Raw genomic sequence first — 57,671 nt, 5'->3', positions numbered from 1 at the left:
CCAGATCTCTCCAGCCCCTTATTGTTGACCATAGCAATATGAGAATCGCTTATTGTTTATTGACCGAGAACTTCAGTTACCCAACGATCAATAAGGCGGCTTTTTTCCTGAGCCGCTTTCTCTATGTCATAATTGATGAGTTTGATCTCAGAAAGGGGTGGCAGGCCCTCTCCCGCTGAAACATCACTTCGCACAGGGAAGAAATATGTTTTGTTTTCGCTTAAAGACTCCTGTCCCTTTTTCGAGAGTATCCAGTCAACAAGTTTGTGGGCTTCTTCTTTATTCTTTACACCCTTAATGATGGACAGGGCTGCCGCCTCATAACCCACGCCTTCTTTTGGGAAGATGACCGTTGCCGGGAATCCTTCGTCTACAAGTTTCAGGAAAGCGGGGGTAAACTGAATGGCCACCTTGGCTTCCTTAATAGCAAGGTTCTTGCTGGGTCCAGTTCCGCTCTGCGTATAGGTCTGGATATTAGGATTAAGAGCTTTCATATAGGCATAGGCTTCATCTTCTCCATAAATGCTTATAAGGGTCATCATAATAGCAAAGGCTGTGCCGGAGGATTGGGGTGAAGGCATTTGAATCATGCCTTTCAAACCTTCATGCTTCAAATCTTCCCATGACTGGGGAACTGGAATCTTTTCGGCAGCCAGTTCGTCTGGGAGAACTCCAATGCCAATGGGGTTCATATAAAAAGCATGCCAGTACCCTTCCGGATCTTTAAAATTTGCGGCAAGGCGGCTCTCTTCTGAAGAAACGTAAGGCTCTGTCAGTCCTCTTTCCCTTGCTACTATGTGATTTTCACTGGGGGCGCCAAACCAGACATCGGCCTGGGGGTTGGCTTTTTCAGCTTCGATCCGGCTAAGAGCCGGCCCGGAAGATAGAAAAACCATCTGGACCTTTATTCCAGTCTCTTTTGTAAATGCCTCAAGAATATGACGGGCATTTTCTTCGTCCACACTTGAGTAAACAATGAGATCTCCGGCAAAAACACGGAATGGCACCATACAAAGCATTGCTAATACAACAGCAAAAACTGTGAAAATCTGAATCCTGTTCTTCATTAGCAAATCCCTCCTCATACCCTTAGTTTTTACCCCTACTCATTCTGGTAAAATCAATATAACATAGAAAAAGCACCTTGCATCTCTTGCGAATTTTCATAACTTAAAGAATATATAATCTAAACATCATTCTGTTGACTTTATATACTCATATCTTATAGACTTGTAATAAATTGAATAAGAGCGATTCGAGTTTCGTTTCATGTTCTAAGAGACTCGATGAGGCGCCGAGGAGACACTGTATGAATCATCTAAACAACGGCCAGGTTATGGAGATGGTTTTTTAGTTTTGTCTCTCTAGGGGATCGGAGCCTGCAACGGAGGTATTGTTCTGTTGTGGGCTTTTTACATCAAAGGGGGCTAACCGCCATGCTAAAAGTTAAGACTTTTCTTGCTGAATCTCCTTTTGTTGATCCACGGATCAACCTGGCTATTGAAGAACATCTTCTCTCACATCTTTCTAGCCATTCTGTAATTCTTTACCTTTGGCAAAATGAACATACCGTTGTCATCGGAAGAAACCAGAATGCCTGGAAAGAGTGCCGCACAAGCCTTCTATCAGAAGAGAAGGGAACTTTAGTCCGTAGGCTCTCGGGCGGTGGTGCCGTCTATCACGATTTGGGTAATTTGAATTTCACCTTTCTTGCTTCACATCTTAGTTACGACTTCATTCGTCATATAAAAGTTCTTGTTGCTGCCTTTCGCTCCATAGGCATTCCAGCTTCCTTTAGCGGCAGAAATGATATTTTTGTAGAAAATCGCAAGGTTTCAGGCAATGCTTTTTACCAAGGCAAAGCTGGGCGATATCATCATGGTACAATATTAATAGATGTAGACATTGACCGGATGGTCCGTTACCTTCAACCCCCCGCAGCCAAGTTAAAGGCGAAAGGGATCGATTCTGTCAAATCCCGTGTTGCAAATCTCAAAGAATTTAACACTTCTCTATCTATCGATGTGGTCAAAAAAGCGATAAAGGCTTCTTTTCTGGAAGAATATGGCGGAGAAGGTGAAAATATTTCCCTTTCAGATATCATGAAAAAAGAAGAAGTTAAGACCCTCTATAAAAAATATAGTAATCCTTCATGGATATATGGGCTATCTCCAGATTTTGACGTAGAAATTGAAAACCGTTTTGACTGGGGACATGTAGCGTTGGGATTTCATGTGAGAGAAGGGAGCGTGTCTCAGTGCCATATATATTCTGATGCCATGGACGGGGATCTTATAGCAAGCCTTGCTCCCTTTTTAAAGGGAGTTCCTTTACAAGGAGATGTTCTTGCCAAGGCATTAAGAAGGAACTTCCCAGAATCAATGCCCCAGGAGGTACAGGAAATGGCATGTTGGCTCGAAAAAGATTGGGCCCATATGTTTTAGCATCATACGGAGGTGAGGTTGTGAGACGAACAATATTCTACGAGAAACATCTCGCTCACGGCGGGAAAATGGTCGATTTTGGCGGTTGGGAACTTCCTGTTCAATACACGGCAGGTATAGTCGAAGAACACAAGAGAGTTAGATCTGCTGCTGGTCTTTTCGACGTTTCCCACATGGGAGAAGTTAGAGTCGCGGGACCCAAAGCTGAAGCCTGGCTTCAGAACATGATGACTAACGATATCACAGCTATGGAAAACGGACAGGTCATTTACACCTTTATGTGCTACCCCAATGGCGGGGTTGTAGACGATCTTCTTGTCTATAAGGTTTCCACAGAGAACTACTTTTTGGTTATCAATGCTTCAAACACAGACAAGGACGTCCTCTGGTTCCACGACCATGTTACAGAAGGCGTAACTGTTGAGAATTTATCTCCTCAGTACAGTGAACTCGCCCTCCAGGGCCCCAAAGCAGAAGAGATTTTGAAAAAGATAGCTAATTTCGATCCTGCCAGCTTGGGGTTCTTCCGGTTTGTTGAGAATGTCAAAGTGGCAGGTGTAGACGCTCTTGTGTCTCGTACCGGATATACAGGAGAAGATGGCTTCGAAATTTACATGCCATGGGACGAAGGCGCCCCTGTATGGGATGCTGTAATGAAAGCGGGAGAAGAGTTCGGTATTCTTCCTGCAGGCCTGGGATGCCGCGATAGCCTTCGCTTTGAAGCTGGCCTCCCCCTCTACGGTCATGAACTGGCAGCCTACATTACCCCTCTAGAGGCGGGGTTGGGGTTCTTTGTGAAGCTCAACACAGAATTTATTGGGCGACATGCTCTTGCCGCACTCAAGGAAAACGGCGTTCCCCGCAAGATCGTCGGCCTTGAAATGATAGACAAGGGAATTCCCAGAGAGCAGTATGAAGTCAGAGCTCAGGGACGAACCGTAGGCAGGGTAACTACAGGTGGTTATTCCCCAAGCCTTGATAAGAGCATTGCTTCTGCCCTCGTTGAAGCTTCTGCGGCTGACGAAGAAGAAATGTTCATTGTTATTCACGGGAAAGAAAAGAAAGCTAAAAAGATCAAAAGACCTTTTTATCAAAAACACTACAAACGGTAAAAGAGAAAAGGAGGTTACGGATAATGGCAAAAGTATTGAAAGACCTTAAGTACACAGAAAGTCACGAATGGGTGAAAGTTGAAGGCGGCAAGGCTCGTATAGGAATTACAGACTACGCGCAGCATGCAATGGGTGACATTGTTTATGTGGAACTCCCGGAAGAAGGTGCTGAATTTTCAACAGGCAGCGACCTTTGCGTAGTGGAGTCAGTAAAAGGAGCTAACGACGTGTACGCTCCTGTAAGCGGCACCGTTGTAGAAGTCAACTCAGGGCTTGAGGATTCACCTGAACTTCTCAATGAAGACGCTTACGCCAACTGGATCGTTGTATTGGAAATGTCCGATACCTCAGAACTTGACAATCTTCTTGACGGGGAGGCCTACGAGAAGCTGTGTGACAGCCTCGAAACGAAAGAGGGGGCGTAGTTTATGGCACGTTATATTCCAAACACGGAGGAACAGCAAAAAGACATGCTCCATAGAGTGGGTGTTTCCTCTATTCAGGAACTGTTTGCTGACATCCCTGAATCAATTCAACTAAAAGAAGATTTAAACATTCCTTCCGCTCTTTCAGAACTTGAGCTGGGCAGGCATATTCGTTCTATGGCTGCCTCTAATGCCAGCGCGGACAAATATGCTTATTTCCTTGGCGCTGGAATATACGATCACTTTATCCCTACAGTGGTCAACCATCTGGTCAGCAGGCAGGAGTTCCTTACAAGTTATACGCCGTACCAGCCAGAAGTGAGCCAGGGTACTCTTCAGACTATTTTTGAGTATCAGACCATGATTTGCGAACTCACAGGAATGGACGTGTCCAACGCTTCCATGTATGACGGCGCTTCAGCAATGGCTGAGGCTGCATTTATGGCAGGAGCCTCTACAAAAAGGAGCGAAGTACTCGTTGCTCGATCCGTCCACCCTGAAAGCAGGAAGGTTCTTAAGAGCTATGCCCCTTATCAGCACCTTACCGTCAAAGAGGTGGGTTTTAAGAACGGCAGCATTGACATGGAGGATCTCAACAAACAAATTTCATCCAACACAGCAGCCGTAATCGTGCAAAGCCCGAACTTTTTTGGCGTTCTGGAAAACCTTGCTGCCATAGGGGAAGCGGCCAAGAATGCCGGTGCTGTTTTTATAGTGGCAACTGACCTCATGGCCCTTGCTCTCCTTGAGCCACCCGCAGTTTACGGAGCAGATGTGGTCATTGGTGACGGACAGCCCATAGGCAATGCCATGAATTTCGGTGGTCCTGGTTTTGGCTTTTTTGCAGTGACAAAAAAATATATGCGGAAAATGCCAGGACGAATCGTAGGACAAACACTGGACAGGAAAGGAAACACTGCCTACGTTCTGACCCTTCAGGCTCGTGAGCAACATATTCGCAGAGAAAAAGCCACATCAAATATCTGCTCTAACCATAACCTTAACATCGTTATGGCAGCCATATATATGAGCCTTATGGGCAAAGAAGGACTTTGTGAGGTCGCTAATGCATGTCTGCAAAAAGCAGCCTATACGAAGAAACTTCTTACAGAAAACGGAACCTTTAAATCAGCCTTTGACGCCCCCTTCTTCAGAGAGTTCGTAGTAACGCCTGAAGAGGCTCCAGTGTCAATCAACAAACGACTCTATAAGGAAGGAATCATTGGTGGATATGACCTCTCCAAGGACTACCCTGAACTCAAAAACAGCTGGCTTGTAGCCGTTACTGAGAAACGGACCAAAGAAGAAATCCACCGCTTTGCCAAGATAGCAAGGGGGGATAAGGCATGATTCGACTTGTGCCGCCTATTTTTGAAACAAGCGTTCCTGGAAGAAAAGGTTACTCTCTTCCAGAAATGGACGTCCCACAAGAGAAGCTTGAAAAACTCATTCCCGAAGCAATGTTGAGGAAAGAGAAAGCCGGCTTACCTGAAGTAAGCGAAGTGGATGTAGTCCGTCACTTCACTCGCCTTTCTCAATTGAACTTTGCCGTGGACGAAGGGCTATATCCTCTTGGTTCATGCACTATGAAATACAACCCTAAGATCAATGAAGACATGGCTAATCTGCCTGGCTTCACTGGGATACATCCCCTGCAATGCCCTCATACCGTTCAGGGAGCCCTCGCCCTTATGTACGAGCTTTCTGCCATGCTGGCAGAAATCACAGGAATGAAGGCCGTATCTCTTCAGCCTGCGGCAGGAGCCCACGGAGAGCTAACAGGGGTCATGATCATAAAAGCCTACCACGAACATCGTGGAGACTCAAAACGTACTAAAATGATCGTCCCAGATACAGCTCACGGAACAAATCCAGCGTCCTCTGCCGTTGCAGGTTTTGATGTGGTTGAGGTTAAATCCAATGAACGTGGCAATGTTGACGTAGAGGCACTCAAAGCCCTTATGTCAGATGAGATTGCCGGAATCATGTTAACGAACCCCAACACTCTCGGTCTCTTCGAAGAAGACATCCTTGAAATCGCCCAAATCGTTCACGACGCAGGGGGCCTTTTATACTACGATGGAGCCAACGCCAACGCCATTCTTGGGAAAACGCGACCTGGGGATATGGGATTTGACGTGATCCATCTCAACCTTCACAAATCCTTCAGCACTCCCCATGGCGGAGGCGGTCCGGGATCTGGCCCGGTGGGTGTTTGTGAAAAACTCGTTCCCTTTTTACCAGTTCCCTCTATAGTCAAAAAAGATAATGGTTACGAATTTGACTATGACAGCCCCCTTTCCATTGGGAAAGTTCGTTCCTTTTACGGGAACTTCAGCGTCTTAGTGCGGGCCTATACCTATATCCGCACCATGGGACCAGACGGACTGAGGGCTGTGGCTGAAAATGCGGTGCTTAACGCAAACTATGCACAGGTTCAGCTGCAAGAATACTTCGATCTCGATTTTAAGCGAATTTGCAAACATGAGTTTGTGCTTTCAGGGAGAAAACAGCACCATGAAAGCGGCGTTTCTACCTTGGATATAGCCAAACGGCTCATAGACTATGGCTTCCACCCGCCAACAGTGTATTTCCCGTTGCTCGTGGAAGAAGCAATCATGGTGGAACCGCCTGAAAGCGAAAGCAAAGAAGAAGTGGATTCTTTCATAGAGGCCATGATTTCTGTGGCAAAGGAAGCCAAGGAGAATCCTGAACGCTTCAAAGAAGCACCTTATGGAACAATTGTTTCACGGCTTGACGAAACCCTGGCCGCAAGAAAACCAGTTCTTCGCTGGAATCCAGCAGAGTAAAACCGGTACGTCGTGGGGACCCGGCAGAATACCATTTCGCCGGGTCCATTTTATTTCAAAGTTAAGAACAGGAGGTGTGCATATGTACGACGTTATTGTTTTGGGCGGCGGCCCTGGCGGCAATAAGGCAGCTGAGCTCGCAGCCAGAAACGGTTTAAAAACAGTGATGATAGAAAAAGCCCGTCTCGGCGGAACATGCCTGAACCGCGGCTGCATTCCTACAAAAGCATATTTTGCGCGAATCATAGGCGGCCATGGAACCATTGAAGAAATGTGGAACCATAAAGAGCAAATCGTTGAGAAACTCAACAGTGGAATCTCCACTCTCATGAAAATGTCAGGCGTGGAAGTCGTACTGGGTACGGGAAAAATCATCAGCACTGGAGAAACCCAAATAGTAGAAGTTCAGACCAGCGAAGGGATACGGCAAATTGAAGGGAGAAACCTTATTATTGCCACCGGTGCCCGTTCCCTGGCCATGGAATTTGAAGGGGCAGACCTCCCTGGCATCATTACAGGGGATTACGCTGTAACCTATCCAGAACTCTGGAAATATCCCGACTGTGAAGAAGTAAAATCTGTAGCTGTCATAGGAGCGGGTGTTATCGCCGTGGAACTCGCTGTTCTCTTAAGACGCATGGGCAAGGAAGTCACCATCCTTAAACACTCAGACCAGGTTCTGCGCCGTGCCGACAAAGATGTGAAAAAGAAACTCATTCAATCCCTCAAGAAGATGAAGATCACCATGGTAGATTACTTTGCCCCTGAAAAGGCTCTTCTCGAAGGAGAACAGGTCAAGGTTTGCGGAACCACGCCAAAGGGAGCTGTTGACATCAACTGCGATCGCCTTATTCTTGCCTCGAGCATGATCCCCATTCTTGATGGGTACGGACTTGAGGATTCGGCTATAGAATACTCGAAAAAAGGCATAAAAGTAGATAAACATATGGAAACAAATGTTCCCGGGGTATATGCCATCGGAGACGTTACTGGCGGAATGATGCTCGCCCATCTGGCAGAGTATCACGGATTGAGCGCAATCGAGCATATCCTTGGAAGAGAATATGTCATCAATCCTGACCATGTGCCATGGTGCGTCTTCTGCGACCCTGAAATCGCTGTAGCCGGTATAACGGAAGACGAAGCTGAGGCCCGCAATATTTCTGTAAAGGTTGCCAGGGCGTACTTTCTGGGGAACGGAATGGCACAGGCCCTCAATAATACAGACGGATTTGTCAAAGTTATTGCTTCTCAGGAAGATGACCGTCTGCTTGGCGTCCATATCATAGGTCCGGAAGCTTCTTCTCTTATCGGCGAAGCAGCTCTCGCTGTAGCCCAGGGAATGAAGGCAAAAGACGTGGCCCGAACCATCCACCCCCACCCAACCCTTACTGAATGTTTTAAAGATGCCCTTTTCCGCCTTGAAGAAGATTCGTAGGCAATGAATAAGCCGGAGGGAAATTACATCCTCCGGCTTATTCATTGCGCTATTTTTTTGCTGGCAGGTGAATAACCCGCCCCAAGGCTGCCAGAGCCCCTTCTGCCAAAGCTTCTCCTATGGTGGGATGGGCATGGATTGTAGAAATAATCTCCTCCGCCGTGGCCTCCAGACGAAGGGCCAAAGCTCCCTCCACAATAAGATCTGTGGCCCTTGGCCCTATGATATGTACACCCAAAATTTCATTGTACTTCTCATGGATCACGTACTTCACCAATCCATCAATGTCATTCATAATAATGCACTTTCCGTTATTAGCCAGGGGGAACCGCCCGACCTTCACCTTAAACCCCTTTTCCCGAGCCTGCCTCTCAGTGAGCCCGACCGACGCTATCTCTGGTGAGGTGTAGATTGCGCTGGGAACAGTTTTATAATCCATGGTAACAGACCTTCCCATAATGTTCTCCGCAGCTACAATTCCCTCACGAGAGGCCACATGAGCCAGCATTATGGGAGAAGCGCAATCACCTATTCCATAAATGTGACTCACGTTGGTGCGGAGATAAGAATCAACACGGATACGCCCCTTCTCTGTTATGACTCCGGCTTTTTCAAGCCCAAGGCCATTGATAACAGGGCGGCGTCCTACAGATACAAGCACCTTTTCGGCCTCTACGGTCACTGTTCCATCAGGACTTTCAACGCTGACTGCCAGCACGCCCGCCCTCTCCTTTACTTCTGTCACTTTAGAAGATGTGTGAAAAACAACCTTTGAACGGGCGAGAACTCCTTTAATGATCTGAACCAATTCCTCATCCATATTAAGAAGAATGTCTGGCAGCATTTCTACCACAGTAACTTTCGTTCCCAAAGAAGCATAGATCGATGCAAACTCCATCCCAATAACTCCTCCGCCAACTACAACCATTGACGAAGGCACTTTTTCCAGGCTTAAGGCCTCATTGCTGGTAATAACACCTGGAATATCAAACCCCCGTATGGCAGGAATTACAGGCTCGGATCCTGTAGCGATAATAAAAGAATCGGCCTCAATTCTGGTTTCCCCGCCATCCTTCAGTTTTACACCCACAGAGCGAGGGGATAAAAACTTCGCGAAGCCATCAATTACTTCTACATCATTGGATTTCAGTAAAATGCCAACACCGCCTGTCAGGTGATCCACAACCTTCTCTTTTCGCTTCATGAGGGCATTCCAATCCACTGAAACCTTCTCTGCAACAATTCCAAGATGGGATGCCTTCTTGATGGCTGTAAAAAGTTCTACTGAATGTAGAAGAACCTTTGTAGGGATGCAGCCCACGTTAAGGCATACTCCTCCAAGACGTTTTTTCTCCACAAGGGTCACACGGGCGCCCAGCTGAGAAGCGCGAATGGCTGCTACATACCCTCCCGGACCTCCCCCAATGATAACCACATGTTTCTTTTGCTCTCCAACAGAAGGAAGGGGTTCTGCTATGGGAGCTGGACCTTCTGTCATTGTCAAGCCGGGTTTCGGCATTGTTATAGAATGTGCCATAAGCCGCTGCCAACCTCCTCCTTATCCCTACAAAAGCAACAGGTAGGGATTTTCTGCAAGTTCCTTAATCCTGGCGAGAAATTTAGCGGCATCTGCCCCATCCAGAAGGCGATGGTCTGCGCTAAGGGAGAGCATGGCCATAGGGCGAACCTTAAGTTCTCCGTCTATGACTACTGGACGATCCACAATAGTATTAATAGCCAAAATACATGCTTCTGGTGGATTCACTATGGGAGTAAAACTGTGTAAGCCAAACATTCCCATATTTGTAATAGTAAAGGTTCCGCCCTGAATCTCTTCCAGTTCAAGCTGGTTAGCACGCGCCCTGGCCACAAGATCTTCTGTTTCTACAGCAAGCTGGGAGAGGGATTTAGTTTGAACCCCCTTCACATTAGGAACTACAAGGCCGCCTTCCAGAGCAACAGCCAATCCGATATTTGCATTTCCGTGAAGAATTACTTCCTGCCCTTCAAGGGAGGCATTGGCCATGGGATGCTCCATAAGAGCCTGAGCACATATTTTCATGAAAATATGATTGTAAGAGATTTTCACGCCCTGTTTCGAAACAGCCACTTTCACACTCTTTCTGAAAGCTATAAGAAATGTAAAGTCAACTTCCATATTGTATGAGACTGCCGGAATGGACGTTGTGGAAAGAAGCATTCTCTCGCCAATGACCCTCCTCATGTTTGACAGAGGAATACAATGGTCCTCTGCTAAAATGCGAGATGGAAGAGAGGAAACAGTGGTCATGACATCTTCTTTCATAATACGCCCCTGCTTCTCAATGGCAGCAAGATCCACACCAAGCTCTGCAGCCATACGTTCTGCCATTGGCGACGCCTTGACCTTCTCATAGGCAGATGGGCTTTCAGCGAAGGCTACTACATCTTTTTTTACAATACGCCCCTCTGGCCCGCTCCCATGAACCTGAGATATATCAACTCCAAGGTCTCTGGCCGTTTTTTTCGCCAGGGGGGATGCTTTGATGAAACCTTTTGAAGTCAGCTCTGGAGAAACACCTATAAGGGGCGAGTAATCTTCACCTTTTTCTCCTATGACAGCGAGAGGAGAACCCACAGAGACCTCTTCGTTGATATTCACAATAATGGCCAGTAAGAATCCTTCTTCCGGCGATTCTACATCAAAGGTCAATTTATCCGTAGCGGCGATAAATAGGATCTCTCCCTTATTGACAGCATCCCCTTCCTTTTTTTTCCACTCAGAGACAGAACCGCTGTTCATGGTGAGTCCTAATTTTGGCATGGTTACCAGCGTAGCCATAATAAACCTCCTTCCATATTGCTTAATAAAGATTAAAAGCTTTAGGCAAGAACGTAGAGATCGTGGGGAACAGCGTAATTACAATTAGGGCCAATATGGATGCTAACACCAGAGGCATTGCAGGTTTACTGATATCTTCCATAGAGAGTTTACTGATATTGGCTCCCACATACAAGTTGACAGCTACAGGAGGTGTCACCTGCCCTATAGCGAGGTTAACCGTCATTACGACGCCAAACCAGATAGGATCCCATCCAAAGTGAGCCATAATAGGTATGAGAATGGGAAGAAAAACGTAGTAGATAGAAATGGCATCGAGAACCATTCCCGCCAAAAGCAAAATAACATTGATAAGCAACAAAATAACCATAGGGTTACCAGAAAGGTTTAGAAGGAGATCCGCAGCCTTATCAATAAGCCCTACTGTGGCACCTACCCATGAGAAGAGACCGGCACAGGTAACGACGATCATGACAACGGCAGTGGAGATAACACTTGAAACAAGAATTTCGTACATAACTCTCACAGTTATGGTTCTATAGACAAAAACACCCACAAAGAGACCATAAAAAACAGCGACAGCCGCGGCTTCCGTGGGAGTAAAAATACCTCCGTAGATTCCTCCAAGGATAATAACCGGAGTCAACAAACCCCAAAATGATTCTTTAAATGCTTTTAAGAGCTTTTCTCTCCCCCCACGGGGCTCTCCGTGATATCCGTGTTTTTTACTTATAAAATAAACAAAAAGCATTAAAAACAGAGCCACCACTATACCCGGGAAAACACCAGCCGCAAAAAGAGCGCTTACTGAAGTCTCTGTAACAACACCGTACACAATAAATGCTATGCTTGGCGGAATAACTATTGCCAAACCAGAAGAAACAGACACTACAGCGGCAGAAAAAGCCTTATCATATCCGGCAGCCGCCATTCCGGGAATAAGGATCAACCCGAGGGCAGCAACAGTTGCTGGGCCAGAGCCGCTGACCGCTCCCCAGAAGGTGGCCACCCCTACAGTCGCTATGGCGAGTCCTCCCGTGACGGAGCCTACCAGTTCCTTTATAAGATTGATGATCCGCACCGCAATGCCAGCTTTTTCCATAATGACCCCAGCTAAAATAAAGAAAGGAATGGCCAGAAGGGGGAATTTAGCTATGCCGGCATAAAAGTTATAGGAAATCATTTGGTGCCCCAGGCTCCAATGCCACGATACAAAAAGGGCCGATCCCCCAAGGGCCACTGCTATTGGAAACTTGAGCAAAAGGGGTATTACAAAAATAATAAGCGCCCACAAAGCGGGGTCTATGTTCGTACAGAGTTTGATACAATTGAAAAGGATAATAAAAGTATCTAAGATTCTTGACAACAAGAAAACTCTTGAAACCAAGGGCTTTAACTGAGTCCTCGTTTCAAGAGCAATAAAAAAACAATTTATAATATTCTTTTATAAGATTCTATTTTTATACCATATTTCTTTATTTTTTAATGCACACACCTTTAATATCACTTAAACAAAATTAAAATATATCGATAAAATTAAAAAGTTGAATTATCCATTTGATGTTTATTAAATTAACCCTTTTTATTATATTTCAATGGACAATTGTATATCTTGTTTTTCCGATTCAAAAATTTTTGATTCTAATTCATCTGATAAATGAATTAATTGAAAGTCTGTAAGTTTTTTTGTAGCCACATTAATTGCAATTTGAGATTCATCTACACCAATAAATTTTCTTTTAAGATTTTGTGCTGCAAATAATGTACTACCACTTCCACAAAAACAATCTAACACAATAGAATCTTCATGAGATGATTGTTTAATTATCATCTCTAACATCTCATTATTCTTTTGTGTAGGATATTCAGGATATTGCGGATCTTTATAATCTAACCAAATATCTTGAATCTTTTTTCCTTTGTGTTCATCTGCGAATTTTTTCAATCTAGGAACACCATTTTTAGACCACTCAATTAATCCTTCATCATTTAATTTTTCTAATTTTTTTGGTGATGTTCTCCAATGCCGTCCTTCTGGTGGTAGTATGCCCATGAATTCACCGCCAGTTTCGCCAGAAGATTCACCTGGTGCGTGTAAAGGAATTGTGTTGTATCTTCTACCTTCATCATCTACTTTATTAAATCTCTGAATAATTTCTGATTCATCAAGTGGTTCTGTTATGTGATTAAATATATGTTCACCTTTATTTTTAGCATAATATAGAATTAAATCTTTTTGATTACCATAAGCTTTCCTTTGGAAGTTTTTGGGATTACCTTTAATTCGTGTAATATCATTTATAAAATTTTTTTCACCAAAAACTTCGTCCATGATAATTTTTACATAGTGTCCAATTTTATAGTCAATATGCAAATATATTGATCCTGAACCTGACAATAATTCTCTTAATAAAATTAGCCTTTCTCTTATAAATTCAAGGTATTCTGGACCTTCTAATTTATCTGAATAAGCTACTATTCCATTTTTAGGAATACTTATTGTACTTGTTCTTTCTTCACTAATAATAAAATCATTAGTAGTGGCAAAAGGTGGATCAATATAAATTAAATCTATTTTTGATCTGTAACCATTTTTTAATAAGATCGATAATGCTTTAAAATTCTCCCCTTGTAAAATTATATTCTCTTTTTCTGGTTCTAATTTAAATCCATTATATGAATCTATCTTATCTAAAATAGTTTTTTCTGATTGTTTTAAATTATAATCTAATTTCATTTTTCCTCCTCTTTTCTAGTCTAGGCTTATTTGTTTTGCCTAATTTTACATAAGAATTTATAGCAGGTTCTGTCAAGGGACTCTCTTCCCCTTGACGGGTTCTGGTAGAAATTCTATAATCACAAAGGCAAAATAAATTAAATAATTTTAATTTATTTATTGACTTTTAATAGTTGGTCTTTATAAAGAATATAGAAAATCTCTTAACAACAACGCAGATATTATTACTTCATCATCATCCGCTTCTAATAATTCTTTGTGCATTTTACCTTTGTTTGGGATATATAATACACCATCTAAAACCGCAATTTTAATTACTTCTTTCTCGGTATCGACAAAAGTACTTCTAATTACATTTAGAGCGTCTGCAAGCTGAGCATTTTGATGACCACCAAAATCAGTTAGAAATTTAGCTTCACCAATAATATATTTGTTATTAAATTTAGCTATAAAGTCCAAACCTTTGTTGTGGCGATAACCTAAGTGAGTTGTAGCAAATTCTTGCATAGCATTATCACTTGCTTCAAAAATAATATTATCTTCATAATTCAAAAATTCCTCTGGATCTTGTGTTGTTTTAACACCTAAAGAACCTTTTCTTAACCAATTAGAAAATAACGGTCCTATTTGTCGGTTTGTTTCTTTTGGTAGTGTCATATTAAAAACTGTTTCTTCCATACCCATTTCATAGACCATACCAGCTAATCTATCTATTGTTCTAGGATTTCTTTTGATGGCTGATTTATCTCTTCTTAAATATGCGACATACGAATCCTTTACTGGAAATAATTCTTGTTCCAATAATAATGTAATTAATTTTACATTGTTTTTTTCTTCAAAGATTTTATTTAGTTCATCTGCAGTTTCATCAGACAGTTCTCTTTTTAAATTATTTGCCATAGGATAGACCTTAAATAATTGATCTAAATAATCTCTTTGATTTGCTAATTCAATACTTTTATTAGTCCATATATTCATTTATCTTACCTTCCTATCTAAATATTTTTTTACTTATTTCTTTTTTGCTATACTCCGGAAATTCTGGAAAGCACTATATTATCTTTTTCTAGTCTCTGTATCTATTATATTTGACAATATTAATGATATGTTATCACCTTATTATCTATAAATTAATAAAAATTCCCATTGATTAATTTTGTTAATACTTTATGCTTAATTAATTGCCCATTCATACCATTTTTACAATTTAAAGCCATACACCCAGATTTTACCCCAAATTTATACACCTTCTCTTACAGTTTTAAATATCTCAATTTGATCGACTTCTCTACCACTGCACACCCCTTATTGCCTTTGCACCCCCCTAAGCACAGCAACTTTTAGGATAATTAAATTGTATCAAACTCTGCAAGATTATATCTTTAAGAATTTCAGTCATCATATAAGCCCCCTCAAAACTGATGTTCTTTATAGGTTTGAATAGAATGCTGCAAAAGCCGTAAAATAATGAGCACCGAAAAAACAGGAGTAGCAATGGTATAGATCCAGACTGGGATATCCAGGGATTCTGTAGTAACATCCAAAGCTATTTCATCTATGACTTCCACATATCCATAATAGGCAAGAACAGCAAAAAACAGAATTGATGCCGCCGTAGAGAAAACAAAGCAAATCAGGCGTTTCTTTGGCGCCAAACGCTCGTAAAAAAAGGTCATACTTAAATTAGCCCCCTGTTTAAAGGCCATAGAGGTTCCAAGCATAACGAGCCATACAAAAAGATTGACCTCTATCTCTTCTGTAAAAGACAAGGGGTATTTAATAAAATACCGTGTTACAACATTGATAAAAGCTATGCTGACCATAATCATCAGCATCACAGCGCCGACAAGCTCTTCGAAGTGGTCCCAAAGTTTTTTTAGCATAAGGCCAACAACCCCTTTTTTATAAGGAGGAGGAAAGGCGCTCCTCCTCCTTATTACAGAGTATGACTACTTTACAGAAGCCATATCAGCTTCTGCGGCTTCCACAAGGTCTTTGCCGATTTTCTCTTTCCATGTATCGTAAACAGGCTTTGTCTTTTCGACAAAAACCTTTATCTGGTCAGCGCTGAGCCTTGTTATCATCATTCCCTGCTCTTCAAGGTATTTGTAGGGTTCTATGACCTGAGGCACTTCATTGATCTCCTTGAGATAGGCTAGGGAAATATCACCGTCAAGACCAACACGAGCAAGGGCCTTCTGGTATTTGGAAGCTTCTTCCACACACTCCATTATCATTTTCTGATCTTCTGAACTAAAAGATGTCCACACCCTGTTGTTTACTGCGTACAGAAGGGGATCCACCACATAATGCCAATCTGTAAGGTATTTATGGAATTCGAATACTTTGTATGGAAGGATTACAGAGTTAACAGGGTTCTCTTGCCCATCAACAACTCCCTGCTGAAATGCGGTTACAGCTTCTCCCCAGTTCATATTGATGGGATTGGCTCCCAGCGCCTTGAAAATATCGAGGTAGAGAGGGCTTCCTACTACACGAATTTTCATCCCGGCCATATCCTCGGGCGAGGAAATGGGCTTGACTCCGTTGGTGAGTTCGCGAAAGCCGTTCTCACCCCAGCCCAGAACTGTAACACCTTTTTTCTGCAAAGCATCGGCAATGAACTTCCCAGCTTTGCCGGCCTCAATGGCGTCAAGTGCCTTATAGGGATCTGGCTGACTGGAAATAAAGAAAGGAAGGGCAAAAAGGTTCAACTCTGTTGCTTGAGGAGACCAATTAATGGTAGATGAAAGAGCAAAGTCAGCCGCTTCATTGCGTACTATCATAAACTCTGATGTCTGTTTTCCTGCCATGAGCTGGGCAGAATAGTAGACTTTAACGTTAATTTTACCGCCAGACTTCTCTGCCACCAGTTCCGCAAACTTACCTGCTCCTTTACCCCAGGCACTCTGTGCAGCAACGTTGCAAGTCAGCTTATACTCGTCTTTATAGGCAGCAAGAGCCGGGACAGCCAGACCACAAACAAGAACACACAAAGTTAAAAAAGCAATCAGCTTACGCATCCTTTTCCCTCCTGTTTTAAGGATAATAAAAACACCTCACGCCCGCAGCGCTCCTCTATTAGCTGTTCCCTAGCCTTCACCCCCGCTCATTATGTAGGTAGTTAGCCTTGGAACTATATGTGAATGAACAACCATTACTCTCGCTTCTTCTCCGTCACTTTAAAAAGATTAAATCCGGTTTCTTCATCATAGGAACGAAGCATTTGCACATCAGAAAAAACGCTGATGACCACTTCCACCGTAGCGAGCACTCTATTGTTCCCCGACGGGGCAAAATGCCCCGCAACAGCATGCATATCCTCTCCTGCCACAGCACCATGAAGATGGATATCAATCTCTCCATCCTCATTTCTTCCAATAATCCCCTGAGCACCGATAAACTCGAGGGGACCCGCCATTTGAACCGGATCAAGGTAACGAGCCTGTCCCCCTGGAAAATCCTCTGTAACACAAACCAACGTGGCACATTGAAGACTGCCTATCATGGTGCTGATGCACCCTGACTCTACATCCATTTTCTGGCAAAGGAGCCTTAGTGACTCAAAAATATCTTCATCAGGACCAAAGCGAGCCACGATCATTCTTGATACATCTGTGGAAAAGGCCTGCACTTCTGAATCCCTCCCTTACATCATGCTCTTTACGCCCTCATAAATTTTGTCGGCAGTAACACGATAGGCCTGCTCTAAAGGTTTGGCAAAGGGAATGGGGGTAAAGGGGGCTCCAATTCGAAGGATGGGGGCATCAAGATAGTCGAGACCTTCCTCTGCGACAATGGCCGCTATTTCACCACCAACGCCACCCTGCTTTACCGCTTCGTGGGCTATGGCAAGACGATTCGTTTTCGCTACAGAATTTAAAATCGTTTTCTTATCTATAGGTGAAATGGTTCTTAGGTCGACAAGCTCTACATTTATTCCCTCTTTTTCAAGCTTTTCCGCTGCCTGGACAGCCAGATTCATAGTCATGGAATAAGAAACAAGGGTTACATCTGTACCCTCTTTAATGACTTTCGCCTTTCCTATGGGAGTAAAAAACTCTTCCTCGGGAACTTCTCCCTTCATGCTGAATAAAGCCTTGTGCTCAAAGTAAATAACAGGATTGTCATCGCGAATCGCGGACTTTAGAAGCCCCTTTGCATCGGCTGGATTTGAAGGAATCACAACTTTCAATCCCGGAATATGCTGGAACCACGCCTCTACACTCTGGGAATGCTGAGCCGCAGCCTGATTAATAAGCCCATCTGGAGCCCGAAGAACCATGGGAAGAGTCTTTTGTCCTCCAAACATATAGTGGACCTTGGCCATCTGGTTAAACACTTCATCCATACAAACGCCAATAAAATCAGCGAAATGCATATCTGCAACAGGACGCATCCCCGCAAGGGCCGCTCCTACCGCTGCCCCCACAATAGCCGTTTCAGAGATGGGGGTGTCTCTAACTCGTTCTGTACCAAATTTGTCAGGGAGACCTTTAAACTGTCCAAAAATGCCACCCTGCCTGGCAATGTCTTCTCCCATGACGAAGACGGTTTCATCATGAAGCATTTCTTCTTCCATGGCTTCAAGGGTCGCCTGAGAAAAGCTGATAATCTTCATTATTCATTCACCGCCCTATACATAGAGATCTTCAAAGAGTTCGAAAGGCTCAGGTTCAGGAGCATTTCGAGCAAACTCGACAGCTTCTGCAACAGACCTTTTCACGGCCTCTTCAATGGCTGTCAACTCCTCCTTGGACATCACTCCCCCTTCAATTACTTTCTGTTCAAAACGAGGGATGGGATCTGTTTCATCAAAAACCTTCTGCACTTCCTCTTTCGTTCTGTACTTTTCGGGATCTCCCACAAAATGGCCTTTGATCCGATAGGTTTTGGCCTCCAGCAATGCTGGTCCGCTGCCTCGCCTGGCCCTTTCTATAAGCTCTTGGGCCGCTTCATAGACTGCGAAAACATCGTTCCCATCAACTATGACTCCGGGTATGTCATAACCAAGCGCCCTATCCGCGATGTTTTCAACTGCTGTAGTGGTATGATAGGGCGTTGTTGAGGCCCAATGGTTATTTTCACAGACAAAAATAACGGGGAGTTTCCAGGCCGCTGCCAAATTTATACCCTCATGGAATGTACCGCGATTTGAAGCTCCGTCCCCAAAAAAAACAACTGAAACGCCATCTGTTCCTTGCATTTTCTGGGCCAGGGCCGCTCCTGCCGCGAGGGTGAAACCCCCTCCAACTATTCCATTGGCCCCAAGCATCCCTATGCTAAAATCAGCAATATGCATAGAGCCGCCCTTCCCTTTGCAATAACCAGATTCTTTTCCGAAGATCTCTGCCATCATAGGCTTTAAATCGGCTCCCTTTGCTATAGTATGGCCATGTCCCCTATGAGTGCTCTGGATATAATCCGTTTTTCTCAGGTTTGCCATAACGCCAGCGGCTACAGCTTCTTCTCCTATGTACAAATGGACAAAACCTGGAATTTCACCAGCAAAAAAGAACTCTTCGACCTTCTCTTCAAAATGACGGATCTTTACCATCGTTTCGTAGAGAGATCGAAGGGTCTCTTTGTCAAAATCTCTGACTGGAATCGCAGGTTCTTTACGAACGACTTCCGCACGCATACAGACCCCTCCTCACGATACAGTCTTGAATATTGAAATAATTTTTTAAAAAAATAAAATCAGGCCATCAGATTTCTTTTCCCAGTGAGCAGATGAAGGTGCATAGCTTCAACAGCCATCTTCGAATCATCTTTGCGAAGAGCCTCTACAATTTCGCAATGCTGGCGAAAAGACCGTTCTACACTTCCAGGACCTTTTAACACATTGACTCCGACAGAAAAAAAGCGGTCTTGCACTCGTTTGGCTGTGAAAATAATGAGGGAATTAGAATAGATTTGCAAAAAGCAATCATGAAAATCACGATCGTACTGAAGGTACTCCGTTACATCGCCTTTTTCTATTGCTTGCTTTTGAAATGAAAGGTTACGGTCTATCTCTCTGAAGTGCTTATCTGTAAGCAGTGGGGAAACATTTTTAACGACAAATTCTTCTATGGCCATTCTCAGATCAAATATTTCGTTTGCTTCGAGAACTGTTACATCTCGCAATGCTATCCCACGGTTGGGGAATATTTCTATGAAGCCCTCCACTTGCAGCCTTTGCAGGGCCTCACGGACAGGTGTCCTGCTCATCTCTAATTTCTCTGCAAGAAAGTTTTCTGAAATATTGTGGTTTTTCATGTACTCTCTGTCGAGAATCAACTCTTTAATCTTTTCGTAGGCTATATCTTTTTTTCTCATTTTTAACATAAGCTCACCTCTGTTATCGATATAAGCCTGCATACAAGTAACATACAACTTGTACACTATAAAGAATATCTAGAATCCTATGTCATGTCAAGACGAATTAATAAGAGAACATTAAAATCTAAAGAGTTAATAATCGTGTTATTTCTTATGAATTATTTTGTTTAGATTCATTTTTTTCTAAGAATTCAAGTCCCGCCTTTTAAAAGTCTTCATGGCCTTTTTCCGTTGCCCTTTTGACGCAAGGGGCTGACTTTAACTGTGAAAATAGTGCTTATAACATAAGGTATTGATGTTGAGATATAATTTTGTATCGGGAGGGATGGATTATGAATGAAAAAATTGAATTGTTAAAAGGCGATATCACAAAAGTTGAAGTTGATGCCATAGTTAATGCAGCAAACACCACTCTTCTTGGCGGAGGTGGCGTTGATGGAGCTATTCACAGAGCCGCCGGGCCGGAGCTTCTTGAAGAATGCAGTACCCTTGGCGGATGCGCCACAGGGGATGCAAAGATAACAAAGGGCTACCGTTTGCCTGCACGATACGTTATCCATACACCAGGTCCAGTCTGGAGGGGAGGCACAAAGGGGGAACCCGATCTGCTGGCCTCCTGTTACCGTAAAAGTCTCGAACTGGCCGTGGAAAATGGATGTAAATCTGTTGCATTTCCATCGATAAGCTGCGGGGTCTATGGTTATCCCTTTGATCAGGCCGCTCAGATAGCCATAAGGGAGGTTTCTTCTTTTATCCAAAAAGACTCAAGACTGGAAAAGGTCATTTTCGTATGCTTTAGCCAAGAAGCTTACGATTTATACAACAAAATTCTATCGAAATAAATATTAAAATTTAAAGAACTAACGACTCTGCTGTTTCTCATGGATTATTTTGTTTAACTTCAACCCTATTTCAAGAAATTCTAGTTCGACTTTTTTAAAGACCTCGATGTCTTCTCCATAGTCTTTTTTTGAATATTCCTTGTTTCCCATACTTCTTTGATAGAGTTTTTCAGTTATGAGTTTTACACAAGAAACTGCTCTGGCCATTCCTGAAACATAGGCTCGTTGAAGAATGAGAAATTTTCCGTCCTCCGATTCATTGTCTGGACGAAAATCCCTTATGGAGCGCTTAATGTCCTCAAGTTCTACCGAAATAGCGGTGAGGGCCAAACGATTCCCCTGGTAGTCTACGGGGGTATAAATCCCGGGAAGACGTATTAATTTTCGAAGAGAAGGTTTGAAAAGGTCGTTCTGAATGTTCATGTATTGTCGTAATACGCTATTTGTTCTTCTTGCTATCTCAAGGGTTTCTGGCCGCACTCCATACTTCTCCTTTCTTATCAGTGAACTAGGGGGGCAAGTTCATTTTCAAGGGCAATCACTTTTTCCTCCAAATCCTGAAGAAGTTTCGTGTCTGCAGCAGGAGAAACTTTTATCCGCACATTGAAAAGCTGCTGACGTTTGCTTTCAACTTCTTGCAATATTGTTTGTACGATTTCTTTAGATTCCTCGTCAAGCCCTTCTACATTTGAATCTCCCGCGCTTTTTACAATTTCGGCCAGAGCTAAAGCTTTATCGGCCCTGGCTAGCAGGAATTCTGTTCCTGCTGGTCCTTCTTGGAAACGATCAGTTGGTTTGTTGTTTGTAAAACCCACGAACAATACCACTGTACAGGCAATACAGACAAGCGCAATAAAAAGCTTTTTCTTCATAAAAGCCTCCGTATTCCTTTAAGGTCTATTTATTGTACGTGCTTGGGGCTCTGTCTCCAATCCTTCACTGAGAACATCTTCTATCGTTTGGATTTTTTCTTTATTTTCGGCTCCCAGGCTTTACACAGGGAATTCCTTTAGAGCACATGGGACACTCTTCCGGACTATAAACTGGAAAAGAAAGATTCCAAAGGGAAAGGGGATCATGGGGCAAAATATGTTTTCCACCGCTGCGGTTGACGATGCAAGCCGTTGCCAGCCATTTCGCTCCCTTTTCTTCCATGAGGGTGCCTACCTCTTCCACAGACCCCCCTGTTGTGATAACATCTTCAACTACAACAACTCCAGCTTTTTCGGGGAAAGGAAAACGTCTAAGACGCATTTTCCCATCTTCTCTTTCACAAAAAATGAACGGGATATCCAAAGCTCTCGCAACTTCATGGCCAATAATGAGTCCACCAATGGCCGGGGCCACTACCACAGTAGGCTGGAGTTTTTGAACTAAGCGGGCTATTTCTTTTCCTGCAAAAGCAGCATAGGCTGGAAAACGTAAAAGAAGGGCGCATTGCAAATAAAAAGCACTGTGCAAACCAGAAGTAAGAAGAAAATGCCCCTCTAGAAGGGCCCCGCTATCGCGCATCATTTCTTGAATACGCTCTTCTACTAATCCTCTTTCCATCGCAACCCCTCCCCTATATCGCTCAGTATGTTACGTAGAGCTTCCAGACGATTTTCAGCTTTTAAAATAGGACGGCCTACTACAAGAAAATCTGCTCCTGCTATAATAGCACCTTTGGGGGTCGCTGTACGGGCCTGATCATCCCCTGTCGCTGAAGGACGGATTCCCGGCACCACCTTTATAAGCTCTTTCCCCCTCGTTTCATTAATAATGGGCAGATCGAGAGGAGAGCAGACAAGACCATCAATACCTGCTTCAGCACAGACAGTGGATCTGGCTCTAAGGGCATGGTCCATAGAACATCCTGGAGTGACTTCCTGCCAAAGCTCATTATTCATGCTTGTCAATACAGTAACTCCTAAAAGGATCATTTCTCCACCAACATTGTCCCGGCCGTTGCAAGCCTCTTCAAGCATAGCCCTTCCTCCTGCTCCATGAAGGGTAAGGGCCCAAATGCCTTCATTGGCCAAAGCCTCAACCCCCATGCGGACAGTGTTGGGAATATCGTGCATTTTCAGATCCAGAAACACCTTATAGCCCATAGACATTACTTCTCTAATAAAGGGGAGTCCCCCCTTTGCATAGAGCTGATGTCCTATTTTTATGTATCGCAGCTCGCCCTGTAAAACCCCAAGCAAAAGACGGCCTTCCTCCAGGTTTTCTACGTCAAGGGCCAATATGAGACGCTCCTGGCCTTTCTCCTCCATTTAAAAAACTCCTTTCCGAGCTTGGGCCCTACCTCTTAATTCACGAATATGATCAATCTTATGGCCTTCAAGGTAGGCATCCAGCCCCTTGCAAATAGACCGCGGCATATCTGAATGCACAAACATAGCTGTTCCCAGCTCTACGGCACTCGCTCCAGCAAGGATCATAGATAGAGCATCCTGCCACGTGGAAACACCCCCGCAGCCAATAACCGGGAGAGAGGTGGCTTCGCAGACCTGCCAGACCAGCCGTAATGCAAGGGGAAAAACCGCCGGCCCTGAAAAACCTGCAAAGGTTCTGTTAAAAACAGGCCGGCACTGATTAATATCAATAGCCATACCCAGCCAGGTGTTCGCAACGACCAGCCCATCTGCCCCCGAAGCTTCAGCAGCCAGTGCGACGCCATAAGGATCGTGGCACTGGGGAGTCAATTTTACAAGAAGAGACCCCTGCCACACTGATCGGGATGCCGCAACCGCCTGTGCCGTACTTTCCGGAGAAACTCCCCATGCCATTCCATCGCCATCCACGTTGGGGCAGGATATGTTCAATTCTACTCCTTTAATAATGTCATCATGTTCAGCCAGGGCCTTCAGAGTTTCCTGCGTTTCTTCTATACTTTCCATGACAACGTTCACAAAAAAAGGCATTCCACCTTTTCTGATCACGGGAAGAGCATTCTGCAGAAAGTCGTGAACACCAGTGTTTTGAAGACCGATACTATTCAACAGGCCACAGGATGTTTCCCATACCCTCACTCCTGTATTGCCTCGCCTTGACTTATTGCTCACCGCCTTTGTGCAAATAGCACCAACACCATCCAGATTGTTTTTATCCCAAAGATCCGCATCGTAGGGCCAGACCCCTGAAGCAATAATTACCGGCGTTTTAAGAGGAATGCCAACTAGAGTGTCTGAGAGCCTACTCCATGTCATTCCAGTCGACCTCCTTTGCCATGAAAAAAGGACCATCAACGCATACACGCTTAGGCCCCTTATCAGTGGAAATAACGCACCCTAGACACCCGCCGATACCGCAAGCCATCTTCATGTCAAGGCTGACCCTCACCTGACCTGCCTGTTCTATGTACTTCCGGGCCATGGCCTTAAGCATGGGAAGAGGGCCACAGGCCCATATTTCCTCATTATTACCAAGGGTTTCTGGCAATGCCGCAAGAGCGTTTCCTTTGATTCCAAGAGTTCCATCGTCTGAACAAACCTTTATATTTTGTGTTTTCTCTTCTACATAACTGACAAAACCTCCCCAGCCCTTTCCTGGAACTCCAAGAACAAACTCCCTTTTCTTAAGCTCAGGAAAAGACTGCAAGGCAAAAAGAAGGGGGGCAGCCCCCACTGTTCCAGCAACAAAAATAATTTTTTTATCCGATGGCCTCTCTAGATACCCGTTCCCCATGGGGCCGCGCAAATTCGCTTTTGTCCCCGGTGGAAGTGTCTTTAAAAGATGTGTAAACTTGCCAACAACCTGGACCAGGAGTGTCACAGTTTCCGCTTCAGTAGCAGCTATAGCGAAAGGACGCCCTAACAGGGGGTCAAGAACTCCCCGCAGCCTAAGCATGACAAACTGGCCAGGCTTCGCAGAAAGGGCGACAGCTGGACAATGAAGCACCACTTCTATAACTTCTGAACTGATAAGTCTTACCTTTAAAATTGTCCCGTTATGGTCAATTCTCTCCATAACTCCCTCCCCCATCAAATAATCGGCCCTCAAGGAAGGTCATGACCGGCCAACCAGTCAGGATTTCCCCATTCCATGGTGTCATGCGGGCCTTGCTTTTCCAGGTGGACACGTCAACCACCTTTGATTCGTCAAGGTCGATAATCGTCAAATCCGCCACAGCGCCTTCAGCGATATGCCCCAGGCCTCGCCACTCTTCTGGAAGGATAGCCGCTGGTCCGGATGTGAAGAGTTCAAGGACTCTGGACAAAGAAACAGGTTTCCCCATTTTGAGCCATGTATCAAGCACTACGGCCACAGAGCACTCAAGGGAAGCAATGCCAAAGGGGGCCTCTTCGAAAGGGAGGTCTTTTTCGTTTTCATGCCATGGCGCATGGTCGGTAACTATGGCATCAATGGTGCCATCAGCTACAGCTGCCCAGGCAGCTTTTACATCCTCCCGGCTACGAAGGGGTGGATTGACCTTATATACGGAATGATACCGGCTCACGATAACATTGTTTTCATCAAGGGAGAGATGATGGGGGGTTACGTCACATGTTACCGGCAACCCTTCATCTTTTGCCTCTGCTATGGCCTTGAAAGCAAGAGATGTGCTTACATGGGTGAAGTGAATTGGGGCTTTTGTCTCTCGGCATAAAGCTATTCCACGCTCAATATCAATATATTCAGCGGAGTGGGGAAAGCCTTTCAAGCCGCTCAGAGATGAAATTCGCCCTTCATTGACCTGGCACTTTTCAGTGAGAGATATTTCCTCCGGGTGCTCCATAATGATGGCACCGATATCTTTAGAGTACAGAAGAGCTGTACGAAGAAGCTTGGACGTACGAACCGGGGCGCCATCCTCAGTGAAAAGAACTGCCCCGGCTTCACGCAAAAGCCCCAGTTCTGCCAGCAATTCTCCCTTTCTATCCTTACTGACACAGGCTCCCGGCAAAACTCTGGCACCCCCAGCCTGGCGCCCTCTCTCAAATACGTACTTTACGAGGGCCGGTGTATCTACAGCAGGGTCAGTGTTTGGCATGGTTACGACCGTAGTATATCCTCCAGCGGCGGCGGCCTTCGAACCGCTCTCTATATCTTCACGCCATTCAAAACCAGGATCTCTGAAGTGTACATGAAGGTCAATAAACCCTGGGGCAAGTATTTTCCCATCAAGATCTATAACTTGCATTCCTTCCTCTATATTGATAGAAGGTGCTATTTTCTCTATTGTGGTCCCCTTCAGCAATACATCCGCGCTTTCTTCATTGAGTTCTTTTCCATCAAAAATGCGGGCGTTTTTCAGTAAGATCAATTGCGTACACCTCCCAGACACAAATAAAGCAGCGCCATTCTAACTGCGACACCGCTTCGAACCTGTTTCAAAATAATGCTCCTATCCCCATCTGCCACAGATGAGGCTATTTCCACCTCTCTGTTGATGGGACCAGGATGCATTACCACTGCATCGGCATCTGCCAGAGCAACAAGTTCTTCTGTAGCTCCATATCGTCTGTGATATTCGTCTATAGAGGGTATTAATCCTTCTTCCTGCCGCTCTTTCTGAATTCTGAGGAGATATACCATATCGGCTCCTGCAACGGCCTTTTTAGGATCGGGCTCGTAAGCGGCTCCGAGTTCGTTATGGTACAAAGGCATTAATGTACGAGGTCCGGAGAGAACAACTTCCACTCCCATCTTACTAAAGGCCTGAATGTCGCTTCGAGCTACGCGGCTATGAAGAACGTCGCCAACAATAGCCATTCTTTTTCCCTCAAGCTTGCCAAAACGGCGCCGTGCCGCGTGAAGATCCAATAAAGCCTGGGTGGGATGTCCATTTGTTCCGTCTCCAGCGTTAAAAACGGAGGCCCGATGAAGCTTTCTGGCCAGATAGTCTGCCGCTCCTACGGCCGAATGACGTATTACCACTGCATCAGCCCCCATGGCTTCAAGGGTCCAGGCCGTATCCCTCATAGTCTCCCCTTTACTCACGCTTGATCCCGAAGTAGACCAGTTGACCACATCTGCCGAAAGCATCTTTTCAGCGAGCTCAAAAGAAACCCTTGTTCGCGTAGAACTTTCAAAAAAGAAATTGACGATCATCTTCCCTCGCAAAGCGGGAACTTTTTTTATGGGGCGGTTCATCAGTTCTTCCATATAGTCCGCCTGGCCTAAAAAGAACTCAAGCTCTTCTCTTGTCCAGTCTTCAAGAGAAATAAGATGCCTATGCCTCCACTGCATCACGCTACTCCCCCGTTTCTTTCACAAATCACTACTTTATCCTCACCATCAAGCTCCCTGACCCTAACCTCAACTATTTCAGCCTTAGACGTTGGAACAGTTCGCCCGATATAGTCCGCCTGAATGGGAAGCTCCCTATGCCCCCGGTCTACGAGGATAACAAGCTGCACTCGATCAGGCCGCCCCAGATCCATCAGGGCGTCAAGGGCTGCCCGTATAGTTCGGCCTGTATAAAGCACATCATCCACAAGAACAAGTTTTTTCCCCGCAATATCTACCGGAATAGAGGTGCTATGCACGATGGGCTGTTCTTGCAATGTTGTAATGTCATCTCGATAGAGGGTGATATCAAGCTCTCCAGCGGGAACCTTTACTCCCTCTGTTTCCTTCAAAATGCTGCGAAGGCGGCCAGCCAAATAAACGCCTCGACGCTGAATACCTAAAAGCACCACATCCTCAAGGCCTTTATTCCTTTCCACTATTTCTACAGCGATTCGGCGAAGGATGCGTTCCATATCTCCTTCTGACATAACAATTGCTTTTTCAATAAGAGCCATTCCTATCCCCCTTTTCCTGACAGAACAAAAAACAAGGCCACAAGCCGTTTTCACGGCCCATGGCCTTGTTCAATTTATTTCTTTCCGCAATGAATAAACCCCTTACTCCCGCCATACTCATATCCTCCTCAAATGTTCTGAGAAAGTGTAACAGGAAAAAAGATTTAATGCAAGCGGTTGCACAAAAAGTTTTTGCTAGTTTGCTATAACTGGCGCCGTTCTTCCAGGATAAGCCTCGAGCCCTGCTTTTAGAATTTCCATCGCCCTGGACAAATCCTGTTCTTTCAAGACATAAGCCAGGCGGACTTCGTCTCTGCCTAACCCCGGAGTTGCATAAAAGCCCTCACCTGGAGACGCCATAACAGTCTCCCCATTAAGATCAAAATCCTGAAGCATCCATACAATAAACTTTTCAGCATTGTCCACGGGGAGTTTTACCATCATGTAGAAAGCGCCTTTAGGCTCTTCACAAATCACACCTGGCATATCTTTGAGTGCCCGGTACATGATGTCTCTTCGTTTCTCGTATTCTTTGTTCACTTCTTGCAGATAGGATTTAGGGGTGGAATAAAGGGCAACGGCACCTTCCTGGTCAAGGGTGGGAGGGCTGGTGCGGCTTTGGCAAAGTTTAAGAATCTGAGCCATAAGCTCCTTATTCTTACTGATAACACAACCAATCCGGGCGCCGCATGCGCTGTATCGCTTTGAAACGGAATCTAAAATAACGACACGGTCTTCCACATCTTTCAAGTTCCCAAAACTGACGTACTCAAGATTGTTATACACAAACTCCCTGTACACTTCGTCTGCGATGATAAAGAAATCGTGTTTACGAGCTAAAGCAGCGACTCGCTCCATCTCTTCCCTAGTGTAAACAATCCCTGTTGGGTTTCCTGGGTGGCACATAACTATGGCTTTTGTACGCGGGGTAATTTTTTCTTCCATGCTTTCAACAGAGGGAAGCCTGAATCCTTCTTCTGCCCGTGTAGTAATGGGCACGATCTTGGCGCTTACCCATTGGCTAAAAGGATTGTAGTTGGCATAAAAGGGTTCGGGAACCAATATTTCATCTCCCGGATCACAAAGAGCCGCAAAGGCGAAGACTATGGCTTCACTGGCCCCTGCTGTAATGAACACATGCTCTCTTCTGAACTCCACACCATAATCCTTATAATAGTCACAAATAGCATCTATGAGTCGAGTATCGCCTTCAGAAGAGCCGTAGGCCAGCACCTCGTTTTTAAAATCCCCTACCGCATCAAAAAAAGCTTGCGGCGTCTTAATGTCAGGTTGCCCTATATTAAGAAAATATATTTTTTTCCCTTTTTCTTTTGCTTCTGCGGCATAGGGAGCCAGTTTCCTGATAGGCGAAGCCTGCATTGAACAAATACGCTGAGAGAATTTCATAAAGCTCCTCCTTTTCAATAAAGGCGGCCCCGCATTAAATGCCAGACCGCCTTTACTTTCTTTTATAGGTATTTCTATTCGAACTCCTTAAGCATGGCAGCAAATTCTTCTTCTTTGCCTGGCAGAATGTGGTACACGTGGTCATCTGTGGGGAATTTCCCAGTCTTCACGTCTTCAACATATTCCTTAAAGGCTCTAATCTCTTCTTCTGCCAAATTAGCATACTTCTTAACAAATTTCGGAGTGAAAGCCTCGAAAAGACCTAACATGTCTCCGCAGATCAGAAGCTGGCCGTCGCAAGGCGCACCTGCTCCTATGGAGTACACTGGAATCTCAAGTTTCTTTGCAATATATTCTGTCAACTCTGGTGGAATAGCCTCAAGGAGTATAGAGTAGGCTCCAGCCTCCTGTATGGCCAAGGCATCTCTAATCAGCTCTCTTGCGCTCTCGGGATCCCGCCCCTGAGCCTTGAATCCGCCAAGCTGACCAGAGCTCTGTGGAGTCAGGCCAATATGTCCCATTACCAGAATGCCAGCATCGGCCAGAGCTTTGATACGGCTGATAACCCGACGCCCGCCTTCAAGTTTTACAGCATCCATATCTGCTTCTTTCATAAATCGGCCTGCGTTTCTTACTGCATCTTCATCAGAGATCTGATAGGACAAAAAGGGCATATCCCCTACGCAGAAGGTGTTGGGGGCTCCGCGGCGGACTGCCTGGCAGTGGCGAATGCAGTCATCCATAGTCACAGGAATCGTACCTTCGTATCCAAGAACAACCATCCCGAGAGAGTCTCCCACGAGGATCATGTCCATGCCTGCCTGCTCTGCGAATGAAGCCGTTGGGAAGTCGTAAGCTGTAACCCATGCAACTTTGTCGCCACTCTGTTTCATTTTGACAAATTCCAAACGTCCTTTTTTCTTTGCCATAATTACTCGCCTCCTTAGTTCATTTGAATGATCAGGGAAAGCCAAGCTGCCTTGAAACTTCCATTGAGGCCCCTTGCAATCCCTTAATAAGTTCACTTTTTCTTTCTGGACCGAAAGAAGCAGCCAGGCCAGAAGTGCTCATGGCGGCCGCGATGTGTCCCTGATGATCTTTTATAGGCACAGCTACGCAGCACAATCCCAGCTCCAGCTCCTGGTTGTCTTCCGCCCAGCCCTTTTCTTGCACCTTATGGATCTCATTGAGCAAAACTTCCCTTTCCACAATAGTATGGGGGGTAAGGGAAGGAAGTCGAGAAGGAAGAAGGCTAAAAATAGCCTCATCAGTTAAATCTGAAAGAAGTATTTTCCCTGCTGCGGTACAATAAAGGGGAATTCGTTTGCCAATGTTGGAATAATGAACATGTTGCCCCACTGGCTCCACTTTTTCTACGTATACACCCTCATCCCTGTCTCGAATTACTAAGTGCACTGTTGTGTTGTACGCTTTTGCCAGACAGTCCATAGGAGATTTAGCGCTTAGCCGAACATCAAGATTTTGATGAACGATGTTCCCAAGCTCAAAAAGTTTAAGTCCTGGAGCAAACTGCCCTGGTGACTCTGTTTCTTCTAAAAATCCCTGCTCCACAAAAATTCGTAAAAAACGATGCACAGTAGATTTAGGAATATCCGTATAGGAAGCAATATCTGATGCCGAAAGCCTCGGGCGACTAAAGGAAAAACTAGAAAGAATAGCCAGGGCACGATGAAGGCTTTTAAAAGAAGGTGCAGATTTCTTAGCAGGCACCACATCACCTCTTCTCATAACATGAGAACGTTATTTTATATAATGAGATTATATCACATGCTCACCTCGTATTCAAATATAAAAAAATGCCCCGAAAGGCATCTTTTTAAAAATCATTCCACGGAAGCAATCTTGATCAGGTGCAGTCAATAACCAAGGCTTTCAAGCCAGTCTAAAATATGCCCGGCCAGGGCTACACGACAGTCAGAGTAGGAATGATCCGTATTCATTATTATTTCTTTTGTCCCTTCATTGTTATATTTTCTGAGAGCTTCTACAAAGGGGGCATGATTTGTCCGCAAGGGTGTGATGTTGTCGTTTTTCGCCCCTAAAACAAGAATATTGCGGTTGATAAAGGAAGAAGCAGAGTTCACTATGTCCCAGTCATGTAAGTGACAGCGAATTTCTTCAAGCAATGCTTCTTTATTGGTTCCATGGAGCGGAGGAGCGCCGAGTTTCAATAATAGATCAAGTTTTTTCTGGCTCTCAGAATCATTTAAACCATTTTTTCCATCAAATCCAAGATTCCATCCTGAAATAAAACAAAAGTCCCGTATACCCGGCATGGCATCGGCAACTTTAGCCATGGCAAACCCACCCATACTGTGCCCAAAGATGAGAATGCGTTCGGGATCTACCCCATAATTCTTCTGGGCGAAATCACTTTGCAAGTAACGAACGGCGTTAATAGAGTCAGAGATAACATGGGAAAAAGAATAAAAGCCCTGGCTTCCCCAACACCCCCTATATGAGAAAACCACGGTGTTGAACCCCGCCCGCCTTAGCACCTGAGCAAGATCTAAATTTTTTTCTGTGCCCGGAAAACCATGAAGAAACAGAATGGTCGGATGAGGAGGTATCCCCTGGGCTATATAGATCACGCCGTAAAGGTGACTTCCCTCCGAAACAAAATCAAGGGCCTCCATAGACGGAGGATAGCACCAATCCTCTATTTCAGGATCAATTTCAATACAGGGACGATACATGAGCCAATCACCACTCTATTCATCAATATTGAAAGCACCAACAACGGGAGCATGATCAGAAGGTTTTTCCCAACCTCTCGGACCTCTGTCTACATAACAGTCTTCTGATCGATGGGCAAGGGAAGAAGTAGCTAAAATGTGGTCTATTCTCCAGCCGATATTTCGCTCTAAAGCATTTTTAACCCTATAATCAAAAAAGGAAAACTCTCCTTCTCCTGGCCGGTATTTTCTAAAGACGTCTATAAAACCCCAGGCTTTTATTTCTTCAAACTTCTTTTTTATGTCTTCATGAAAGCAAACATGATCCCTCTTGTTACCAGGATTGGTCACGTCTATATCCGTAGGGGCAACATTCATATCGCCTACCCATAATAGATCGTCTGCTTTGGAGTACTCTCTATCAAAAAGGGTCTTCAGCCGATCGAAAAAACGCATTTTGTACTGATAATCGGAATGATCTATAGATTTACCCTGTGGAACATAGGTGTTTATTATATGAACTCCCAGAACTGTTCCCCGCACGATACGAGTGGCAGAATCAGGCTCTTCTCCATCTTCTAATCCGAAATGGGGATTCATGATGGGATGGAGACTTAAAAGTGCTACTCCGTTATAAGCCTTTTCACCTTTAAAAACCGCCTCATATCCCAGAGCTTCGAATTCTGAGGCTGGAAAGAACTGGTCTTCAGTCTTTGTTTCTTGCAGACAGAGAACATCCACTCTATTATCATGAAGCCATTGAGACAATATATGCATTCTGCTCCGAACTGAATTAACATTAAAAGTAGCAATCTTCAACATCGTCACCGCTCTCACCGGCCTTTCTCGAATAATATCCACTTTACCTATTTTCACAAACGCAGGGACGTTGATTGACTCCGCTTATTATAGAGTAATCACACTATCCACCGAAGGAGATTTAACTAGCCACCATTATCTTTAATTTCGCCTTTCTTCTTCAAGGAAAGCAAGGCCAACCCGGAAAAGATAAAAAAGATTCCGGCAATCGAAGTGAAAGAAAGGCGTTCACCCAAAAGCAACACTCCCAGGATACATGCTGTCAAGGGTTCTGTTAGAGTAAGGGTGTAAGCCTTTGCTACGGGAACGATTCCAATTCCCATGGAAAAAAGAGAATAAGGCAGGGCTGTTGCAACAATACCAAGGTGGAGCGCAACACCCACTCCACGCCATTGTGTCAGCCAGGAAACATCAAAGAAAAAAAGCAGGGGCAAAAGAAAAAGTGAACCTCCGCAAAGAGTAAGAGCGGCACTTTCTATCGGACCATAAAGAAATCGAAGGCCTTTCAACCCCATACCGCAAAGGGCATAAGAAAAAGCTGCGGAAAAGGCCATAAAAATACCGGGCAGACTTGTCTGTAAACCTTCCCCGCCGGCACTCAGCAAAACACACCCTATTACAGCCAGTGAAGTGGAAAAATACCACATTTTCTCCGGCGGCTCCTTATAAATAATATAACCCAACAAACCTGCCCACATGGGTGCGCCGCCAACAGCCACCATTGTTCCTACTGCCACTCCTGTCATTTTAATAGCCACAAAAAAGAAAAACTGAAAACCTGCCATTCCCAAGGATGCGGGAAGAAGAACCTTTAGGGGGCATCCTCCCTTCAACCATGAGAGGCCTTTTCGAAAAATCAACAAGATGAAAAGAAATATGCCTCCGCCTGTAATACGGATAGCTCCCACAGTAAAGGGAGAAGCCCCAGACGGTGCAAAGGCCTGTGCCGTACCAGAGGTACCCCAGAAAACGCCAGCGAAAAGAACCAGAAGAGATCCTGCCATTTCCTGATGGCTAATATTCCCGCCTCTCACCAAACTCCCTCTCCTTAAAATTTACATTTTTTATCTATATCCATATAGTCTCCACGACGGATTTTCCCATGCCATGGTTCTCCACGAAGGAAGAGAAGTACATTTTCCGCGGCAGCCTGGCATGCGTCCTCCATAGCTCCGGCTACATAATTTGAGTTATGGGGAGATCCAAGGAAGTTCGAAAGTTCGAAAAATGGATAGTTCAATTGAAACTCGCCCCTCCCCCATGTGGGTTCATTCCACCAGACATCCGCTCCAGCCTGAAAATCTGGAAACCGCTGTAAATGCTCATAGAGATCTTTCTCAACAATAAGGGGGGCTCTGGCCACATTAATAAGAATTGCGTCTCTTTTCATTATCAACAGTTGTTCTCCCCCAATGAGCCCTTTGGTCTGCTTTGTAAGGGGCAGCGTCAAAACAACTACATCGGCTTCTTGCAATACATAGGGCAAATTTTCTAACGTCCCGACGTAATCTACTGTATCTTGGGTTCGGCCACTGGTATTGATGGCCATAATTCTCATTCCCAACGCCCGGAAGAGATTCGCAGTGTTGCGGCCTATGCCGCCATACCCCACAATACCCGCTGTCATCCCCTTGAGGTTTCTTAACAACCATGTATCCTTATCAAATTCGCCCCGAGCCAATTTCTCATGGAGAGGTACCAAGCGCCTTACCAGCGCCATGGTCATGGCCAATACATGTTCAGCGATCTGGTACGCCCATCCCCCAGCATTACAGGCTATGGCAATATGGGAAGGGATATCTAAAAAGGGAAGGTAATCTACACCTGTAGAAATTGTTTGCAGGAGACCGACTTTTTTTAAAAAATCGTACTCTTCCCTCTCGATCTCTTTGTTAAAGAAAAAGGAAAGAAGTACATGGGCATTCTGTAACACCTGCCGCCTTGCAGATCCATGGAAATCTTCTAAATAAAGGACATGGGCCCAAGAATCAAGGGGATGTTCTATTCTCTCACGGATTTCGGAGTTCGCTGAGAAGGTAACGACGACTGAGTCTAATTTTTTACCCATCTTTTACCTCCTTTTCCATACTACTTACGGTATTTTGATCATACACTATTTCTATCTCATGAGCTTTTATTGTAGAACCAAGATGATAAGTGTATAATTGCTTTACAATCTAACGTTTTGGTTTAGACAGGAGGGGTCTGGATGAGTGAGAAACCTTTTGAAATGAAAGAAGCACTCAGATACGGGATTCATGCTGAGATCGAGGCTAAAAACTTTTATAAACTCTGGGCTGGCCACGTCACAGAAGGATATCTTAAAAAAGAACTATTGGAGCTTGCCGAATGGGAAAAAAACCATGAAGACGATCTGAAAAAGCTTTATTTGAAAATGTATGGAGAGGAGTGCCCCATTGATCCCAATATGGTCGTTTCACCTGAGCTCAAGGTACAGACAAAGGACTTTGGTGAAGAAACTTCTCTTCTACGAATTGCCGGGGCAGCTTATCTTTCAGAAATGAAAGCTATGGAATTTTACGAACGCTTGGCCAACGAATCTTCTGGAGAAGCAACTATCATATTTAATAAACTAAAAGATATGGAGAAAGGGCATATGGATATTACGAAAAAACGGTATATGACTATAAGGGAAGACGTTGTAGGATTCAGAGCTTTTTAGAAACCTGAAATTAAATTCGGAGAGAAAGGCGGTCCAGGATAATTGCTGGACCGCCCTTTATATTTATGATCGGGTACAAGCTTCTTTCTTTAGAAGACGGCGTAACACCTTCCCTGTGTTGGAAAGAGGAAAAGTATCCATAAACTCAACGCTTCTTGGCACTTTATAGTGGGCAAGATGTTTCTTGCAGAATTCAATAACTTCTCTTTGTGTCAGATCCATCCCCTGGGTTTTTTTTACAAACGCCTTGGGCACTTCTCCATTGACCTGGTGAGGAATACCCACAACAATTGCCTGTTCAACGGCAGGATGAGTTTGCAGAATAGCCTCTACCTCCTGAGGATATACATTAAAACCCCCAACAATGATAATATCCGTCACACGGTCAAGGATCTGTACATACCCTTCGTTATCAATACGCACATAGTCTCCCGTGTTGAACCAGTCGCCGTCAAAGCGGTCTGCGGATTTATCCGGGTCTCTAAAGTACTCAGACGTCACCGAAGCCCCTCTAACCCATAGGATCCCCTCTCTTTTTAACGTTACATCTTCTTTTGCTTCGTTAGTCAAACGCCATTCGTAACCAGAGATAAAGGGCCCCACTGTCCCGAGCTTGCGCCGCTCATAAGATGGATTGACACAAACAACTGGGGAACACTCTGTCAGACCGTACCCTTCAAGGGCTCCGACACCAAAGTAATCCTCCACTTTTTTATCCAGCTGGACGTTGAGTCTGTCTCCTCCGCTTACGATAAGCTTCACACCCTTTGGGCAAGGAGCTCCATGATCAATGGAAGAGGTAAGGAAAGTTAACATTGTAGGAACAATGATCAACACATTGGTCTGAGACACGCATATAGTTTCAAGAGTTTTATGAGGGGGCATGAAAGAAGGCAATACTGTCTGTTTCATGCCGCAGATAAGGGGCATAAGCCCTGCCACCGTGAAACCAAAGGAATGGAAATTGGGGAGGACATTCAAAAGGATATCCCCTTCTTTCAGTTCTGTCAGCTCCTTGAAAACAGTCTGGGCATTATGCATAAGGTTCCCATGAGAAAGGGGGACCGCCTTGGGAAGGCCTGTAGTCCCTGACGTGGCAAAAATTACGGCAAGGTCTTCTTTTCCAGCCAGAGAAGGACGCCCGGCAATAGCCGTAAAGGGCGCGTCGAGAGGAGAGAGACACCAGGTTAGGGAATGTTCTGTAAGGGCTTGCTCTAAATCCTCCATTTCGGCACCAAGCACAACAGCAAAGGGATCTACAAGCTCTAGAATTCCTATGGAAGTAGGAACTCCGGCTTTTGTATTAATGGGAACAATAGCTCCCCCTAAAGACCACACTGCAAGGGAAAGTGCCAAAACCATAGGAGAGTTCGGCATCATCACTGCCAAACGATGACCCTTGCCAAAACCATCATCTTCAAGTTTTTTCTTACACTCAATTGTCAATTCCCCAAGTTTCTGGCCTGTCCACCACTCTTCGCTCCACCACAAGACCGGTTTGTCCCAATCTTCTTGAAGCCTGTCCCATATTGCATTTTCTAACCTTATAACCATCTCAGCCCTCCATTCTCCAGATCAAGAGTCCCAAGTTCAAAAACATCGCTAATCAGTGCTAATTTTACTTTGAAATCTCAAGAAGAGCAAAAGAGGAATATATGATAGGATTTTCTTACATAAAAAGGAGGCGCTTCTATGAAAAACTACAGTGATTATACAGACCTCATTGACGAAGCCATAGAAAAAAATATAGATCCAGTCTGGGATCTGAACCTCTACATGGCCTCCCATCCAGAACTGGGGGGACAGGAATACGAAGCAAGCCGGCGAATGAAAGACATGCTTGAGAAGAGCGGATTCGCAATAACTTATCCATACTGCAATATACCGACTTCCTTTAACGCTCAAAGAGGGCAAAGGGGACCGTCTGTGGCCCTTCTGGCAGAATATGACGCTTTGCCTGAAATAGGCCATGGCTGTGGTCACTGCCTTCATGGCGGCATGACCCTGCTTGCCGGGCTCGCCCTCTCTCCGCTCCTTGAAAGAATTCCCGGCATTCTTTACGTCATTGGAACCCCTTCGGAAGAAACAAATGGCGCAAAGGTCACACTTGCAAAAAATGGCGTTTTTGACTCCATGGATCTGGCCATGATGATCCACTGCAATGACACCACAAACTATGTGCAGTACCGATCCCTGGCCATGGACGCCATTGAATTTACTTTTAAGGGGCAAACTGCCCATGCTGCCGGCGCTCCATGGGAGGGACGGAACGCCCTCAATGGGGTGCAGCTTTTCTTTCACGCCATTGACATGCTTCGACAGCATGTGAAACCAACCGTTCGAATGCATGGCATCATATCCCACGGAGGAGAAGCTCCCAATATAGTTCCAGACAGAGCTTCTGCTAAATTTTATTTTAGAGCCATGGAGAGAACGTATCTTGATAGAGTTTTGGAAAAAGCTTTTAACTGCGCGAAAGGCGCGGCTATGGCCAGTGAAACGTCGATACAGTGGGAAAATGTGGAATTCAGTTTTGATGAGATGCGTCCAAACCATACTGCGGAAGAGATGATGGAAGAAATATTTAAAGAATGTGGAGTTGATACAGTGAGCGCTCCCGGACCTGGAGGCTCCAGCGACATGGGCAATGTGAGTCAACACTGTCCCGCCCTTCAGCCGTTACTTGCCATTACCCAAGTGCCAACGCCTCACCATACAAGAGCTTTTGCTGAGGCTGTGACAACTCCCGAAGCCAGGGAGACCCTGAAAACAGGAGCTCGTATTTTGGCACGAGCAGCTCTTCGAACCTTCCTCGATTCGTTTTTTCGCGAAGAAATGAGGGCAGAATTTCTTTCATAAATGCTAATTAAAAAGAGGCCGCCCCTAAAAGGGACGGCCTCAAAGAAAGAGATGGTAAAACATCTTCGCCATTTCTTCTTTATTTCATTTCAATATCTCCCAGTACCCATCCACTTCAAAGGGAAGATCTATAACTTCATTACCCTTTACAGAAATAACTTTTTCCCAATCTGGGTGGCATCGAATAGGGTAATAAGGATTTTCGTTTTCATCTTTCCATAAAAGGGGCAATGTGTATTCTTCAGCTTCAACAATAATTTGACGCTCCTCTGTCATAAATTTTCGGAAAAGGGTCAATTCCTGAAGGCCAAAGAACTCGTCACAATACCCTTTGGCGAGAGAATGGTTCTGCCTAGGAATGAGATGATAGTCGAGAAGCAAAAAATGATAGGGGGCAACACGGATCCTTTCCGCGCGGAGCGGTATCCATAAAATAGACACATCCTTTCTTTCATTCAATTCATGAAAGAAGGAAAAGGCCCTGAACACCTTTTCTGCCATATGAAGCGCCTCCTTGTTTTATGCTCTTCAGATCAAGTACAATCATTTGCATATATTCCAAACAGGAAAGTTTTGGTGATTAAAATGGATGATCAAGAACTCAAGAAACTAACTCGTCAATTGATAGACGGCACTCTCGACACAGACCAGTTTATCCAGAAAATAAAGAGTTTGCCTTTTCAGGATCTGGGAGAGGTAAAACTAGACACCCATCGCGCCCTCCGTAAGGGTTTCGCTGAAATCGTATATTGTCCAGGCAAAAGTGATGAACAGCTTGAGAATATTGCCCGCGCTCTTGCAAATACAAAAGAAAATGTTCTTTTTTCCCGAGCCGCGCCCCATCAATATGAGGTAGTTCTCTCTATACTTCACGATGCATACTACCACGAAAAGGCCAAGATGATCGGCATAAAACGCCGGGAAACACAAACAACTGTTACAGGCCTCACAGTGGTCAGCGCAGGAAGCAGCGACATCCCCGTCGCAGAAGAAGCGGCAGTAACAGCAGAATATATGGGGTGCGCCCCAAAACGACTGTACGACATCGGCATCGCGGGACTCCATCGTCTGCTTGCCCATATTGAAACCCTTCAGTCCTCCCTGGCAATAGTCGCTGTGGCAGGAATGGAAGGGGCTCTCCCCAGCGTCCTGGCAGGCCTCGTTTCCTGTCCGGTTATAGGAGTGCCAACCAGCACCGGTTACGGAGCCAACCTTAGCGGGGTAGCTCCCCTGCTAACCATGCTCAACTCCTGTGCCACCGGCGTTTCGGTAGTCAATATAGACAACGGCCTCGGAGCTGGATATCTCGCCGGGCGAATTGTACTTCAGTCCACCAACTGACTTGATTCCGGAGCAAGAAATTGACAAACTTGAAAAGAGAGGGAGGGGGGAGAAGAACAGGCTTCTGCGAAGTGTTATAATTCGAAGGACAGAAGATTAATGAATGATTCTATGGGGAGGAGTGGCGCCTGTATGATCAGCAGGTCACTTATCGAAAAAATATTTGCTGCCGCAAGCATTGAAAGGTGGAACGATCACCCTCGGCCCGTTCAATTTACAGAGCTGGCAAAACAGGCCCATAAAATGATCATCGCTTATGTTATTGCTCGACATGAAGAGGATCGTGGAAAATCTCTTCATTGGCAATCCTTGATCGAGGGAGGTATCTTTGAATTTCTCCACCGAGTTATCCTCACCGACATAAAACCACCTGTTTTCCATAAACTGATGGCCCATAAAAAAGAACGGGATAAATTGAACTTATGGGTTGTGGAACGGTTGCAAAACGATCTGGAAGCCCTTTCCCCCGCTCTTTTCAACCGTTTCAGCCACTACTTTCTGACAGATCCCGATTCTAACCGGGAGCGTAAAATACTGCGGGCAGCCCATTATCTCGCAACAAAGTGGGAATTTGACTATATTTACGAATGGAGCCGCCCTCTTTACGGCATAGACGCTACAAAGGACGAAATAAACAGGCAAATAGAAGAACACCGCGAACTCGGCGCGGTACAGACTATGTTAATGAACCGTGAACTCCCTGATACAGAAAAGGGGATCTATGGTTTTATTGCTCTTGTGGGGCAGCTGCGTTTTCAAAAACGCTGGGCTCAAACCCCCAGGATCCCGGAAACATCTGTTCTGGGACACCTGCTTATAGTTGCTATCCTTTCATATTTTATAGCCCTGGAAATAGGAGCCTGTCCCAGGCGAAGCTACAATGATTTCTTCGGTGGGCTTTTCCACGACCTTCCAGAGGTTCTCACCCGTGATATTATTTCTCCCGTAAAAAACTCAGTGGAGGGACTTGATGACCTTATTAAGGAATACGAACGTCAGGCCATGGAAGAAAAAGTTTACCCCTTGATTCCCTTTGAATGGCGAAGGGAGATTCGCTATTTTACAGAAGATGAATTCTTAAATCGCATTTGGCCCGCAGATAACTCATCTCCCCAGATTCTTCAGTCTGAAGAAATAGAAGAAACCCTGAACAATGATGAGCAAAACCCTATAGACGGCAGAGTTATCGAAGCATGCGATAAGTTCTCTGCCTTTGTAGAGGCCTCTCTTTCCATGCGGACAGGCATTACATCCCCGGCATTGGATGAAGCCAAACGAAAACTCTATGCACGATACGCCAATAAAAAGCTTTACGGTTTTCCTGTGGGAATGCTCTTTGATTTCTTCTGGTAATCCTTTTTTGCCACTATTCTATCTACCTTCAAGAAAACGAAGAGCCACTGCTGCCATTAGCGCTGATCCCACTGGCAAGCAGGCTTCATCTACATCGAAAAAAGGGCTGTGCAGGGGATGAACCAATCCCTTTTCTGTGTTGCCCGTACCTAAAAGAAAATATGATCCCGGCGCTTTTTGAAGAAAATAGGCAAAATCATCAACTCCCATGTTAGGCTCTTTCATCACGTGGACCCTGTCGTCCCCCAACAATTCTCGCCCACACGCCGCTACCAGGTGTGTCATATCCTCATCATTCACAAGGCTAGGATACCCTTCTGTAAAAGAGATCTCTCCTATAGCACCCAGAGCATCAGGAATATTCTGGGCGACACGGCGCAGGAGCGCTCTAACAAAGAGCCGGGTATCGGGATCCATTGTTCGGATAATACCCCTCATCTCAGCTCTGTCCGCAATAATATTTCCTGCCGTTCCGGCGTGAAAAGAACCTACAGTAACCACCACAGGGTCAAAAGGAGAAGTACGCCGACTCACTATGTGCTGAAGGGCGCCTACCATCTCTGATCCTACAGCCACCGCATCAATCCCCCTGTGGGGCTCAGCTCCATGACTCCCTGAACCATGGATAACTATATGGAACATATCAGAAGCGGCCCTGAACTTACCGTAGCCAATGCCAATGGTTCCAGCTTCCAACCCAGGATCACAATGAAGACTAAAGACCGCATCCACCTTTGGGGCCTCCATTATTTTCTCTTCTATCATGGGGAGAGCTCCGCCATTTGTTTCTTCGGCAGGCTGAAAAAAGAACTTCACAGTTCCACTGAATTTTTCTCTCATGGCCGCAAGAAGGGATGCTGTTCCAAGAAGAGAGGCAGTATGAACATCATGTCCACACGCATGCATTCGTCCTTCTACTTTTGAAGCATAGACAGCCTTTGTGGCCTCATAAACCGGCAAAGCATCCATATCCGCCCGAAAGGCTACGGTTTTGCCTCCATTACCCCCTTGAAGCACGCCAACGACACCCGTTCCCGCCACTCGGAAGTGGCGGATATCAAGGTCATCGAGTTCCTTCTCGACAAGCCTTGCCGTATTTTCACAATTAAAGTCCAGCTCCGGATTTTCGTGGATCCTACGACGTAACGCAATAAGATATTCTTTCTTTTCCAGCGCTAAAGAATTCAGTTCTTTAAAGCTCATGGCCAGCCTCCCACCCGTTCCAAGAACATTAATTATCTTTTTTACGGTATCATATCAAATTTTTGCGGTAAAAAAGACTACAATAGGGATCATATACCCTTGACGGGTACCCAAAGTCCCGTATAATCAAGATCATAAAAACGGAGGTGCATATTCTGTGAAAATGCGAAATGTTATTATCATTACAATACTCCTTCTAGCAATTGGAGGAACATTTTACATACGGGAAAACGGAAGACAACAAAAGGAGCACAATGTGATCATAGCAGAAGCGCCTACAGCCCTGCCAGTCATTATAGATCTTAGTGCGGCAGGCTGACCAGCGTGTGTTCAGATGTCCAAAGTTTTGGACGATTTTTCTGCTCAATATGGTGATCAGGTTCGCGTGGAAAGGGTAGATGTAATGCAAAATTCAGAGTTAGCTCAAAAATATGAGGTCAGATATGTTCCTACCCTGGTTTTTGAAGATGGGAATGGTAACATCTTAGGGAAAGAAGTAGGCTACCTGTCTTTGGAAGAGATTATTATAAAATTGGAAGAGTATGGAATAACTCTGACATCAAAGTAGGCGAGGAGGCCAACATGCAGCAAATATTTGAGTCAATTTACAGCAGCCTCCATGCTTCTAGCGGATTGGCCTTGACAGCAGCTTTTGTATGGGGCGTTTTCAGCATACTCTTAAGTCCTTGCAACTTGGTGACCATTCCCCTTGTGGTGGGGTATATCGAAAGCACCCGAACTGAAAAAAGTGCTAGTGCTTTTACAATCTCCCTGGCCTTTTCCAGTGGAATATTCGTTAATCTTGCCCTTGTTGGCATGGTGCTTACCTCCACGGGAATTTTAATGACAGATATTGGCAAATATACAAACTACATTGTGGCCTGTGTCTTCTTTCTCATCGGCCTCCACCTTCTCAAAGTCATTCAAATTCCCTGGTTTGGACAAAAAGAGATTAAGGCGGGCAAAAACAGAGGACTTTCAGGAGCTCTTATTCTTGGAATTGTCTCTGGCCTGGCCCTCGGCCCTTGTAGTTTTGCCTATGTAGCCCCTCTGCTGGCCTTAACCATAAAAACTGCCGCTGTCAATTTAGTTTTCGCTCTCTCACTAGTGGTGTTTTATGCTCTGGGACACTGCTCTGTCATCGTTATTGCCGGAACATCAGCAGATTTCGTTTCTAAATTTCTTCAATGGGATGAACACTCAAAAGGGCTCACTATCGTTAATAACATTTGCGGCGTTCTCATTCTCCTGGCTGGTCTTTATTTTATATACACAGTTCCCCAATAAAACCAAGAGGGACGCTCATTTTACTCTGCGCCCCTCTTCACTTTCTGGCATTTCGACCATTCCGTCGAAAACCTTTCCCTACCGGGAATATATCAGGAATTTCTTCCTGAGGTCGACTTCTATTCAGTTGTTCGTACGTAGAAGGTTCCATTACACTTATTTTCCCATCCCCTCCTTCGCCGATCCTTTAAGCATCTTTATTCTATTCCCCTTTGTGGCAACGCGCAAAAGCTCCACGGCTTCTCCTGGAGCTCTAAGGGGCAAGAAATAGCCTATAGACTAGGCAAAGATCGCAAAAACTGTAATTATCGCATATTTTTGAATTATTACACTTGCGCTACACGCTGTGGGGGCAAAATAAAAGGGGTGCTGATCACTGCACCCCTTTACTTCTCTGCTCTTCCTTATTACTCAAATTACTTCTTGTAAACGTCACGTGGATTCCATTTTTGCCAGACCTTTGCCACGAGCTCTATACCTGGTTCAAGAACTTTGCCGCCAGGCTGCCAGCCAGACGGGGTAACTTGGGATCCACCAGTCTCTCTTACAAGTTGAAAGGCTTTTATTTGCCTAATCATTTCGTCTACATTGCGCCCCACGGGTGGAGTAAGAACCTCCATGGCCTGTATAACGCCGTCCGGATCAATAATGAAACGGCCCCGCACATCTACCCCGGCTACGGAATCATATACTCCGTAGGCGCTCCCTATGTTTCCGCCACCATCTGAAGCCATATGGAAGGGAACTCCGCCTTCCGCCATTTTCGAAAGCTCTGTGTCATTCCATACTTTATGAACAAACTGGCTGTCCACACTTACGGAAATAACTTCTACGCCAAGGCCATTAATTTCTTCATATCTGTCAGCAACTGCTGACACTTCAGTAGCTCAGACGAAAGTAAAATCTCCTGGATAGAAACATAGCAAAACCCATTTGCCTGCGAAATCAGACAATGTAACGGTCGTAAAAGTTCCTTTATAATAGGCTGGAGCTGTGAAGTCAGGAGCTTTTCTTCCTACCATAATGGTCATTTTACCCTCCTCCTTCTGTGAGGATTTTGCTTCAACTTGTTCTTTCTGAGATTCCTGTTTCTCGATTTTTGCTATAGGTACAGTGCAGCCGCTCTTTTTTTCTGTCATTTACTCCCCTCCTCTCAAAAATCTCTTTAATAATATCACAATAATCAAAGGCTATTTAGAAGAATTCTTTTTATAACAAAAAGATATGATCTATCTGCAATTCTCTGCCACTTCTCTTACCGACAGCGTTCATTTCTGGCATTTCCCATTTTTCAAATACGAGAATCCTATGGAGATAAAATCGAGGTCTCCATGGTAAATCCACGAAACATCTTAATCATTTATTGACAATATCCGTTATAATATTAGGTGCAATGTCCCGATATGGATATTGGAAGGAGAGAAAATCTACGAAGGAATTCCTTCATGGGAAGAGCTCAAGGCATTAATAGATTCCAGACTCAGTTGACAATTATTCCAGCATAAAGCCTGCGAAGCGATTTTCATATTCCCACTTTTGTTTCTCATTTATAAACTTTAAACAACAAAATAAAAGACAGTCAAAGAGAGATATTGTCTAAATGGCAACATTTGCTTCTTACGGTTGCTGTTTTTAGAAATTTGGCGTAAAATATTTGTTTGTTTCTGATTATTTTCAGAAAACTGTATACTTTAGGGAGTTGTTATAGATGGTTCAAGCTGAAAAAATTCGCAATCTGGCAATTATAGCCCATATTGATCATGGGAAGACCACGCTGATCGATTCTATTTTTAAGGCCGCACAAATCTTTAGAAAAGGGGCCCATATAGAAGAACGCGTTATGGATAGCAATGAACTTGAAAGAGAGCGAGGCATCACCATAAGGGCCAAGCATTGTACTGTCGAATGGAATGGATATTTGATAAACATTATAGACACTCCGGGACACGCTGACTTTTCTGGAGAAGTGGAACGCGTCCTCTCAACAGTTGATTCTGTCCTTCTGCTCGTCGATGCCAACGAAGGGCCCATGCCCCAGACACGATATGTACTCATGAGAGCTCTGGCCATGGGGCTGCGTCCTATTGTCTTTATCAACAAAGTGGACCGCCCTCACGCCAACCCCATGTCTGCGTTAAATCAGACCTTTGACCTCTTTATAGAATTAGGAGCCGCAGAAGAGCAGCTGGATTTCCCTGTTCTTTACGGATCAGGCCTGGATGGATGGGCTGTCAGAGATCTGAATAAATATGCCCATGAAGGAATGAAGCACCTCTTCGAAACTATTGCTGAGTATGTGCCTGCTCCAAAGGTGAACCTACATGCTCCCTTTCTCATGCAGGTAAGTACCCTTGCGTGGAATGAGTACACTGGGCGAATCGGGTGCGGTAAAGTACTTCAGGGAACCCTTCGTAAAGGTGAAAATTTTATCCGTTACTCCACAAAATGGAAAAAGCCCAATCTCAGAGGAGAAGAATGGGAGATTTGCGATGAAGAACAGACCCGCTCTGTAAAAATGTGGGTTACGCGAGGACTAGAGCGTCAGGAAGTGGAAGAAATATCGGCAGGGGATATCGTCTGGATCTCCGGCCCCCAGGAGATCAACATCGGAGACACCTTCTGCTCGCCAGAGCTTGAAGGGAAGACCCTCCCTCCCCTGGCCATAGAGGAACCTACCGTATCTATGTTCTTTTTGGTCAATACCGGACCTTTTTCAGGGCAGGAAGGACAACCTATTACTCTGCGTCAATTAAAAGCCCGCCTTGAAAGAGAAAAACATGTCAATGTCGCTCTTCGGGTAGAGGATATTGGGCGTCCTGACGGAGTAAAGGTGTCAGGACGAGGAGAGCTTCATCTTTCCATTCTCATCGAGGAAATGAGACGGGAAGGTCTCGAATTTTGCGTATCCAAACCGGAAGTCATTACCAGGGAAGAAGATGGACGAACATTTGAGCCCATGGAAGACCTCACTATTGATGTCCCAGAGGAATATCAGGGAGTAGTATTCGAAAAACTCTCCCGAAGAAAAGCTCGACTCGTCTCTATGGATAATACCCAAACAGGTCTCGTACGGCTCTCTTTTCAGATTCCTACTCGGGGACTTATTGGGTATCGGGGAGAATTTCTTACAGACACGAGAGGCCTTGGCATTATGAATACCGTATTTGCCGGATATGGCCCATGGGTCGGCACCATATCCCCACGCAATCGAGGAAGCCTCGTCAGCCTTGATACTGGAGAAGCGACAAGTTACCAGCTTGAGAACCTCCAGGAACGGGGAACCCTTTTCATAGAACCGGGAGAGCTTGTTTATGAGGGAATGATCGTGGGAGAAAATTCGCGCCCCGGAGATATGCCCTGCAACCCAACTAAAAAGAAGCAGGCTACGAACCACCGCTCAGCGACAAAAGACTTGACAACCAAGCTGGATGTCCCTCGTAAAATGTCCCTTGAGAAAGCAATGGAGTGGATTGCAGAAGAAGAGCTAGTGGAAGTAACACCCCAATCTGTAAGAATGAGAAAAGCTGTTCTTGATTATCAGGAACGAAGAAAATCCACAAAAAAAGCAAGCTAAAAATACAAAAGGAAACCCCCTTCAGAAATAAAGATCTGAGGGGGGCTTTTTACTCGATCCTTCAATGCACCTTATTTTCTGCGCCATGGTGAAGAGCCGCCCTTAAAGGAGTCTAGCCACGCTAAGTTCCTTTGTTTTCTTCCTGCCGCCGTCTTCTTTCTACTTTACTCTGGTACATCCTATCGTCAGCAATCTTCAAAGCTTCATGAAGAGAAGACGCGTCTTCCGGAACAGTGGCCACTCCAAAATCAGCTGAAATATTATGGAGCACTCCTTCCACACGAAGAGCTTCAAGACTGCTTTGCAACCGCTTAACAAGATGAAAAGCCTGCTTCTGAACAGTCCCCGGCAGTATCAAAAGGAATTCATCGCCGCCAAATCGGCCAGCTATGTCACCAGCCCTCACACACTCACTTAAAAGAGAGGCAAATGACTTCAACACCTTGTCTCCGACAAGGTGTCCATAGGTATCGTTAATCAGTTTAAAATTAGCCATATCTATCATAACCATACTGGCAGGATCCCCGAAACGTTCGTGGCGAGATTGCTCTTCCGCTATACGCATGGAAAGGAACCGCCTGTTCCAGAGCTGGGTCAAATCATCGATAAGGGCTTTCCTTTTTGTTTCTTCCATGGCCGTCTGTACTGCCACAAGGGCAGCAAGATGCTTTGAGAGGATCATGAAGAAACCTTCGTCACTTTTAACAAAGGGACTATTTTTTTCCATAGAAATGACGGCGAAAACCTCCCCGCCGAAAAGAATCGGAATATCCAGCTGGGAAGTGGTGCTCTTTGAAGAAAGATTTACATAATAGGAAGAAGCCGCCAGGTTGGGCGTATTAATGATCTCCCCCCTTTCAGCGCACCTGATCACAAGCCCGCCGCCATTCTCGTAAAGTTTCTGCGAGTACTCGTCCAGATCTGCCATACTTACAAAGTTGGAAGCCAGGGCTCTGAGGAAAAAAGATGCGTCTGCTTTCTTCTCCACTCTAAAAATGGATACTTTTTCATAATTGAAAACTGATGTCAACATCTGCACTATATGGGGTGCCACCTGTTCAAAATCGGACCTCTCTACTGAAAAAGATTGTACGATGTCGAGAAGGGTCCTGAGGCGGTTCACTTCCACGTTAAGACGGGCGAAGGATTCTTTGTTTTCAAGCTCAAGTGCCATATGTGCCGCTATAACTCCCAAAAACTCCTGATCCTGATTGGTTATGCCGCCTATCACATCATCATCTACTGCTATGGCTCCCCACAAGCCGTTACTTGAAATAACAGGAACTATCAACTGGCAACGCACATCACTGTCAAGATTCAAATAGAGAGGATCCTTTGAAACATCTGTCGCAAGATAAGGCTCCCCTGTTTCGAGAACATGAAGCAATATACCCTTTTCTAGTCCTTTCAAATCCTTTAATTCCTCGGGAAGTTTTCCCACCCATGTCTGCAGCGTTATTTCCTTCGAAAAACTCTCTCTAGAAAAAACGTATACATTTTTATACCCAAGCCTCTGGGAAAGCTGCCAGGATACAAGGGGGAAAAGCTCTTCCGCAGAACGACAAAGGGACATCCCCTGCACAATATCAAAAAGGTCTCTAAACTTTTTAAGCAAAACCTCCAGGTTGGCTTTCTGTTCCCGCGACACGTCAAGAGCATTGGAAAGGGCTTTCTGTGTAGAACTGAAAGCCTCATTGGTCCGTTTCAGCTCTGCGACATTGGCTTCCAATTTCTGTTCCACCTGCAAATGGGTTAAAATCTCACCTAAAATTACTGCAAAAAACTGAAGACCACGAAGATCTGTGGATGAAAATCGGGCCAGTTTCCTCGATTCAACAACAATCACTCCGCTTTTCTGATCTCTCCAGACGATAGGAACCACCAAACCGGATCGGGCGCCAGGCGTCCCTTCTACGTAAGGAGGGTGAGATCGAATATCATCTACGATCAGAGGCTTTCCTGAAACAAAAACCCTCGAATAGACATGGTTCTCGAATGGAATTGTTCCGTCAGGATTCACTCCTTCTCCTGTATATTCATCGTGAGCGCTTAATATCTGAAAAAGATTTCTTTTTTTGTCATAAAGGGCAACGGCAGGAGCGCTATCCGGCATGAGGCGCTTAATAAGATCCAATGCCGGAACACACACCTTTTCTATTGTTGAGGCAGAGCCAGCCTGCTTAATGTAGTCAAGGAAGACCGCCATTTCTTTTGCGGATTGGCGCCGAAGGAATTCCGAAAGACAGTACACAGCAAAGATCATGACATATAATGGAAGAGCTATCTTCAGGGGGAAATGGAAAAAAATAATATGGGCAGGGACTAAAACAGAAGCAAATAAAAGCATAATTCCGTTCGCTCTTTTTGTCCCATATATGGAAAAAACGAGAAGAAACACAAGGAGGGTCGCTGGGAAAAGATAGATTCCGCAGCCTAGTTCCTTACCAAAGAAAAATCCAGCGGCTGAAACAAGGAGGAAAAGAATACTGCCTAACCAATCTTTCAAGAGACTACCCCCAAGGTAGTATTTTTATTTATCATTGTAACATTAAATGAAAAAGGTAGTTAGAGAATATGATTTTTGTTTACATTTTAAAAGGAGGAATGCAACATGACAACTCTTTCTGTTTTCGGCGCCGGAAGCTGGGGAACCGCCCTGGCCCATGTTCTGGCCAGCAATGGGCATCAGGTCTGCCTCTGGTGCCGTCGGCAAGAACAAGCTGAATTCATCAACTCAAAAAGAATGAACCCTGATTATTTAAAAGACATACCCCTGGCCGCTGGTATTTATGCAACGTGGCAATTAGATGAAGCTGCGACATATTCTAAAAATTGGGTTGTTGCCGTACCTACCCAGGCAATTCGCACTCTTTTCACCTCTTTGAAAGAATTTACCCCCCCTATATCCCTTTGCAATGTAGCTAAAGGGATTGAAATTGAAACATTGAAGTGTATCAGCCAAATTTCAAAGGATTTTTTCCCAGATACATTCTACGCCGTCCTTTCAGGTCCAAGCCACGCAGAAGAAGTTGTCAGAGGCTTCCCCACTGCGACGATTGTGGCTTCATCTTCTTTTGAAACCTGCCAATACTGGCAGAGGCTCTTTAATTCGCCGCGGTTCAGGGTCTACACTGGCAACGATGTAGCCGGTGTAGAAATAGGAGGAGCCGTAAAAAACATTATAGCCATTGCTTCTGGAATTGCTAAAGCAATGAACCTCGGGGATAATGCTACAGCGGCCCTTGTAAGCCGGGGGCTTGCTGAAATCATGAGACTTGGAGCAAAAATGGGAGCCCACCCCCTCACCCTGGCAGGCCTTGCTGGCGTTGGGGATCTGGTTGTTACCTGCTATAGTTTTCACTCCAGAAACTTCAGGCTGGGGAAACTGCTTGGAGAAGGCAAGAACCTGGAAGAAGCCAAAAAGATACTTGGACAGGTTGCCGAAGGTGCTTTTACTGTTCGGGCCATAGTGCATCTGGCTCGTGAGTACGACGTTGAACTCCCTATAGCCGACTCTGTGTATCGACTATTATACGAGGGTACTTCTCCGAAGGAGGAACTTGAGAATCTTCTCACCCGAGACCCCAAGCCAGAATATCCACCTGCTATTTTCTGGTCATAAGGGCCTTCGAGTTGCCTCCGTTATTAAAGTATTATATAATCCGCTCTGTGAAGCTAATATCAATTAACAGAGGGGGTATACATAATGGCAAAAGCAGTCGTTGATAAAGATGCATGCGTTGGATGCGAAACCTGTGTAGGTGCTTGCCCTGTGGAAGCTATATCTATGGTAGATGGCAAAGCAGAAGTTGATGCCGATACCTGCATTGAGTGCGGAAGCTGCGTTTCAGTCTGCCCGGTAAACGCCATTTCCCAGTAAAACTGGAACCTGTCTATTACACATAGAATTGCAGGATATAGGAGAATCCATGAATGGATTCTCCTTTTTTACTCCCTTATTGAACGATCATAGCGATAAAAACAAGGGGATCTTTACCTGTATTGCTCAAGCCGTGTCTCTCTCCACGGAAGGTCAGGGTCACGTCCCCAGCGCAAACTTTATGCAATGTCCCGTCATTTTCTTCGTAAAGTCCTTCCCCTGACAAAATAACGAAGCACTCCTCGTCATTTTCATGCAGATGGGCTCCAATGGAAGCCCCCGGTTCAAGGGTCATGGTTCCAATCATAGAAAAGGAGCTTCCAGAAAAACCTTCTCCCTTTGGGATAGCATACAAACAATGGAGAGAACCAGTGCCTCCGGAAGGGTTATCTTTCTTCAGCTTCTGTTGCCGATCTTTGCAAATGATCACTTTTATTCCTCCTTTTTATGACTCTTTCTGTGTGTGAGAAACAAGAAGAACGAGCTGTTCCTTATGGGGAATGAAATAACTAATAGTCATTGAACAATTAAAAAAATCATTGTAAAAGCTTAAAGTTTGGGGTTCTTCCTTCGCTATGACATCATTCAATTTCTCTTTGAAAACATCCTCGGCTCCAGGAAAGACCTCAAGAAAAGAACGGCCCAGCACTTCATCGTATCCATGCTTTTTTAAAAAACGTTTAGCCTGTTCATTTAACTCCACAAAGCGCACGTCAGATGGGGTTCCAAACTCGTCGTATATGATGTCAAAGGCCATAAAAGGCTCACTGATCTGCCAAAAAAGAAGGCGATACTTTTCTCTATCCTGACGAAGCATTTCGTAGGCCGCATCTCTATCCTTAAGGCTGGAGAGCATCTCTGAAAAAAGGTTGAAAAGGCCTATTTCCTCATTAGTCCAATTGAAAGAACTTTTAATTTTTTCAAAAGCTATAAAACCATCCACCTCTCCCCTAAAACGGTAAGGGATCACTAGAAAGGAGCCTATTTTATGCTGGCTCATAAAGTTTTGTATGGCCATGGTTTCTTCTGCTAGTCCAGCATTTTCATCAAATTCTATATTAAAAGCGTCTCCGGTTTCAAGATTTGCACAGAACCAGGGATCCTCCTGAAGGGGCAGAGCTTCCCGTTCACCTTCATACAAAGCTTTTAAAGAGGAAACATTGTGGCGGCACCATTCTGATGAGTAACGCATGGCTCCTTTCCTCACAACCACGTGGCTCACGCGGTCAGCTGTGATGTATGACGCCATTTTAGGAAGAGCACCCCTCAAAGCACTCTCTAGCGAGGGGTAATTCAAAATATCCGCCGAAATTTCAGAAACCATCTGTTCTATTTTCAGTTTTCGTTTTAAAAGCATCTCTTCCCTTTTTCTCTCAGAAATATCGGTATAGAGAAAGCAGATAGCAGCAATGCCGCCAGGCATTTCCAAAGGGGAGCTATTTAAAAAAACATCGATTATTCGGCCGTCTTTTCGACGACGCTGGGTTTCTATAAAAACCCTTTTTCCATCAAGGGCCATTCGACATATGGAAAGAAACTGGGCGTGATATTTAGGCGGTATAACGAGATCCCCAAGAAATTGTCCCATAACTTCATCTTTAGAGGCAAACCCAAACATTTTTACAAAAGCGTTGTTTACCTCAAGGGTTTTCAGCGAGGGATCCGAAATGACTATTCCGGCAGGGGAACTTTGAAAAATTTTCTCAAATTTTTCCTTCTGAAGTTCCAATTCTCTAAGATTTTGACAAATGATGGAAATATCAAGGGCCACTACATTGACAGTCGAGTAAACTGTTGAATCGAAAGGTGTTGACCATCTTACAAGAATTTGGGATTCGGTAGACCTACCGGTGAGGTTAAGCAAAATCTTTTTTTGAAAAAAATTTTTCTCTTCAAAGAGAGCCTCATACTGGGTCGCAAAAAAATGGGCATTTTTGCTGGAAAAAGAGTCTTGAAAAAGAACCTGAAGAGCTTCCGGGGACGAAACGCAAAAGAAGTCAAGGGTGCTCCTATCTGCCTCTAAAATACGTGTAAGGGCTGTGCATGCATGGAGAAGGCGGTGGTTTTCAAGTAAAAAGGCCTGTACATTCTTTTCTGCCTTCAAAGGGATGTTTTCTTCTAAAAACTTCTTTTGTGCGGAAAAATCCTGTGTCCATTGTGCTATAGGTATGATATCACCAGTATTCTTCTTAAGAGTACTTTTGCGAGGGACAGGCAGGGGGTTTTTATTCTCAGGATGCAATGTGCTCAAAAGCGAGCGTAATTTTTCGCCATCGAAAGGGGGGAAGATAAAAATGCTGCTTTTGATCTCCCGTGCCAAAAGATAGGCCTCATCACTAAAGAGATCTACGATGAAAACAACTCTTCCGAAGGAAAAATCCTCAGGACCTTTGAGCAGGGCTAATTTTTTCTGGTCTGTAACAAGGGAGAGCTTTACGAACGTTACAAAGGGAGGCTTTCGCTTTATCACTATCGAAGCATCTTCGAGATCAGAAACAGCGATCATAGAATAATCCCGCTCTAAAAGAACGCGCTCCAGAGCTGGATCTTTTTCCAAACCTTCCCCAACAAGAAGCATCAATTCTTTTTGCGAAAGTTTCTGCTCTAACTCAATCATAAAGCACCTCTGCTTATCTTATATTATCGAGTTTCAAGCCTTTTGTTCCTGAAATACAAACAGGTATCAATTCCCACCATCATAGCATTCATACCGTATAAAATAATAATCCAGTTGAACCCATCATAGTCTAGGATAACATGAAGAATCCCTGCAGCATACCCTATTAAAATGATAATTAAAAAAGACAGACTTTTACCGCCAGTACTTCTTGATTTCCATGACTTATAAATAGATGCCGGCCATGCAAGTCCAAAACAAATCACCATAAGAGCTTCGAAAAGTTTACCAATAACCACTTATATTCCCTCCTTGGCATAAATGCTCAAAAAAGACGCGCCTCGAGGCGCGTCTTTAAGCGTTGTTTATATAGATATCAATCAAGAAAATCTCTTAATTTTTTACTACGGCTAGGGTGTCGCAGTTTTCGCAAGGCTTTTGCTTCTATTTGGCGAATCCGTTCCCGTGTAACGCCGAAACGCTTGCCCACCTCTTCAAGGGTATAGGAACGGCCATCTTCCAAGCCAAAGCGATACTGAAGAACTTCCCGTTCCCTCTCTGAAAGGGCTTCAAGCATTTCGTCTATCTGCTCATGCAGCAAATGGCTTGCTGCCGCTTCTTCCGGGCTGGGCAAATCCCTGTCTTCAATAAAATCTCCAAGCTGGCTGTCTTCCTCTTCACCAATTGGAGTTTCAAGTGACACCGGCAACTGGGCGATACGCCTGATCTCCTCTACTTTAGACGGTTCTATTTCCATTTCTGCCGCAATTTCTTCATCTGAAGGTTCTCGACCAAGTTTTTGAACAAGCTGCCTTGACACCCTCACCATTTTATTAATCGTTTCCACCATGTGGACAGGTACTCGGATCGTTCTGGCCTGGTCTGCAATTGCTCTGGTTATTGCCTGGCGTATCCACCATGTTGCATAGGTGCTGAATTTAAAGCCCTTTCTATAATCAAATTTCTCAACAGCCCTGATAAGACCTAAATTTCCTTCCTGAATCAAATCAAGGAACAGCATTCCCCGTCCTATATATTTTTTGGCAATACTTACCACCAGGCGAAGATTGGCATCTATTATTTGTTGCTTTGCCTCTTCTTCCCCTGCCTCCACTCGCTTTGCAAGCTCCACTTCCTGTGCCGGCTCAAGAAGGGGCACCTTCCCGATCTCTCTCAAGTACATACGGACAGGATCTGTCAAAGGGATATCATCCAGCTTCCCGATTTCTCCATCGGCAGGCTGAGCAAGAGCTTCTTCCTCCGCAATGTGCTGAGCTCTTTCCTTGCCCTCTTCTTCGGTCACTTCAATTCCCATTTCCATAAGGTTTGAAACAACGTCTTCAAGAACATCTGCACTCCAGAACTCAACAGGAATAAATTTCTCAATATCTTTCTGAGTCACAAATCCCTTGGTCTGGCCCTCCTGGATGAGATCACGAACTTTCCCCATGTAGGTGGCAAGCTCTTCTCTTGTAGCGTCTCTTTTGGTCTGCTTATTTTTGCTCTCCATAAAGAGAATTATCCTCCTCTGGTTTTATCACATAGCGATATTATACATACTCTTCCCCAAGCAATAAAGCGCAAAAAAAGAACAGGCCAACACTTATACACTGTTGCCTGATCTCTTTCTAAAGGAATTTTTGAAAATTAAAATACATGTATATTATATCATATCTGCCCAAAAAATTTGGATTGGTGTATAATAAAGAGCACTAAAATCAATGTTAATTTAACCTAATTAACATCCTCTTCTAAAAATCATATCGTAATTCTCACCAAATCTGCTCTTATATACCTCCTATGTCCCCAAATAAGAGAGGAGATGAATAGTGATGAGTTTCAGAAAGTGGTCAAAATGGGTACTTTTCTCCATTTTTATCCTTGTGGTTGCTTCTTTTCCCGCCCAGAGTTGCACAGATATTGTTGTGGGCAAAAATGCTTCCGCAGACGGCTCCGTTATGACCTGTCATACAGCTGACGGTGCTTTTTACGATGCAAGGGTTCGCACAATTCCTGGCAAAAAACACCCAGCGGGAACTAAAGCTGACGTGTTTTGGAACATTATTATGGAAGAAGACTACGAGCCCAAAAAAATCGGTGAAATACCACAAGTTGAAGAAACTTATACATACTTCCACGTAGGGTACCCCTTTATGAATGAACATGGAGTCGCCATTGGAGAGACAACCATTGGACAAAAGGATGAATTAAAGACATTCCGCCCCGATGCTAAAGCTATTATGACTATTGAACAGCTTGAAGTTTTCGCCCTGCAAAGGGCAAAAACAGCTCGAGAGGCAATTAAGGTCATCGGCGAATTAGGGGAAAAATATGGTTTCCTTCCTGCGGAAGTGAGGGAGAATGCCTTACAATTACAGATTCTGAAGAGGCATGGATCTTTGAGATTCGAAGCTCGGGAATGATGTGGACACCAGAGAGCGGGAAGCCCGGGGCAGTATGGGTTGCTCAAAGAGTTCCCGATGATTGTGTCGTTGTCGTTCCCAACATGAGCCGCATCCGAGAAGTGGACATCAATGATACGGCGAACTTTATGGCCTCTAAGGATTACATGCAGCCAGCCATTGATCTCGGATGGTACGATCCAGCGAGCGGAAAACCCTTTATCTGGCAGCTGGCCTACTCTCCCCTCACCGGAAACGATGATTGGTCCCTTTCCTCCATGTGGATCCGCAACCGTCTCTACACCATATACAGTCAACTCGACCCGACCCGGGAATGGGATCCCTACGCAGAAACCATGTCATATCCCTTCGCCATAAAACCCCAGAAAAAATTATCTGTTCAAGATGTAATGACATTTTTACGAAGTCATATGGAAGGAACACCCTTTGACATGTCAGCCGAAGCAGTCTGGTTGGTACCGGAAGGCGATAAGATGGTCAAAAGCCCCCTTGCCACTCCCTTTGTTACTAAAAACCTTCGCACTCTCCTGAAGATTCCATACAATCGCCCTGTAGCAAAATGGGACTGTGCCTACAGTTTTGTTTCTCAGGCTCGTTCCGGTTATCCGGCTCCTGTTCGAACTGTGCTCTGGTTTGGATACGACAACCCTCATACTACCTGTTATGTCCCAATCTATTCGGGGGTTTTAGAAACCCTTGGGAGCTGGCGTGTTTTTGACCGTAATGCTTTTAGTCTCGGTTCTGCCCAATGGGCTTTTATATTAGCCGATGATCTCGTTAACCATCGTTATCAGGAAGCCATACAAGATCTGGTGAAGGTCAGAACGCCTCTTGAAGAAGCTTTTTTCAAGGAGCTGGCTGATATTGATGAGAAAGCCCTTGACCTCGCTAAAAATGACCCTGCTGCAGCTCAAAAGTATGTAACAGAGTATACGCAAAGCTGTATGAAAAAAGCAGAGAAAGCATGGTGGGACCTCAACTGGCAGTTAATATCCGCATATAATAACAACAAGAAAAAATAACCAGAGGAGGGAGAATTTCATGAAAATACCCCCTAAAAGAGTCCTATATATGACGATACTATGTCTTGTCGCTATGTTTTTTGCTATTGCTGGGGCTTTAATAGCAGCGGAAATGCCCACCGTTGAACCTCCTGTTATTGTAACAACCTGTGGACAGAGTCCGGGCGCCGTCATGGTAAAAATGTCTCTTATGCAATCTCAAATAACCCCTGTGGAAAGCAACAATACTATGACCACTAGCGATCTCGCCGGGAAAGGGTATAAGACCCTCATCGTCACCACTGGAACAAGCGGCAAGGGAATGGGAGCGGCGGGGACAAATGTTGAAAAAGAAATAGCCCGCTGCAAAGAACTCATAGAAGCCGCCAAAGCTGAGGGCATGGTTGTCATTACAGCCCACGTGGAAGGAATGGCCCGGCGGACAGACAGCGCTGACCAGGCTTCCATAGATGAAATAATGCCCCTCGGCGACGCCATGCTCATCGTAGCCGGCAGCAACCCGGACGGTTACTTCACGAAGCTCGCGCAGGACAATGACAAGCCCCTTATTGAAGCAAAGGACGCTCTTTCCATTGGATCAAGCCTGAAAGAATTGAACAAGTAACAGTCAGACGGCCCCCGGTTGTGTGAAATCGGGGGCCGTCTTATCTAGACAAGAGAACGAGAAAGGAAATGACCTCATGTTTATACATGCAGAAGTGATTTTACTTGTAATTGCCGTGGCCTTCTTTCTCCCGAAGGCCATGAAGCTGAGCACGGAGCTTTCCATGTTCGTTGCCGCTCTTGCGGGAGCGGCTGCCCACTCTGTAATGCTCCGCGT

57 protein-coding genes are annotated in these 57,671 nt (G+C 44.8%); 20 read left to right on the top strand and 37 right to left on the bottom strand.

Features of this window, described 5'->3' with window-relative positions:
- Positions 1–56 precede the first annotated feature (56 nt).
- Positions 57–1,067: an ABC transporter substrate-binding protein gene (locus B2U56_RS04310; protein WP_013048956.1), complete on the bottom strand. Its 1,011-nt coding sequence runs from the start codon at positions 1,065–1,067 to the stop codon at positions 57–59.
- Positions 1,068–1,436: 369 nt separating this feature from the next.
- Here B2U56_RS04310 and B2U56_RS04305 point away from each other — a divergent pair, with 369 nt between their 5' ends.
- The 6 genes from B2U56_RS04305 to B2U56_RS04280 all read left to right on the top strand — a co-directional run bounded on the left by B2U56_RS04305 (position 1,437) and on the right by B2U56_RS04280 (position 8,229).
- A complete protein-coding gene (locus tag B2U56_RS04305; protein WP_013048957.1) occupies positions 1,437–2,444 on the top strand; it encodes a lipoate--protein ligase in 1,008 nt (335 codons plus the stop codon).
- A gap of 20 nt (positions 2,445–2,464) precedes the next feature.
- Positions 2,465–3,556: a glycine cleavage system aminomethyltransferase GcvT gene (gene gcvT / locus B2U56_RS04300; RefSeq protein ID WP_013048958.1), complete on the top strand. Its 1,092-nt coding sequence runs from the start codon at positions 2,465–2,467 to the stop codon at positions 3,554–3,556.
- Positions 3,557–3,579: 23 nt separating this feature from the next.
- Positions 3,580–3,981, top strand: a complete 402-nt coding sequence (gene gcvH / locus B2U56_RS04295) for a glycine cleavage system protein GcvH (protein ID WP_013048959.1) — start codon at positions 3,580–3,582, stop codon at positions 3,979–3,981.
- Between the two features lie 3 nt (positions 3,982–3,984).
- Entirely contained in the window at positions 3,985–5,331 is a 1,347-nt protein-coding gene (gene gcvPA / locus B2U56_RS04290; protein ID WP_013048960.1) for an aminomethyl-transferring glycine dehydrogenase subunit GcvPA, read from the top strand.
- Positions 5,328–6,791: an aminomethyl-transferring glycine dehydrogenase subunit GcvPB gene (gcvPB, locus tag B2U56_RS04285; protein WP_013048961.1), complete on the top strand. Its 1,464-nt coding sequence runs from the start codon at positions 5,328–5,330 to the stop codon at positions 6,789–6,791. The genes gcvPA and gcvPB overlap by 4 nt, the downstream gene beginning before the upstream one ends.
- 82 nt (positions 6,792–6,873) lie before the next feature.
- Positions 6,874–8,229, top strand: a complete 1,356-nt coding sequence (locus B2U56_RS04280; RefSeq protein ID WP_013048962.1) for a dihydrolipoyl dehydrogenase family protein — start codon at positions 6,874–6,876, stop codon at positions 8,227–8,229.
- 49 nt (positions 8,230–8,278) lie between these two features.
- Here B2U56_RS04280 and lpdA read toward each other — a convergent pair whose 3' ends face one another.
- The 11 genes from lpdA to B2U56_RS04225 form a co-directional block, all read right to left on the bottom strand.
- Positions 8,279–9,766 (bottom strand): dihydrolipoyl dehydrogenase, encoded by a 1,488-nt coding sequence (gene lpdA / locus B2U56_RS04275; protein WP_013048963.1) that lies wholly within the window; start codon positions 9,764–9,766, stop codon positions 8,279–8,281.
- Positions 9,767–9,793: 27 nt separating this feature from the next.
- Entirely contained in the window at positions 9,794–11,050 is a 1,257-nt protein-coding gene (locus B2U56_RS04270; RefSeq protein ID WP_286952535.1) for a dihydrolipoamide acetyltransferase family protein, read from the bottom strand.
- A 22-nt stretch (positions 11,051–11,072) separates the two neighbouring features.
- Positions 11,073–12,416: a TRAP transporter large permease gene (locus tag B2U56_RS04265; protein ID WP_286952534.1), complete on the bottom strand. Its 1,344-nt coding sequence runs from the start codon at positions 12,414–12,416 to the stop codon at positions 11,073–11,075.
- 219 nt (positions 12,417–12,635) lie between these two features.
- A complete protein-coding gene (locus B2U56_RS04260) occupies positions 12,636–13,787 on the bottom strand; it encodes a site-specific DNA-methyltransferase (protein WP_286952533.1) in 1,152 nt (383 codons plus the stop codon).
- A gap of 180 nt (positions 13,788–13,967) precedes the next feature.
- Positions 13,968–14,765 carry a hypothetical protein gene (locus B2U56_RS04255; protein WP_286952532.1) on the bottom strand — a complete coding sequence of 266 codons (798 nt, stop codon included), beginning with the start codon at positions 14,763–14,765 and terminating at the stop codon, positions 13,968–13,970.
- A gap of 434 nt (positions 14,766–15,199) precedes the next feature.
- The gene (locus B2U56_RS04250) at positions 15,200–15,670 is read right to left on the bottom strand and encodes a TRAP transporter small permease (RefSeq protein ID WP_013048966.1); all 471 of its coding nucleotides are present in this window, start codon (positions 15,668–15,670) and stop codon (positions 15,200–15,202) included.
- A gap of 66 nt (positions 15,671–15,736) precedes the next feature.
- Positions 15,737–16,810, bottom strand: coding sequence for a DctP family TRAP transporter solute-binding subunit (locus B2U56_RS04245; RefSeq protein WP_013048967.1), 1,074 nt, complete (start codon positions 16,808–16,810; stop codon positions 15,737–15,739).
- Between the two features lie 134 nt (positions 16,811–16,944).
- Positions 16,945–17,421, bottom strand: coding sequence for a PPC domain-containing DNA-binding protein (locus B2U56_RS04240; protein WP_013048968.1), 477 nt, complete (start codon positions 17,419–17,421; stop codon positions 16,945–16,947).
- A gap of 15 nt (positions 17,422–17,436) precedes the next feature.
- On the bottom strand, positions 17,437–18,408 hold the full coding sequence (locus B2U56_RS04235) for an alpha-ketoacid dehydrogenase subunit beta (RefSeq protein WP_013048969.1): 972 nt from the start codon (positions 18,406–18,408) through the stop codon (positions 17,437–17,439).
- A gap of 15 nt (positions 18,409–18,423) precedes the next feature.
- A complete protein-coding gene (locus tag B2U56_RS04230) occupies positions 18,424–19,428 on the bottom strand; it encodes a thiamine pyrophosphate-dependent dehydrogenase E1 component subunit alpha (RefSeq protein WP_286952530.1) in 1,005 nt (334 codons plus the stop codon).
- Between the two features lie 59 nt (positions 19,429–19,487).
- A complete protein-coding gene (locus B2U56_RS04225) occupies positions 19,488–20,117 on the bottom strand; it encodes a GntR family transcriptional regulator (RefSeq protein WP_013048971.1) in 630 nt (209 codons plus the stop codon).
- 326 nt (positions 20,118–20,443) lie between these two features.
- Here B2U56_RS04225 and B2U56_RS04220 point away from each other — a divergent pair, with 326 nt between their 5' ends.
- Complete coding sequence (locus B2U56_RS04220) at positions 20,444–20,953, top strand: O-acetyl-ADP-ribose deacetylase (RefSeq protein ID WP_013048972.1); 510 nt, start codon at positions 20,444–20,446, stop codon at positions 20,951–20,953.
- An 18-nt stretch (positions 20,954–20,971) separates the two neighbouring features.
- On the opposite strand, the gene B2U56_RS04215 is transcribed toward B2U56_RS04220, so the two are convergent.
- The 16 genes from B2U56_RS04215 to B2U56_RS04140 form a co-directional block, all read right to left on the bottom strand.
- Positions 20,972–21,433: a hypothetical protein gene (locus B2U56_RS04215; protein WP_013048973.1), complete on the bottom strand. Its 462-nt coding sequence runs from the start codon at positions 21,431–21,433 to the stop codon at positions 20,972–20,974.
- 20 nt (positions 21,434–21,453) lie between these two features.
- Positions 21,454–21,825: a hypothetical protein gene (locus B2U56_RS04210; protein ID WP_013048974.1), complete on the bottom strand. Its 372-nt coding sequence runs from the start codon at positions 21,823–21,825 to the stop codon at positions 21,454–21,456.
- A 100-nt stretch (positions 21,826–21,925) separates the two neighbouring features.
- Complete coding sequence (gene pyrE / locus B2U56_RS04205; protein WP_013048975.1) at positions 21,926–22,504, bottom strand: orotate phosphoribosyltransferase; 579 nt, start codon at positions 22,502–22,504, stop codon at positions 21,926–21,928.
- Positions 22,489–23,211 carry an orotidine-5'-phosphate decarboxylase gene (gene pyrF, locus B2U56_RS04200; RefSeq protein ID WP_213700381.1) on the bottom strand — a complete coding sequence of 241 codons (723 nt, stop codon included), beginning with the start codon at positions 23,209–23,211 and terminating at the stop codon, positions 22,489–22,491. The genes pyrE and pyrF overlap by 16 nt, the downstream gene beginning before the upstream one ends.
- Entirely contained in the window at positions 23,212–24,147 is a 936-nt protein-coding gene (locus tag B2U56_RS04195; protein ID WP_013048977.1) for a dihydroorotate dehydrogenase, read from the bottom strand.
- Positions 24,134–24,907, bottom strand: a complete 774-nt coding sequence (locus B2U56_RS04190; RefSeq protein WP_013048978.1) for an FAD-binding oxidoreductase — start codon at positions 24,905–24,907, stop codon at positions 24,134–24,136. The genes B2U56_RS04195 and B2U56_RS04190 overlap by 14 nt, the downstream gene beginning before the upstream one ends.
- On the bottom strand, positions 24,894–26,204 hold the full coding sequence (locus B2U56_RS04185; protein ID WP_286952524.1) for a dihydroorotase: 1,311 nt from the start codon (positions 26,202–26,204) through the stop codon (positions 24,894–24,896). Before B2U56_RS04185 ends, B2U56_RS04190 begins: the two co-directional genes overlap by 14 nt.
- Positions 26,201–27,130, bottom strand: coding sequence for an aspartate carbamoyltransferase catalytic subunit (locus B2U56_RS04180; RefSeq protein WP_213700384.1), 930 nt, complete (start codon positions 27,128–27,130; stop codon positions 26,201–26,203). Before B2U56_RS04180 ends, B2U56_RS04185 begins: the two co-directional genes overlap by 4 nt.
- On the bottom strand, positions 27,130–27,687 hold the full coding sequence (gene pyrR / locus B2U56_RS04175; RefSeq protein ID WP_286952523.1) for a bifunctional pyr operon transcriptional regulator/uracil phosphoribosyltransferase PyrR: 558 nt from the start codon (positions 27,685–27,687) through the stop codon (positions 27,130–27,132). The genes B2U56_RS04180 and pyrR overlap by 1 nt, the downstream gene beginning before the upstream one ends.
- 195 nt (positions 27,688–27,882) lie before the next feature.
- Complete coding sequence (locus B2U56_RS04170; RefSeq protein ID WP_286952522.1) at positions 27,883–29,094, bottom strand: pyridoxal phosphate-dependent aminotransferase; 1,212 nt, start codon at positions 29,092–29,094, stop codon at positions 27,883–27,885.
- A 74-nt stretch (positions 29,095–29,168) separates the two neighbouring features.
- The gene (gene panB / locus B2U56_RS04165) at positions 29,169–30,023 is read right to left on the bottom strand and encodes a 3-methyl-2-oxobutanoate hydroxymethyltransferase (protein ID WP_013048983.1); all 855 of its coding nucleotides are present in this window, start codon (positions 30,021–30,023) and stop codon (positions 29,169–29,171) included.
- 31 nt (positions 30,024–30,054) lie between these two features.
- Positions 30,055–30,825, bottom strand: coding sequence for an IclR family transcriptional regulator (locus tag B2U56_RS04160; protein ID WP_273015128.1), 771 nt, complete (start codon positions 30,823–30,825; stop codon positions 30,055–30,057).
- A gap of 146 nt (positions 30,826–30,971) precedes the next feature.
- Positions 30,972–31,811 carry an alpha/beta hydrolase family protein gene (locus B2U56_RS04155; protein ID WP_013048985.1) on the bottom strand — a complete coding sequence of 280 codons (840 nt, stop codon included), beginning with the start codon at positions 31,809–31,811 and terminating at the stop codon, positions 30,972–30,974.
- A gap of 15 nt (positions 31,812–31,826) precedes the next feature.
- Complete coding sequence (gene xth / locus B2U56_RS04150) at positions 31,827–32,612, bottom strand: exodeoxyribonuclease III (protein ID WP_273015127.1); 786 nt, start codon at positions 32,610–32,612, stop codon at positions 31,827–31,829.
- A gap of 122 nt (positions 32,613–32,734) precedes the next feature.
- A complete protein-coding gene (locus B2U56_RS04145; RefSeq protein WP_013048987.1) occupies positions 32,735–33,643 on the bottom strand; it encodes a DMT family transporter in 909 nt (302 codons plus the stop codon).
- Between the two features lie 14 nt (positions 33,644–33,657).
- Complete coding sequence (locus B2U56_RS04140; protein WP_013048988.1) at positions 33,658–34,677, bottom strand: 2-hydroxyacid dehydrogenase; 1,020 nt, start codon at positions 34,675–34,677, stop codon at positions 33,658–33,660.
- A gap of 141 nt (positions 34,678–34,818) precedes the next feature.
- On the opposite strand from B2U56_RS04140, the gene B2U56_RS04135 reads away from it, so the two are divergent.
- On the top strand, positions 34,819–35,292 hold the full coding sequence (locus tag B2U56_RS04135; RefSeq protein ID WP_213700197.1) for a ferritin family protein: 474 nt from the start codon (positions 34,819–34,821) through the stop codon (positions 35,290–35,292).
- A gap of 63 nt (positions 35,293–35,355) precedes the next feature.
- Here B2U56_RS04135 and B2U56_RS04130 read toward each other — a convergent pair whose 3' ends face one another.
- A complete protein-coding gene (locus B2U56_RS04130) occupies positions 35,356–36,846 on the bottom strand; it encodes an AMP-binding protein (protein ID WP_286952519.1) in 1,491 nt (496 codons plus the stop codon).
- A gap of 138 nt (positions 36,847–36,984) precedes the next feature.
- Between B2U56_RS04130 and B2U56_RS04125 the strand changes: the two genes are divergently transcribed.
- Positions 36,985–38,151, top strand: a complete 1,167-nt coding sequence (locus tag B2U56_RS04125; protein ID WP_013048991.1) for a M20 family metallopeptidase — start codon at positions 36,985–36,987, stop codon at positions 38,149–38,151.
- Positions 38,152–38,235: 84 nt separating this feature from the next.
- Here B2U56_RS04125 and B2U56_RS04120 read toward each other — a convergent pair whose 3' ends face one another.
- Complete coding sequence (locus B2U56_RS04120) at positions 38,236–38,652, bottom strand: hypothetical protein (protein ID WP_013048992.1); 417 nt, start codon at positions 38,650–38,652, stop codon at positions 38,236–38,238.
- Between the two features lie 84 nt (positions 38,653–38,736).
- Here B2U56_RS04120 and larB point away from each other — a divergent pair, with 84 nt between their 5' ends.
- Both larB and B2U56_RS04110 read left to right on the top strand, forming a co-directional pair.
- On the top strand, positions 38,737–39,492 hold the full coding sequence (gene larB, locus B2U56_RS04115) for a nickel pincer cofactor biosynthesis protein LarB (RefSeq protein WP_041459675.1): 756 nt from the start codon (positions 38,737–38,739) through the stop codon (positions 39,490–39,492).
- Positions 39,493–39,624: 132 nt separating this feature from the next.
- A complete protein-coding gene (locus tag B2U56_RS04110) occupies positions 39,625–40,845 on the top strand; it encodes an HD domain-containing protein (protein ID WP_286952517.1) in 1,221 nt (406 codons plus the stop codon).
- Between the two features lie 18 nt (positions 40,846–40,863).
- Here the strand turns inward: B2U56_RS04110 and B2U56_RS04105 are convergent, their stop codons facing one another.
- On the bottom strand, positions 40,864–42,048 hold the full coding sequence (locus B2U56_RS04105) for a M20 metallopeptidase family protein (RefSeq protein ID WP_013048995.1): 1,185 nt from the start codon (positions 42,046–42,048) through the stop codon (positions 40,864–40,866).
- A gap of 157 nt (positions 42,049–42,205) precedes the next feature.
- Between B2U56_RS04105 and B2U56_RS04100 the strand changes: the two genes are divergently transcribed.
- From B2U56_RS04100 to B2U56_RS04090, 3 genes are read left to right on the top strand one after another with little or no spacing between them, the layout of a single operon-like run.
- Positions 42,206–42,367 carry a hypothetical protein gene (locus tag B2U56_RS04100; protein ID WP_169302821.1) on the top strand — a complete coding sequence of 54 codons (162 nt, stop codon included), beginning with the start codon at positions 42,206–42,208 and terminating at the stop codon, positions 42,365–42,367.
- 15 nt (positions 42,368–42,382) lie between these two features.
- Positions 42,383–42,616, top strand: a complete 234-nt coding sequence (locus tag B2U56_RS04095; RefSeq protein WP_041459380.1) for a thioredoxin family protein — start codon at positions 42,383–42,385, stop codon at positions 42,614–42,616.
- A 14-nt stretch (positions 42,617–42,630) separates the two neighbouring features.
- Positions 42,631–43,335: a cytochrome c biogenesis CcdA family protein gene (locus B2U56_RS04090; RefSeq protein WP_013048997.1), complete on the top strand. Its 705-nt coding sequence runs from the start codon at positions 42,631–42,633 to the stop codon at positions 43,333–43,335.
- A gap of 416 nt (positions 43,336–43,751) precedes the next feature.
- Here B2U56_RS04090 and prxU read toward each other — a convergent pair whose 3' ends face one another.
- Positions 43,752–44,474 carry a thioredoxin-dependent peroxiredoxin gene (prxU, locus tag B2U56_RS04085; protein ID WP_013048998.1) on the bottom strand — a complete coding sequence of 241 codons (723 nt, stop codon included), beginning with the start codon at positions 44,472–44,474 and terminating at the stop codon, positions 43,752–43,754.
- Between the two features lie 569 nt (positions 44,475–45,043).
- Here prxU and typA point away from each other — a divergent pair.
- Positions 45,044–46,909, top strand: a complete 1,866-nt coding sequence (gene typA / locus B2U56_RS04080) for a translational GTPase TypA (protein ID WP_013048999.1) — start codon at positions 45,044–45,046, stop codon at positions 46,907–46,909.
- Between the two features lie 121 nt (positions 46,910–47,030).
- Here the strand turns inward: typA and B2U56_RS04075 are convergent, their stop codons facing one another.
- Positions 47,031–49,415, bottom strand: coding sequence for a diguanylate cyclase (locus B2U56_RS04075; RefSeq protein ID WP_286952514.1), 2,385 nt, complete (start codon positions 49,413–49,415; stop codon positions 47,031–47,033).
- Positions 49,416–49,520: 105 nt separating this feature from the next.
- Between B2U56_RS04075 and B2U56_RS04070 the strand changes: the two genes are divergently transcribed.
- Positions 49,521–50,531: an NAD(P)H-dependent glycerol-3-phosphate dehydrogenase gene (locus tag B2U56_RS04070; protein ID WP_286952512.1), complete on the top strand. Its 1,011-nt coding sequence runs from the start codon at positions 49,521–49,523 to the stop codon at positions 50,529–50,531.
- 84 nt (positions 50,532–50,615) lie between these two features.
- Entirely contained in the window at positions 50,616–50,789 is a 174-nt protein-coding gene (locus tag B2U56_RS04065; protein WP_013049002.1) for a DUF362 domain-containing protein, read from the top strand.
- A 76-nt stretch (positions 50,790–50,865) separates the two neighbouring features.
- Here B2U56_RS04065 and B2U56_RS04060 read toward each other — a convergent pair whose 3' ends face one another.
- The 4 genes from B2U56_RS04060 to rpoD form a co-directional block, all read right to left on the bottom strand.
- Positions 50,866–51,219, bottom strand: a complete 354-nt coding sequence (locus B2U56_RS04060; protein WP_286952510.1) for a cupin domain-containing protein — start codon at positions 51,217–51,219, stop codon at positions 50,866–50,868.
- Between the two features lie 15 nt (positions 51,220–51,234).
- On the bottom strand, positions 51,235–53,406 hold the full coding sequence (locus B2U56_RS04055) for a PAS domain S-box protein (protein WP_286952508.1): 2,172 nt from the start codon (positions 53,404–53,406) through the stop codon (positions 51,235–51,237).
- A gap of 23 nt (positions 53,407–53,429) precedes the next feature.
- On the bottom strand, positions 53,430–53,705 hold the full coding sequence (locus B2U56_RS04050) for a PQ-loop domain-containing transporter (protein WP_286952506.1): 276 nt from the start codon (positions 53,703–53,705) through the stop codon (positions 53,430–53,432).
- Between the two features lie 77 nt (positions 53,706–53,782).
- Positions 53,783–54,916 (bottom strand): RNA polymerase sigma factor RpoD, encoded by a 1,134-nt coding sequence (gene rpoD, locus B2U56_RS04045; protein ID WP_273015006.1) that lies wholly within the window; start codon positions 54,914–54,916, stop codon positions 53,783–53,785.
- A 322-nt stretch (positions 54,917–55,238) separates the two neighbouring features.
- Here rpoD and B2U56_RS09795 point away from each other — a divergent pair, with 322 nt between their 5' ends.
- Genes B2U56_RS09795 through B2U56_RS04035 form a run of 3 tightly spaced genes read left to right on the top strand, consistent with a single transcriptional unit; the run spans position 55,239 to position 57,455 of the window.
- Positions 55,239–55,829: a C69 family dipeptidase gene (locus tag B2U56_RS09795; protein WP_333593315.1), complete on the top strand. Its 591-nt coding sequence runs from the start codon at positions 55,239–55,241 to the stop codon at positions 55,827–55,829.
- On the top strand, positions 55,724–56,851 hold the full coding sequence (locus B2U56_RS04040; RefSeq protein ID WP_349679260.1) for a dipeptidase: 1,128 nt from the start codon (positions 55,724–55,726) through the stop codon (positions 56,849–56,851). The genes B2U56_RS09795 and B2U56_RS04040 overlap by 106 nt, the downstream gene beginning before the upstream one ends.
- Positions 56,852–56,870: 19 nt before the next feature.
- Entirely contained in the window at positions 56,871–57,455 is a 585-nt protein-coding gene (locus B2U56_RS04035) for a DUF6305 family protein (RefSeq protein WP_286952504.1), read from the top strand.
- Positions 57,456–57,671 lie beyond the last annotated feature (216 nt).

The organism is Aminobacterium sp. UBA4987, assembly GCF_002396985.1.
In the GTDB taxonomy this organism is placed as follows: Bacteria; Synergistota; Synergistia; order Synergistales; family Aminobacteriaceae; genus Aminobacterium; species Aminobacterium colombiense.
Note: the sequence above shows the minus strand (reverse complement) of the source record. Positions and strands in the feature narration are given on the sequence as shown.

Bases quoted from the DNA above. Each gene is read 5' to 3' on its own strand.
- B2U56_RS04310 (WP_013048956.1), bottom strand. From the start codon at position 1,067: ATGAAGAACAGGATTCAGATTTTCACAGTTTTTGCTGTTGTATTAGCA.
- B2U56_RS04305 (WP_013048957.1), top strand. From the start codon at position 1,437: ATGCTAAAAGTTAAGACTTTTCTTGCTGAATCTCCTTTTGTTGATCCA.
- gcvH (WP_013048959.1), top strand. From the start codon at position 3,580: ATGGCAAAAGTATTGAAAGACCTTAAGTACACAGAAAGTCACGAATGG.
- gcvPA (WP_013048960.1), top strand. From the start codon at position 3,985: ATGGCACGTTATATTCCAAACACGGAGGAACAGCAAAAAGACATGCTC.
- gcvPB (WP_013048961.1), top strand. From the start codon at position 5,328: ATGATTCGACTTGTGCCGCCTATTTTTGAAACAAGCGTTCCTGGAAGA.
- B2U56_RS04280 (WP_013048962.1), top strand. From the start codon at position 6,874: ATGTACGACGTTATTGTTTTGGGCGGCGGCCCTGGCGGCAATAAGGCA.
- lpdA (WP_013048963.1), bottom strand. From the start codon at position 9,766: ATGGCACATTCTATAACAATGCCGAAACCCGGCTTGACAATGACAGAA.
- B2U56_RS04270 (WP_286952535.1), bottom strand. From the start codon at position 11,050: ATGGCTACGCTGGTAACCATGCCAAAATTAGGACTCACCATGAACAGC.
- B2U56_RS04260 (WP_286952533.1), bottom strand. From the start codon at position 13,787: ATGAAATTAGATTATAATTTAAAACAATCAGAAAAAACTATTTTAGAT.
- B2U56_RS04255 (WP_286952532.1), bottom strand. From the start codon at position 14,765: ATGAATATATGGACTAATAAAAGTATTGAATTAGCAAATCAAAGAGAT.
- B2U56_RS04250 (WP_013048966.1), bottom strand. From the start codon at position 15,670: ATGCTAAAAAAACTTTGGGACCACTTCGAAGAGCTTGTCGGCGCTGTG.
- B2U56_RS04245 (WP_013048967.1), bottom strand. From the start codon at position 16,810: ATGCGTAAGCTGATTGCTTTTTTAACTTTGTGTGTTCTTGTTTGTGGT.
- B2U56_RS04235 (WP_013048969.1), bottom strand. From the start codon at position 18,408: ATGAAGATTATCAGCTTTTCTCAGGCGACCCTTGAAGCCATGGAAGAA.
- B2U56_RS04230 (WP_286952530.1), bottom strand. From the start codon at position 19,428: ATGCGTGCGGAAGTCGTTCGTAAAGAACCTGCGATTCCAGTCAGAGAT.
- B2U56_RS04225 (WP_013048971.1), bottom strand. From the start codon at position 20,117: ATGTTAAAAATGAGAAAAAAAGATATAGCCTACGAAAAGATTAAAGAG.
- B2U56_RS04220 (WP_013048972.1), top strand. From the start codon at position 20,444: ATGAATGAAAAAATTGAATTGTTAAAAGGCGATATCACAAAAGTTGAA.
- B2U56_RS04210 (WP_013048974.1), bottom strand. From the start codon at position 21,825: ATGAAGAAAAAGCTTTTTATTGCGCTTGTCTGTATTGCCTGTACAGTG.
- pyrE (WP_013048975.1), bottom strand. From the start codon at position 22,504: ATGGAAAGAGGATTAGTAGAAGAGCGTATTCAAGAAATGATGCGCGAT.
- pyrF (WP_213700381.1), bottom strand. From the start codon at position 23,211: ATGGAGGAGAAAGGCCAGGAGCGTCTCATATTGGCCCTTGACGTAGAA.
- B2U56_RS04195 (WP_013048977.1), bottom strand. From the start codon at position 24,147: ATGACATGGAGTAGGCTCTCAGACACTCTAGTTGGCATTCCTCTTAAA.
- B2U56_RS04190 (WP_013048978.1), bottom strand. From the start codon at position 24,907: ATGGAGAGAATTGACCATAACGGGACAATTTTAAAGGTAAGACTTATC.
- B2U56_RS04180 (WP_213700384.1), bottom strand. From the start codon at position 27,130: ATGCAGTGGAGGCATAGGCATCTTATTTCTCTTGAAGACTGGACAAGA.
- pyrR (WP_286952523.1), bottom strand. From the start codon at position 27,687: ATGGCTCTTATTGAAAAAGCAATTGTTATGTCAGAAGGAGATATGGAA.
- B2U56_RS04170 (WP_286952522.1), bottom strand. From the start codon at position 29,094: ATGAAATTCTCTCAGCGTATTTGTTCAATGCAGGCTTCGCCTATCAGG.
- panB (WP_013048983.1), bottom strand. From the start codon at position 30,023: ATGGCAAAGAAAAAAGGACGTTTGGAATTTGTCAAAATGAAACAGAGT.
- B2U56_RS04155 (WP_013048985.1), bottom strand. From the start codon at position 31,811: ATGTATCGTCCCTGTATTGAAATTGATCCTGAAATAGAGGATTGGTGC.
- xth (WP_273015127.1), bottom strand. From the start codon at position 32,612: ATGTTGAAGATTGCTACTTTTAATGTTAATTCAGTTCGGAGCAGAATG.
- B2U56_RS04140 (WP_013048988.1), bottom strand. From the start codon at position 34,677: ATGGGTAAAAAATTAGACTCAGTCGTCGTTACCTTCTCAGCGAACTCC.
- B2U56_RS04135 (WP_213700197.1), top strand. From the start codon at position 34,819: ATGAGTGAGAAACCTTTTGAAATGAAAGAAGCACTCAGATACGGGATT.
- B2U56_RS04130 (WP_286952519.1), bottom strand. From the start codon at position 36,846: ATGGTTATAAGGTTAGAAAATGCAATATGGGACAGGCTTCAAGAAGAT.
- B2U56_RS04125 (WP_013048991.1), top strand. From the start codon at position 36,985: ATGAAAAACTACAGTGATTATACAGACCTCATTGACGAAGCCATAGAA.
- B2U56_RS04120 (WP_013048992.1), bottom strand. From the start codon at position 38,652: ATGGCAGAAAAGGTGTTCAGGGCCTTTTCCTTCTTTCATGAATTGAAT.
- larB (WP_041459675.1), top strand. From the start codon at position 38,737: ATGGATGATCAAGAACTCAAGAAACTAACTCGTCAATTGATAGACGGC.
- B2U56_RS04110 (WP_286952517.1), top strand. From the start codon at position 39,625: ATGATCAGCAGGTCACTTATCGAAAAAATATTTGCTGCCGCAAGCATT.
- B2U56_RS04105 (WP_013048995.1), bottom strand. From the start codon at position 42,048: ATGAGCTTTAAAGAACTGAATTCTTTAGCGCTGGAAAAGAAAGAATAT.
- B2U56_RS04095 (WP_041459380.1), top strand. From the start codon at position 42,383: ATGTCCAAAGTTTTGGACGATTTTTCTGCTCAATATGGTGATCAGGTT.
- B2U56_RS04090 (WP_013048997.1), top strand. From the start codon at position 42,631: ATGCAGCAAATATTTGAGTCAATTTACAGCAGCCTCCATGCTTCTAGC.
- typA (WP_013048999.1), top strand. From the start codon at position 45,044: ATGGTTCAAGCTGAAAAAATTCGCAATCTGGCAATTATAGCCCATATT.
- B2U56_RS04070 (WP_286952512.1), top strand. From the start codon at position 49,521: ATGACAACTCTTTCTGTTTTCGGCGCCGGAAGCTGGGGAACCGCCCTG.
- B2U56_RS04065 (WP_013049002.1), top strand. From the start codon at position 50,616: ATGGCAAAAGCAGTCGTTGATAAAGATGCATGCGTTGGATGCGAAACC.
- B2U56_RS04055 (WP_286952508.1), bottom strand. From the start codon at position 53,406: ATGATTGAGTTAGAGCAGAAACTTTCGCAAAAAGAATTGATGCTTCTT.
- rpoD (WP_273015006.1), bottom strand. From the start codon at position 54,916: ATGGAGAGCAAAAATAAGCAGACCAAAAGAGACGCTACAAGAGAAGAG.
- B2U56_RS09795 (WP_333593315.1), top strand. From the start codon at position 55,239: ATGAGTTTCAGAAAGTGGTCAAAATGGGTACTTTTCTCCATTTTTATC.
- B2U56_RS04035 (WP_286952504.1), top strand. From the start codon at position 56,871: ATGAAAATACCCCCTAAAAGAGTCCTATATATGACGATACTATGTCTT.